The sequence below is a fragment of the Pseudomonas sp. IT-P258 genome (genome assembly GCF_949767825.1).
Lineage (GTDB): Bacteria > Pseudomonadota > Gammaproteobacteria > Pseudomonadales > Pseudomonadaceae > Aquipseudomonas > Aquipseudomonas monachiensis.
Genome location: NZ_CATKPU010000032.1, coordinates 564,683 through 620,499, shown reverse-complemented (window position 1 = coordinate 620,499; position 55,817 = coordinate 564,683). Strand labels below are relative to the sequence as shown.

54 protein-coding genes and 1 pseudogene (2 of these 55 running past the window's edge) are annotated in these 55,817 nt (G+C 60.0%); 26 read left to right on the top strand and 29 right to left on the bottom strand.

The window, feature by feature from the left end:
- From ACM6G4_RS15400 to ACM6G4_RS15390, 3 genes and pseudogenes are all read right to left on the bottom strand, one after another.
- Positions 1-47, bottom strand: partial view of a DUF6124 family protein gene (locus ACM6G4_RS15400; RefSeq protein WP_414914028.1) — the start only. It extends 280 nt beyond the left edge of the window; only the first 47 of its 327 coding nucleotides appear in the window; its start codon is at positions 45-47; its stop codon lies off the left edge, out of view.
- Between the two features lie 417 nt (positions 48-464).
- On the bottom strand, positions 465-833 hold the full coding sequence (locus ACM6G4_RS15395; protein ID WP_414914027.1) for a DUF4440 domain-containing protein: 369 nt from the start codon (positions 831-833) through the stop codon (positions 465-467).
- A 47-nt stretch (positions 834-880) separates the two neighbouring features.
- Positions 881-1,063, bottom strand: a pseudogene (locus ACM6G4_RS15390) (phosphohydrolase); the annotation flags it as partial.
- A 267-nt stretch (positions 1,064-1,330) separates the two neighbouring features.
- Between ACM6G4_RS15390 and ACM6G4_RS15385 the strand changes: the two are divergent.
- Positions 1,331-1,585, top strand: coding sequence for a hypothetical protein (locus ACM6G4_RS15385; protein WP_409078301.1), 255 nt, complete (start codon positions 1,331-1,333; stop codon positions 1,583-1,585).
- A gap of 210 nt (positions 1,586-1,795) precedes the next feature.
- Here the strand turns inward: ACM6G4_RS15385 and ACM6G4_RS15380 are convergent, their stop codons facing one another.
- The 9 genes from ACM6G4_RS15380 to ACM6G4_RS15340 all read right to left on the bottom strand — a co-directional run bounded on the left by ACM6G4_RS15380 (position 1,796) and on the right by ACM6G4_RS15340 (position 13,734).
- Entirely contained in the window at positions 1,796-2,776 is a 981-nt protein-coding gene (locus ACM6G4_RS15380; protein ID WP_056728287.1) for a peptide ABC transporter ATP-binding protein, read from the bottom strand.
- Positions 2,776-3,744, bottom strand: a complete 969-nt coding sequence (locus ACM6G4_RS15375) for an ABC transporter ATP-binding protein (RefSeq protein ID WP_056728291.1) — start codon at positions 3,742-3,744, stop codon at positions 2,776-2,778. Before ACM6G4_RS15375 ends, ACM6G4_RS15380 begins: the two co-directional genes overlap by 1 nt.
- A gap of 10 nt (positions 3,745-3,754) precedes the next feature.
- Complete coding sequence (locus ACM6G4_RS15370; protein ID WP_056728293.1) at positions 3,755-4,666, bottom strand: ABC transporter permease subunit; 912 nt, start codon at positions 4,664-4,666, stop codon at positions 3,755-3,757.
- 10 nt (positions 4,667-4,676) lie between these two features.
- Positions 4,677-5,687: an ABC transporter permease subunit gene (locus ACM6G4_RS15365; RefSeq protein WP_056728294.1), complete on the bottom strand. Its 1,011-nt coding sequence runs from the start codon at positions 5,685-5,687 to the stop codon at positions 4,677-4,679.
- 72 nt (positions 5,688-5,759) lie between these two features.
- Positions 5,760-7,355 (bottom strand): ABC transporter substrate-binding protein, encoded by a 1,596-nt coding sequence (locus ACM6G4_RS15360; RefSeq protein ID WP_056728297.1) that lies wholly within the window; start codon positions 7,353-7,355, stop codon positions 5,760-5,762.
- Positions 7,356-7,433: 78 nt separating this feature from the next.
- Positions 7,434-8,867 (bottom strand): OprD family porin, encoded by a 1,434-nt coding sequence (locus tag ACM6G4_RS15355; protein WP_056728298.1) that lies wholly within the window; start codon positions 8,865-8,867, stop codon positions 7,434-7,436.
- A 174-nt stretch (positions 8,868-9,041) separates the two neighbouring features.
- On the bottom strand, positions 9,042-10,643 hold the full coding sequence (locus ACM6G4_RS15350; RefSeq protein ID WP_414914026.1) for an ABC transporter substrate-binding protein: 1,602 nt from the start codon (positions 10,641-10,643) through the stop codon (positions 9,042-9,044).
- A gap of 302 nt (positions 10,644-10,945) precedes the next feature.
- Positions 10,946-12,571, bottom strand: coding sequence for an ABC transporter substrate-binding protein (locus ACM6G4_RS15345; RefSeq protein ID WP_056728300.1), 1,626 nt, complete (start codon positions 12,569-12,571; stop codon positions 10,946-10,948).
- A gap of 446 nt (positions 12,572-13,017) precedes the next feature.
- On the bottom strand, positions 13,018-13,734 hold the full coding sequence (locus ACM6G4_RS15340; protein ID WP_414914025.1) for an SIMPL domain-containing protein: 717 nt from the start codon (positions 13,732-13,734) through the stop codon (positions 13,018-13,020).
- Positions 13,735-14,112: 378 nt separating this feature from the next.
- Between ACM6G4_RS15340 and ACM6G4_RS15335 the strand changes: the two genes are divergently transcribed.
- The 9 genes from ACM6G4_RS15335 (at position 14,113) to ACM6G4_RS15295 (ending at position 25,648) form a co-directional block, all read left to right on the top strand.
- Complete coding sequence (locus tag ACM6G4_RS15335) at positions 14,113-15,375, top strand: ATP-binding protein (protein WP_056728304.1); 1,263 nt, start codon at positions 14,113-14,115, stop codon at positions 15,373-15,375.
- Positions 15,368-15,928 (top strand): response regulator transcription factor, encoded by a 561-nt coding sequence (locus ACM6G4_RS15330; protein ID WP_007973041.1) that lies wholly within the window; start codon positions 15,368-15,370, stop codon positions 15,926-15,928. The genes ACM6G4_RS15335 and ACM6G4_RS15330 overlap by 8 nt, the downstream gene beginning before the upstream one ends.
- Positions 15,929-16,025: 97 nt before the next feature.
- On the top strand, positions 16,026-17,753 hold the full coding sequence (locus tag ACM6G4_RS15325; protein ID WP_056728306.1) for an ABC transporter ATP-binding protein/permease: 1,728 nt from the start codon (positions 16,026-16,028) through the stop codon (positions 17,751-17,753).
- A 171-nt stretch (positions 17,754-17,924) separates the two neighbouring features.
- On the top strand, positions 17,925-18,674 hold the full coding sequence (locus ACM6G4_RS15320) for a FadR/GntR family transcriptional regulator (protein ID WP_177336501.1): 750 nt from the start codon (positions 17,925-17,927) through the stop codon (positions 18,672-18,674).
- Positions 18,675-19,023: 349 nt separating this feature from the next.
- Positions 19,024-19,935, top strand: a complete 912-nt coding sequence (kdgD, locus tag ACM6G4_RS15315) for a 5-dehydro-4-deoxyglucarate dehydratase (RefSeq protein ID WP_056728312.1) — start codon at positions 19,024-19,026, stop codon at positions 19,933-19,935.
- 61 nt (positions 19,936-19,996) lie between these two features.
- Positions 19,997-21,442, top strand: coding sequence for an aldehyde dehydrogenase family protein (locus tag ACM6G4_RS15310; RefSeq protein ID WP_414914024.1), 1,446 nt, complete (start codon positions 19,997-19,999; stop codon positions 21,440-21,442).
- Between the two features lie 146 nt (positions 21,443-21,588).
- On the top strand, positions 21,589-22,956 hold the full coding sequence (locus ACM6G4_RS15305) for an MFS transporter (protein WP_409078300.1): 1,368 nt from the start codon (positions 21,589-21,591) through the stop codon (positions 22,954-22,956).
- A gap of 11 nt (positions 22,957-22,967) precedes the next feature.
- Positions 22,968-24,521: a galactarate dehydratase gene (gene garD / locus ACM6G4_RS15300; protein WP_056728321.1), complete on the top strand. Its 1,554-nt coding sequence runs from the start codon at positions 22,968-22,970 to the stop codon at positions 24,519-24,521.
- A gap of 185 nt (positions 24,522-24,706) precedes the next feature.
- Positions 24,707-25,648 (top strand): AEC family transporter, encoded by a 942-nt coding sequence (locus ACM6G4_RS15295; protein ID WP_056728322.1) that lies wholly within the window; start codon positions 24,707-24,709, stop codon positions 25,646-25,648.
- Between the two features lie 100 nt (positions 25,649-25,748).
- On the opposite strand, the gene ACM6G4_RS15290 is transcribed toward ACM6G4_RS15295, so the two are convergent.
- The 6 genes from ACM6G4_RS15290 to gatC all read right to left on the bottom strand — a co-directional run bounded on the left by ACM6G4_RS15290 (position 25,749) and on the right by gatC (position 31,014).
- A complete protein-coding gene (locus ACM6G4_RS15290) occupies positions 25,749-26,129 on the bottom strand; it encodes a carboxymuconolactone decarboxylase family protein (protein WP_046040018.1) in 381 nt (126 codons plus the stop codon).
- Entirely contained in the window at positions 26,126-27,187 is a 1,062-nt protein-coding gene (locus ACM6G4_RS15285) for a calcium/sodium antiporter (protein ID WP_414914023.1), read from the bottom strand. Before ACM6G4_RS15285 ends, ACM6G4_RS15290 begins: the two co-directional genes overlap by 4 nt.
- A gap of 50 nt (positions 27,188-27,237) precedes the next feature.
- A complete protein-coding gene (locus tag ACM6G4_RS15280) occupies positions 27,238-27,612 on the bottom strand; it encodes a septal ring lytic transglycosylase RlpA family protein (protein ID WP_223542495.1) in 375 nt (124 codons plus the stop codon).
- A 189-nt stretch (positions 27,613-27,801) separates the two neighbouring features.
- Positions 27,802-29,247, bottom strand: coding sequence for an Asp-tRNA(Asn)/Glu-tRNA(Gln) amidotransferase subunit GatB (gene gatB, locus ACM6G4_RS15275; RefSeq protein ID WP_056728336.1), 1,446 nt, complete (start codon positions 29,245-29,247; stop codon positions 27,802-27,804).
- Between the two features lie 10 nt (positions 29,248-29,257).
- Positions 29,258-30,709 carry an Asp-tRNA(Asn)/Glu-tRNA(Gln) amidotransferase subunit GatA gene (gene gatA / locus ACM6G4_RS15270; RefSeq protein WP_414914022.1) on the bottom strand — a complete coding sequence of 484 codons (1,452 nt, stop codon included), beginning with the start codon at positions 30,707-30,709 and terminating at the stop codon, positions 29,258-29,260.
- A 17-nt stretch (positions 30,710-30,726) separates the two neighbouring features.
- Positions 30,727-31,014 (bottom strand): Asp-tRNA(Asn)/Glu-tRNA(Gln) amidotransferase subunit GatC, encoded by a 288-nt coding sequence (gene gatC, locus ACM6G4_RS15265; RefSeq protein WP_007901429.1) that lies wholly within the window; start codon positions 31,012-31,014, stop codon positions 30,727-30,729.
- Positions 31,015-31,224: 210 nt separating this feature from the next.
- On the opposite strand from gatC, the gene mreB reads away from it, so the two are divergent.
- From mreB to tldD, 8 genes are all read left to right on the top strand, one after another.
- Positions 31,225-32,262: a rod shape-determining protein MreB gene (gene mreB, locus ACM6G4_RS15260; protein WP_002555108.1), complete on the top strand. Its 1,038-nt coding sequence runs from the start codon at positions 31,225-31,227 to the stop codon at positions 32,260-32,262.
- 143 nt (positions 32,263-32,405) lie between these two features.
- Positions 32,406-33,527, top strand: coding sequence for a rod shape-determining protein MreC (mreC, locus tag ACM6G4_RS15255; RefSeq protein ID WP_409078339.1), 1,122 nt, complete (start codon positions 32,406-32,408; stop codon positions 33,525-33,527).
- The gene (mreD, locus tag ACM6G4_RS15250) at positions 33,527-34,018 is read left to right on the top strand and encodes a rod shape-determining protein MreD (protein WP_007970244.1); all 492 of its coding nucleotides are present in this window, start codon (positions 33,527-33,529) and stop codon (positions 34,016-34,018) included. The genes mreC and mreD overlap by 1 nt, the downstream gene beginning before the upstream one ends.
- Positions 34,019-34,050: 32 nt before the next feature.
- Positions 34,051-34,659 (top strand): Maf family protein, encoded by a 609-nt coding sequence (locus ACM6G4_RS15245; RefSeq protein WP_223542494.1) that lies wholly within the window; start codon positions 34,051-34,053, stop codon positions 34,657-34,659.
- Positions 34,660-34,704: 45 nt separating this feature from the next.
- Positions 34,705-36,162, top strand: a complete 1,458-nt coding sequence (rng, locus tag ACM6G4_RS15240) for a ribonuclease G (protein ID WP_056728345.1) — start codon at positions 34,705-34,707, stop codon at positions 36,160-36,162.
- A 75-nt stretch (positions 36,163-36,237) separates the two neighbouring features.
- Positions 36,238-40,041, top strand: coding sequence for a YhdP family protein (locus ACM6G4_RS15235; protein ID WP_414914021.1), 3,804 nt, complete (start codon positions 36,238-36,240; stop codon positions 40,039-40,041).
- 69 nt (positions 40,042-40,110) lie between these two features.
- Entirely contained in the window at positions 40,111-40,965 is an 855-nt protein-coding gene (locus tag ACM6G4_RS15230) for a carbon-nitrogen hydrolase family protein (RefSeq protein ID WP_056728349.1), read from the top strand.
- A gap of 12 nt (positions 40,966-40,977) precedes the next feature.
- On the top strand, positions 40,978-42,420 hold the full coding sequence (gene tldD / locus ACM6G4_RS15225; RefSeq protein WP_056728350.1) for a metalloprotease TldD: 1,443 nt from the start codon (positions 40,978-40,980) through the stop codon (positions 42,418-42,420).
- A 124-nt stretch (positions 42,421-42,544) separates the two neighbouring features.
- Here the strand turns inward: tldD and yjgA are convergent, their stop codons facing one another.
- Positions 42,545-43,069 (bottom strand): ribosome biogenesis factor YjgA, encoded by a 525-nt coding sequence (gene yjgA / locus ACM6G4_RS15220; protein ID WP_056728351.1) that lies wholly within the window; start codon positions 43,067-43,069, stop codon positions 42,545-42,547.
- A 108-nt stretch (positions 43,070-43,177) separates the two neighbouring features.
- On the opposite strand from yjgA, the gene pmbA reads away from it, so the two are divergent.
- Positions 43,178-44,524, top strand: a complete 1,347-nt coding sequence (gene pmbA, locus ACM6G4_RS15215; RefSeq protein WP_056728352.1) for a metalloprotease PmbA — start codon at positions 43,178-43,180, stop codon at positions 44,522-44,524.
- 212 nt (positions 44,525-44,736) lie between these two features.
- Here the strand turns inward: pmbA and ACM6G4_RS15210 are convergent, their stop codons facing one another.
- From ACM6G4_RS15210 to ACM6G4_RS15165, 10 genes are all read right to left on the bottom strand, one after another.
- A complete protein-coding gene (locus ACM6G4_RS15210) occupies positions 44,737-45,009 on the bottom strand; it encodes an HPr family phosphocarrier protein (protein WP_007970256.1) in 273 nt (90 codons plus the stop codon).
- A 15-nt stretch (positions 45,010-45,024) separates the two neighbouring features.
- Positions 45,025-45,882, bottom strand: a complete 858-nt coding sequence (rapZ, locus tag ACM6G4_RS15205; protein ID WP_056728354.1) for an RNase adapter RapZ — start codon at positions 45,880-45,882, stop codon at positions 45,025-45,027.
- Between the two features lie 2 nt (positions 45,883-45,884).
- A complete protein-coding gene (ptsN, locus tag ACM6G4_RS15200; RefSeq protein ID WP_056728355.1) occupies positions 45,885-46,349 on the bottom strand; it encodes a PTS IIA-like nitrogen regulatory protein PtsN in 465 nt (154 codons plus the stop codon).
- 12 nt (positions 46,350-46,361) lie between these two features.
- Positions 46,362-46,670 carry a ribosome hibernation-promoting factor, HPF/YfiA family gene (hpf, locus tag ACM6G4_RS15195; protein WP_007941242.1) on the bottom strand — a complete coding sequence of 103 codons (309 nt, stop codon included), beginning with the start codon at positions 46,668-46,670 and terminating at the stop codon, positions 46,362-46,364.
- Between the two features lie 74 nt (positions 46,671-46,744).
- Complete coding sequence (locus ACM6G4_RS15190) at positions 46,745-48,238, bottom strand: RNA polymerase factor sigma-54 (protein WP_056728357.1); 1,494 nt, start codon at positions 48,236-48,238, stop codon at positions 46,745-46,747.
- A gap of 225 nt (positions 48,239-48,463) precedes the next feature.
- A complete protein-coding gene (gene lptB / locus ACM6G4_RS15185; protein ID WP_008054366.1) occupies positions 48,464-49,189 on the bottom strand; it encodes an LPS export ABC transporter ATP-binding protein in 726 nt (241 codons plus the stop codon).
- Positions 49,189-49,737: a lipopolysaccharide transport periplasmic protein LptA gene (gene lptA / locus ACM6G4_RS15180; RefSeq protein ID WP_056728359.1), complete on the bottom strand. Its 549-nt coding sequence runs from the start codon at positions 49,735-49,737 to the stop codon at positions 49,189-49,191. The genes lptB and lptA overlap by 1 nt, the downstream gene beginning before the upstream one ends.
- Complete coding sequence (lptC, locus tag ACM6G4_RS15175) at positions 49,724-50,296, bottom strand: LPS export ABC transporter periplasmic protein LptC (protein WP_056728360.1); 573 nt, start codon at positions 50,294-50,296, stop codon at positions 49,724-49,726. The genes lptA and lptC overlap by 14 nt, the downstream gene beginning before the upstream one ends.
- A gap of 7 nt (positions 50,297-50,303) precedes the next feature.
- Positions 50,304-50,828, bottom strand: a complete 525-nt coding sequence (locus ACM6G4_RS15170) for a KdsC family phosphatase (RefSeq protein WP_008046159.1) — start codon at positions 50,826-50,828, stop codon at positions 50,304-50,306.
- Positions 50,828-51,802 (bottom strand): KpsF/GutQ family sugar-phosphate isomerase, encoded by a 975-nt coding sequence (locus ACM6G4_RS15165; RefSeq protein WP_056728361.1) that lies wholly within the window; start codon positions 51,800-51,802, stop codon positions 50,828-50,830. Before ACM6G4_RS15165 ends, ACM6G4_RS15170 begins: the two co-directional genes overlap by 1 nt.
- Positions 51,803-52,077: 275 nt before the next feature.
- Between ACM6G4_RS15165 and ACM6G4_RS15160 the strand changes: the two genes are divergently transcribed.
- The 7 genes from ACM6G4_RS15160 to murA form a co-directional block, all read left to right on the top strand.
- On the top strand, positions 52,078-52,887 hold the full coding sequence (locus tag ACM6G4_RS15160) for an ATP-binding cassette domain-containing protein (protein WP_414914020.1): 810 nt from the start codon (positions 52,078-52,080) through the stop codon (positions 52,885-52,887).
- Positions 52,887-53,684 carry a lipid asymmetry maintenance ABC transporter permease subunit MlaE gene (mlaE, locus tag ACM6G4_RS15155; protein WP_056728366.1) on the top strand — a complete coding sequence of 266 codons (798 nt, stop codon included), beginning with the start codon at positions 52,887-52,889 and terminating at the stop codon, positions 53,682-53,684. Before ACM6G4_RS15160 ends, mlaE begins: the two co-directional genes overlap by 1 nt.
- A complete protein-coding gene (mlaD, locus tag ACM6G4_RS15150) occupies positions 53,684-54,151 on the top strand; it encodes an outer membrane lipid asymmetry maintenance protein MlaD (protein WP_056728368.1) in 468 nt (155 codons plus the stop codon). The genes mlaE and mlaD overlap by 1 nt, the downstream gene beginning before the upstream one ends.
- Positions 54,152-54,162: 11 nt before the next feature.
- Positions 54,163-54,816: a phospholipid-binding protein MlaC gene (locus ACM6G4_RS15145; protein WP_056728370.1), complete on the top strand. Its 654-nt coding sequence runs from the start codon at positions 54,163-54,165 to the stop codon at positions 54,814-54,816.
- Positions 54,813-55,118, top strand: a complete 306-nt coding sequence (locus tag ACM6G4_RS15140; RefSeq protein WP_056728372.1) for a lipid asymmetry maintenance protein MlaB — start codon at positions 54,813-54,815, stop codon at positions 55,116-55,118. The genes ACM6G4_RS15145 and ACM6G4_RS15140 overlap by 4 nt, the downstream gene beginning before the upstream one ends.
- Before the next feature lie 114 nt (positions 55,119-55,232).
- Positions 55,233-55,472, top strand: a complete 240-nt coding sequence (locus tag ACM6G4_RS15135) for a BolA family protein (RefSeq protein ID WP_008046181.1) — start codon at positions 55,233-55,235, stop codon at positions 55,470-55,472.
- Positions 55,473-55,494: 22 nt separating this feature from the next.
- On the top strand, positions 55,495-55,817 hold the start of the coding sequence (murA, locus tag ACM6G4_RS15130; RefSeq protein ID WP_056728381.1) for a UDP-N-acetylglucosamine 1-carboxyvinyltransferase. Its footprint extends 943 nt past the window's final position; the window shows 323 of its 1,266 coding nt (coding positions 1-323); its start codon is at positions 55,495-55,497; its stop codon lies beyond the right edge, outside the window.

Sequence of the window (55,817 nt, the reverse complement as noted above, 5' to 3'; positions counted from 1 at the left end):
GCGCTTTCGGCTTCTGATTCAGGGGGATTGGGCGTGTGTTTAACCATGGCGCGTCTCCTATGAAAACTCGAACCACCATGACCTATCGCTAAACAAGTAAGGGTGGCAGCTGTACGCAGGTTAGCGATCCGGGACACAGGAACCCCGGGTAGACCCGCAGGTCTCCCACGCACAGCCGCCATGACACAAATTGCAGACATGAAAGACTGCACTTAAGTCTGGGGCGCTGTGACGCCTATGAATGGTTTGGATCGCTAAACCCGGCCGCTGGATTGGCAGCGGCGCGCAAACGATAGAGACCAGGGTCCTGGCGCACAAGCCGGCGGATTCTGGCGTAGTTGTAGGCAATGGCGCAAGGCGGTGTAGTTGCACTTCGAGTCCTACAACCGCTCTGGATTTGTCCGCCGCAAACCCCTGTAGCGAGCTTGCTCGCGAGGGATCCGGATTCGCCATGAATGCCTGCGTCATTGTTCACTGGGAATCAATGTCCCCTGGTGGAAAACCATCTGCCACTGCTCGCCCCGATTACGCCAGATGGAGCTACGCAAACTGTGGACTGCGCCGGGATGGCCGTGGCTGTCGACGTAACAATGATAAGTCACCAAGGCGGTCTCTTCTGACAATGCCTTGATGGCAAAATGGCTGATGCTCCGTTGGATAAACGACTCATGGGGCAACTGCTCGACCACCTCGGCCTTGCTCCAGATGCCGCCAATGGCGCTGAACTCGATAAAGTCATCCGCGAGCAAGCGTGAGATTTCTTCAGCATTTCGTCGAGTCGTGTGTGACAGGAGGCGTTGTTCAAGTTGCAGCAGTGTTTGCGACAGATCCATGGCGCTTGTCCTTTCCTGAGTTGTGCAGGTTCAGTGCTCCTGGCGCATCAGCCAATCCCGATCTCTTCCTTGAACTGCTCCACAAACCCCTTCAAACGCTCATGACGAACCTGCGCCAGACGTTGCCCCGTCGCAGTCTGGAAACCGTCTGCCAGGTGCAGCAGCTTGGTCTGGAAATGGTCGATACAGAAGCGAGTGTCGTCATAGTCGCGGTCATTGGCCTGTTGATCATGCTGTGTCCTTTGAGTAAACGTGCCGATCGCGGAAGTCCTGTCCTGCGTACATCCCGCGAATCCTGCGAGGAATTCTGTGGGAGCACAAGCGTTCTGGAAGGCGGAACACGCTTTGATCTTTTCGGCATAACTTTTATTCCAAACCAGTCTCCAAACCCATGGCATTTTCCCCCGATCGACAACGTCCAACTGGAGAACCCGGCTGATCGGAACTAGATTTGACTCAGCGCCAGACAGGCACTCAACGAAAGGACGGAATCGGCTATGAACAGATTGTTTCGCGTTTTACTGCTGTTGAAGGTGATGGTGATGCTCTCGCTCGGCACTTCGATGGCGTGGGCCGAGTGTATCGATCATGGGGAACAGGCTTCGAGCGGGCAGGCGGGTTATGCGGGGTTGATGATCGCCAAGTCCGAATCGGAACCGGGAGATCAGGGGCAGGGTGGTGCGGACAACGACGATGACTCGACCACCGACGAGCCGGACACCGATGAAGAAGAGGGCGACAGCCAGACGTAGTCGCTCGATAGCGGGCAAAAGAAAACCCCTTCTACCTGAGTGATGCTCAATCGAGGTGGAAGGGGTCGGGTTAACGCGTATTTACTTGAACTACTCAATCCCTGTGGGAGCGGGCTTGCTCCGGGCGGCGTTCCGACGAAAGCGATCTGTCAGTCGACATTGATGTTGACTGGAATGACGCCTTCGCGAGCAAGCCCGCTCCCACATTTTTTATGCCGCGCCGTCGAGGAATTGCTCGGCGTAGTGGCAAGCCACCTGGCGGTTGTCGAGCAGGCGCAGGGCCGGCTCTTCAGTGCTGCAACGCTCGGTGGCGTACGGGCAGCGCTTGTGGAAGGCGCAGCCGGACGGCGGGTTCAGCGGGTTGGGCAGTTCACCGACGATCTTGATTTTTGGCTTGTCCGGATCCGGGTGGATGGCCGGCGTCGCCGACAGCAGCGCCTGGGTGTAGGGGTGCAGAGGGCGTGAGTAAATGTCCTCTTTCGTGCCCATTTCCACCGGACGACCGAGGTACATCACCATCACGTGGTCGGCAACGTGGCGTACCACTGCCAGGTTGTGGGAGATGAACACGTAGGCGGTGTTGAACTCTTGCTGCAAATCCATGAACAGGTTGAGCACCTGCGCCTGAATCGACACGTCCAGCGCCGAGGTCGGTTCGTCCGCCACCAGCACTTTCGGTTGCAGCATCATCGCCCGGGCCAGGGCGATCCGCTGGCGCTGGCCGCCGGAGAACATGTGCGGATAACGCTGATAGTGCTCGGGACGCAAGCCCACCTGCTTCATCATCGCCTGAACTTTCTCGCGACGTTCGGAGGCGCTCAGGCTGGTGTTGATCAGAAGCGGTTCTGCAAGCTGATCACCGACTTTCTGCCGTGGGTTCAACGAGGCGTACGGGCTCTGGAACACCATCTGCACGTCTTTGCGCAGTTGCTTGCGCTGGGCCTTGTCGGCCCCGGCAACTTCCTGCCCGGCGATTTTCAAGGAGCCGGAGGACGGCTCTTCGATCAGGGTCAGGGCACGTGCCAGGGTGGACTTGCCGCAACCCGACTCGCCGACGACAGCGAGGGTCTTGCCGGCTTCCAGTTCGAACGACACGCCGTTGAGGGCGCGCACGGTGGCGTGCCCCTTGAACAGGCCTCGGGACACCTCGTAGTGACGGGTCAGGTCGCGGGCGGTAAGAACGACGGCCATTACGCCACCTCCTGGTTCAGCGGGTAGAAGCAGCGAGCGAGGCTGTTGCTTTTCTGGTCAAGGGCCGGACGTTGTTGACGGCAGTTGTCTTTCACGTACGGGCAGCGCGGCGACAGCAGGCAACCCTGCGGACGGTCGTAGCGACCGGGCACGATGCCCGGCAGGGTCGACAAACGCGCGGCGCCGAGGCTGTGTTCCGGAATCGCCTTGAGCAGCGCTTCGCTATACGGGTGCGCCGGGATGTCGAACAGTTGCGGCACCTGACCGACTTCGACCGCCTGGCCGGCGTACATCACGCACACGCGCTGGGCGGTTTCGGCCACGACGGCGAGGTCGTGGGTGATCAGCACCAAGCCCATGTTCTGCTCTTTCTGCAATGCCAGCAGCAGGTCCATGATCTGTGCCTGGATGGTCACGTCCAGCGCCGTTGTCGGTTCGTCGGCGATCAGCAGTTTCGGTTCGCCGGCAATCGCCATGGCAATCGCGACACGCTGGCTCATGCCACCGGACAGTTGATGCGGGTAAGCGTCCATACGGCTGGCGGCACCCGGGATCTCGACTTTTTCCAGCAGTTCGATGGCGCGTTTGCGGGCCGCCTTGCCGGACATTTTCAGGTGCAGGCGCAGCACTTCTTCAATCTGGAAGCCGACGGTGTAGCTCGGGTTCAGCGCGGTCATCGGATCCTGGAAGACCATGGACAGGTCTTTACCGACGATCTGTCGACGCTGACGATTGTTGAGCTTGAGCATATTCTTGCCGTCGAAGTTCAGGGCGTCAGCGGTGACGATCCCCGGATGCTCGATCAGGCCCATCAGCGCCATCATGGTCACGGATTTGCCGGAGCCGGACTCGCCAACGATGGCCAGCACTTCGCCCTTGTCCACTTTCAGGTCGAGGCCATCGACCACTGGCGTGGCGTTTTTGTCGCCGAAGCGAACGTTGAGATTCTTGATTTCTAGCAGTGACATGGGAATCTCCTCAGGCGGCGTTCTTGAGTTTCGGGTCCAGCGCATCGCGCAGGCCGTCGCCCATCAGGTTGATTGCCAGCACGCTGAGCAAAATGGTCAAACCAGGCAGGCTCACCACCCACCAGGCGCGTTCGATGTAGTCGCGGGCCGAAGCCAGCATGGTGCCCCACTCAGGGGTTGGCGGTTGTACGCCAAGGCCGAGGAAGCCCAGTGCGGCGGCATCGAGGATCGCCGAGGAGAAGCTCAGGGTGGCCTGAACGATCAGCGGCGCCATGCAGTTGGGTAGCACGGTGACGAACATCAGGCGCGGCAAGCCGGCACCGGCCAGGCGCGCGGCGGTCACGTAGTCGCGGTTCAGTTCGCCCATCACCGCAGCGCGGGTCAGGCGAACGTACGACGGCAGGGACACCACGGCGATGGCGATCACGGTGTTGATCAGGCCAGGGCCGAGGATGGCGACGATCGCCACGGCCAGCAGCAGGGACGGCAGGGCCAGCATTATGTCCATCAGACGCATGATGGTCGGACCGAGCACGCGCGGGAAGAACCCGGCGAACAGGCCCAGCAGGATGCCCGGAATCAGTGACATCACCACCGACGACAAGCCGATCAGCAGCGACAGGCGCGAACCCTGGATCAGTCGCGACAGCAGGTCGCGGCCCAGTTCATCGGTACCGAGCAGGAACTGCAGTTGCCCACCTTCGAGCCAGGCTGGCGGGGTCAGCAGGAAATCGCGGTACTGCTCGCTAGGATCGTGAGGGGCAACCCACGGGGCGAAGATGGCGCAGAAAATCACCAGCAGCATGAACATCAGGCCGGCGACGGCGCCTTTGTTCTTGGAGAACGCTTGCCAGAATTCTTTGTATGGAGACGGGTACAGCAGGCTTTGATCGACTGCTACCGATGGAATTGGAGTGGTCATGGTCATGATCTCAGCGCTGATGACGGATGCGTGGGTTGGCAAAGCCGTAGAGGATGTCCACTACGAAGTTGACCAGAATCACCAGGCAGGCGATTAACAGGATGCCGTTTTGTACGACCGGGTAGTCCCGGGCACCAATGGCTTCGATCAGCCATTTGCCGATGCCGGGCCACGAGAAGATGGTTTCGGTCAGGACCGCACCGGCCAGCAGCGTTCCGACTTGCAGGCCGACCACCGTCAGTACCGGGATCAGCGCGTTACGCAGGCCGTGTACGAACACGACGCGCGCCGGCGACAGGCCTTTGGCCTTGGCGGTGCGAATGTAGTCTTCACGCAGCACTTCGAGCATCGACGAGCGGGTCATCCGCGCGATCACTGCCAGCGGAATGGTGCCGAGCACAATGGCCGGCAGGATCAGGTGGTGCAGGGCGTCGAAGAAGGCGTCCGGCTCGTCGGCCAGCAGCGTGTCGATCAGCATGAAGCCGGTGCGCGGCTCGATGTCGTAGAGCAGGTCGATCCGCCCGGACACCGGGGTCCAGCCCAGGCTCACCGAGAAGAACATGATCAGGATCAGGCCCCACCAGAAGATCGGCATCGAGTATCCCGCCAGGGAGACACCCATCACCCCATGGTCGAACAGGGATCCTCGCTTGAGTGCCGCGATCACCCCGGCCAGAAGGCCCAGGATGCCGGCGAACAACAGGGCGGCCATGGACAGTTCCAGGGTCGCGGGGAACAGGGAGGTGAATTCGCTCCACACACTTTCACGGGTACGCAGGGATTCCCCGAGATCGCCGTGGGCCAGCTTGCCGATGTAATCCAGGTACTGGGCATACAGGGGTTTGTTCAGACCTAGGCGTTCCATTGCCTGAGCGTGCATTTCGGGATCGACCCTGCGTTCTCCCATCATGACTTCCACGGGGTCGCCCGGGATCATGCGAATCAACGCGAAAGTCAGCAGGGTGATGCCGAAGAACGTGGGGATCAATAACCCCAGTCGGCGGGCAATAAAACTAAACATCGTGTGTTGTACCTCATCAGCCGGTTAGGCGTGCCCGGCATGCCTGGGTCAGGCATGCCGGGAGTTTTCTTATTACTTCACCTGGGTGGTGGCGAAGTTATTCGTGGTCAGGGGGCTAATGTGATAGCCCTCTACGTTGTTGCGCATTGCGGTAAACATTCTAGTGTGGGCCAAGCTGATCCACGGTTGGTCCTGGTTGAAAATAAGCTGGGCCTGCTCGTACAGGGCTGCACGCTCGGCCGGGTCGGTTTTTTCCCGGGCCTGATCGATCAGGGCCTGGAACTTGTCATTGCACCAGCGCGCGTAGTTTTCGCCGTTCTTGGCCGCTTCACAACTGAGCATAGGCGTCAGGAAGTTATCCGGGTCGCCGTTATCGCCCGCCCATCCGGCGGAAACCATGTCGTGCTCGCCGTTTTTCGCGCGTTTGAGCATTTCGCCCCATTCCATCACGCGAATGTCGATCTTGATCCCGACCTTGGCCAGGTCGGCCTGCATCATCTGCGCACCGAGCATCGGGTTCGGGTTGGTTGCACCGCCTCCGTTGCGGGTGAACAGGGTGAAGGTGGTGCCTTCCGGTACGCCGGCTTCCTTGAGCAGGGCACGGGCCTTGTCCAGATCGCGGACCGGGTTCTTCAGGGTGTGGTTGTAGCCCAGCAGGGTGTCCGGGAACGGGTTGACGGCGGCTGTTGCATTGCCCTTGCCGAACAGCGCGTTGACAGCCGCTTCCTTGTCGAAGGCGATGTCGATGGCTTTACGCACCCGTACATCGCTAAGGTACTTGTGCGTGGTGTTGATGGCGATGTACGCGACGGTCATCGCATTCAGCTCATCGACTTTCAGCTTGTCGTCTTTCCTGATGCTCGGAATGTCATCCGGTTTTGGATACAGCGCGACCTGGCACTCGTTGGCCTTGAGCTTCTGCAGGCGCACGTTGTTGTCGGTGGCGATGGCCAGGATCAGCGCATCAGCCGGAGGCTTGCCTCGGAAGTAGTCCGGGTTGGCCTTGAAGCGAACCTGGGCGTCCTTGTTGTAGCGCTGGAAGACGAACGGGCCGGTGCCGACCGGCTTGTTGTTCAGGTCGCCGGTCTTGTTGGCCTTGAGCAACTGGTCGGCGTACTCGGCGGAGTAGATCGACGAGAAGGCCATGGCGATGTCGGCCAGGAACGGCGCTTCGCGACGGGTCAGGGTGAACTTGACCGTGTTGTCGTCGACTTTCTCGACGCTTTTCAGCAGTTCCTTGAAGCCCATGCTTTCAAAGTACGGGAAGCCCACGCTCGACAGTTTGTGCCATGGATGATTCGGGTCCAGCTGGCGCTGGAAACTCCAGACCACGTCGTCGGCATTCATGTCGCGGGTCGGCTTGAAGTATTCGGTGGTGTGGAACTTGACGCCTTTACGCAGATGAAACGTGTAGCTCAGACCGTCTTCGCTGATGTCCCAGGAATCGGCCAGTGCCGGAATCACTTCGGTGGTACCGGGCTTGAAGTCTGCCAGGCGATTGAAGATGGTTTCGGCCACCGCATCGGCTGTGACTGCAGTCGTGTACTGGACCATGTCGAAGCCTTCGGGGCTGTTTTCGGTACAAACCACCAGGGGTTTGGCCGAGACACCAACAGCGACACTGAGCAACGCAGCCGCGATGGCCGCACGTAGGGGAAGCATTTTCATCAAGAACCCTCTGCAATCAGTTAAAGGACAAAAGCCGAACGGCCGATCCGTCATTGAATCAGCCGTTCGGCACGGGCATTACAGGATGTTGAACGGAACCGTGGTCACGAGACGGAACTCGTTGATGCTGCCATCAGCCTGGTTTTCGCTGGCACGGTGAGCGGTGTAGGTGCCGCGAATCGTGGTGGCCTTGAGCGGGCCGCTCTGCACGGCGTAGGTCGCGCCGATGCCGTATTCATAGTGGTGTTCGCCATCCTGGGACTGGATGCCATCGTAACCCTTGCCTGCCACGCCGCCGTTGCCGGTGTAGTGAGTACCGTCGATACCCCAGCCGCGAGCCTGGTAGATGTTGAACTTCAGGCCTGGCACGCCGTATTCGGCCATGTTCAGACCGTAGGCAACCTGGAACGATTTTTCGTTCGGGCCGTTGAAGTCCGACAGCAGGGAGTTGGCCAGGTAGATACCGTTGGTTTCGTGCAGGTAGTCGAAGTACTCGTTACCGTTCACTTCCTGATACGAGAGGGTCAGGGTATGGGCCTGGTGGGTCAGGCCGAACGACAGCGAGTAGGTGTCGTTGTCGATATCGCCGATCAGGGCTTTACCGGTTTCCTTGGTTTTGTAGTAGTTCAGGCCGGTGGTCAGGCTCAATACCTGGCTGTCGCCCAGTACGTGGGAGGCGCCGAAGTAGTACTGGTTCCAGATGTCTTCAGCCTGGGTCGCCCAGAGGCTGGTGGTCAGGCTGGCAAATGGGGTGTAGGTGATACCGCCGGTGTGAACGTGGTCGGTTTCGACGATGCCGTTGGCGTATTCGGTGCGGAATTTGCGCTGGCTTTCTTCGGTACGCGGTGAGTTGCGGTCGAAGGTGGCCAGGTCGAAGGCCAGGTTGTTCAGCTCTTCGCTGTGCAGGGCCACGCCCTGGAAGCTCGAAGGCAGTGCACGGTTACCGATTACGTCGACCATCGGGCTGCTGAAGTTCATGCGGCCGGCGGTCAGGGTGCTGTTGGAAACACGGGCCTTGACGTTGGCCAGGCCCAGTTTGCTCCACTGGCCTTGAGCGTCGCCGCCCTCTTTGGTCAGGGTACGGTTGTTGCCCGCGCCTGGACGACTGCCTGGTGCGCCGCCGTTGTTCGACGCCAGGTCTTTGCGGTCCTGGTCCAGGGCGATGGCGTTGTACGCCGCCACTTCAGTGCTGAAGCCCACGGTGCCTTCGGTGAAGCCCGAGTTGTACTTGAGGATGGTGCCCTGGACCCAGTTGATCCGGCGATCGGTCGGGGTCGAAACGCCGTCTTTTTTGTAGGCGAATTTGGCGCCGCGGTGCAGTTGCTCATTGGCGTACCAGTTACGCGTGGTGCCGGTGATCGACTGGCCTTCGACAAAGCCAGTGGCTTCGCTCTGGGCGTTTTTCTCGTTCACGGTAACCGGGGTGAAAGCCTGGCTTTGGGTTTCTGCGTAAGCCGTGGCGGTTACGCTGCTGATGGCCAAGGCCAATAACGCGGTGCTGCTCAGTTTCATGGGTAAAGCTCCTTACTTTCTTTTTTTTATGCCGGTCTTTTTTTGTGATCCGGCTATTGGTTTAGAACTCATTCACGGCATCGCAAACGTTTGCTGTCGGCCAAATTGACAAAAGACGGCAAAGCGTCTGCGTGAGGGCGGAAAATCCGCCCCCCGGCATTTCTGGCTAATCGGTTATTTTTCGATGCTGACACCCGAGAAAACATTGCGACCGAACGGGCTCACCTTGAACCCTTCGATTTTGGCGCTCAGCGGCTGGTTGACCGTTGAGTGGGCGACCGGCGTGATCGGTACCTGCTGCTTGAGGTACTGCTGCGCCTGTTTGTAGAGCTGGGTGCGCTGTTCACGGTCGGTGACGACCTTGGCCTGCTTGATCAGCTTGTCGTAGGCCGGATCACACCACATCGAGTAGTTGTTGCCGCCAATGGCGTCGCAGCTGTAGAGCGTGCCCAGCCAGTTGTCCGGATCACCGTTGTCACCGGTCCAGCCGATCAGGCTGATGTCGTGCTCGCCATTCTTGGTGCGCTTGATGTACTCGCCCCACTCATAGCTGACGATCTTGACCTTGAGGCCGATCTTCGCCCAGTCAGCCTGGAGCATCTCGGCCATCAACTTGGCGTTGGGGTTGTACGGACGCTGGACCGGCATGGCCCAGAGGGTGATCTCGGTGCCTTCCTTGACGCCGGCAGCCTTGAGCAGCTCCTTGGCTTTTTCCGGGTTGTAGGCGGCGTCCTTGATCGTGTCGTCGTAGGACCATTGGGTTGGCGGCATGGCGTTGACCGCCAGTTGCCCCGCGCCCTGGTAGACGGCATTGAGAATGCCTTGCTTGTTCACCGCCATGTCCAGCGCCTGGCGCACTTCGAGCTGGTCGAAGGGTTTGTGGCGCACGTTGTAGGCGATGTAGCCGAGGTTGAAGCCAGGCTTCTCGATCAGTTGCAGGGCCGGGTCGCTCTTCAGCGCGGTTACATCGGCAGGGCGTGGATGCAAGGTGATCTGGCACTCGCCGGCCTTGAGTTTCTGCACGCGCACCGAGGCGTCGGTGTTGATGGCGAAAATCAGGTTGTCGAGCTTGACCCGGCTCGGGTCCCAGTAATGCTGGTTGCCGGTGTAACGGATGTTCGAGTCTTTCTGGTAGCTCTTGAACACGAACGGCCCGGTGCCGATCGGCTTCTGGTTGATGTCGCTCGGCTTGCCCTCGGCCAGCAGCTTGTCGGCGTATTCGGCCGAAAGGATGGCGGCGAAGCTCATGGCGATGTTCTGGATGAACGCGGCGTCCACGCTATTGAGCGTAAAGACCACGGTCAGCGGCCCGGTCTTTTCGACCTTGGCGATGTTCTTGTTCAGGCTCATGCCGTTGAAGTACGGAAACTCTGTCGGATAAGCCTTACGGAAAGGTTGTTGCGGGTCGAGCATGCGATTGAACGTGAACAACACGTCATCGGCGTTGAAGTCCCGGGTCGGCGTGAAGTATTTGGTGGTATGAAACTTCACCCCTTCGCGCAGGTGGAAGGTGTATTTGAGGCCGTCCTCGGAAATATCCCAGCTCGTGGCCAGGCCCGGTACGACGTTGGTCGCGCCTTTTTCAAACTCTGCCAATCGGTTGTATAGCGGCTCGGCGGCGTCGTTGTCAGTCGCAGTGGTGTACTGCGCCGTGTCGAAACCGGCGGGGCTGCCTTCGGAGCAGAACACCAGGCTGTTGTTGGCGGCCTGGCTGATGGAAGTGGCGCCCAACAGACCGGTGCCCAGCAAAGCGGATAAAACCAGGGTATGGCGCATAACGCTTCCTTTTCTCTCAAATGTTGTCAATGAGCCGCCGTCCCGTGCGCGGACGTAGAGGCATCACTGATTTCAAACCATGCACACAGCAGTAACCGATGACCCACGCGTGCACTGGTCAGATCCCGACGGTATGAGCCATGGGTCCGGCAGTAAATGCGTAGAGTCCTAAAGACTCGTAGGAAATGGCAACGCGTCCTCGCCCGATGCTGTAGTCAGCTGCGGATTAGGATGTAGGCGAATTCCTGCTTTCTCGGAAGATAAAGCAACGGCGACGTCAGGAACGTCGCCGTTGCAAAACCTTATTTGCTGACGCTGACGCCGTAGAAGGAGTTCAAGCCAAATGGGCTGATCTTGAAGTCCTGCACGTTGGCGCGCATGGGTTGGAACACCGTCGAGTGAGCGATAGGTGTCATAGGCACGGCATCCTTGAGGACGTGTTGCGCCTGTTTGTACAGTTCGGTGCGTTTGCCTTGGTCCGAAGTGCGCTTGGCTTGCTTGACGATGTCGTCAAACTTCTTGTCACACCATTTGGAGAAGTTGTTGCCTTCCAGCGAGTCGCAGCCGAACAGAACGTTCAGCCAGTTGTCCGGATCACCATTGTCACCGCTCCAGCCAATCAGCATCGCCTGGTTCTCGCCACCTTTGGAGCGCTTGATGTACTCGCCCCACTCGTAGCTCTGGATCTTGACCTTGAGGCCGATCTTGGACCAGTCGGACTGCAGCATTTCTGCCATCAGCTTGGCGTTCGGGTTGTAAGGACGCTGTACCGGCATCGCCCAGAGAACGATTTCGGTGCCCTCTTTGACGCCGGCTTCCTTGAGCAGCTCTTTGGCTTTCTCAGGGTTGTACGGCGCATCCTTGATGGTGGTGTCGTAGGACCACTGGGTTGGAGGCATGGCGTTGACGGCCAGTTGGCCGGCGCCCTGGTACACGGAGTCGATGATCTGTTGCTTGTTGACCGCCATGTCCATTGCCTGGCGTACCTTCAGGTCAGCCAGCGGGTTCGCATCGGTTTGTCCCTTGACCTTGGGCATCACGTTGTAGGCGATGTAGCCGAGGTTGAAACCAGCCTGGTCAGGCAGCTTCAGGGTCTTGTCTTCGCGCAGTGCCTTCAGGTCGGCCGGACGAGGGAACAGGGTGACCTGGCACTCGTTCTTCTTCAGCTTCTGGATACGTACCGATGGGTCGGTGGTGATGGCGAAGATCAGGTTGTCGATCTTCACGTCGTCAGGCTTCCAGTAGTCCTTGTTCCCGGTGTAGCGGATGTTGGAGTCTTTCTGGTAGCTCTTGAACACGAACGGGCCAGTACCAACCGGCTTCTGGTTGATGTCGGCGGCCTTGCCTTCCTTGAGCAGCTGGGCAGCGTACTCGGCGGACTGGATCGAGGCGAAGCTCATGGCCATGTTCTGGATGAACGCGGCATCAACGTCCTTGAGGGTGAACTTGACAGTCTTGTCGTCGACTTTATCGATCTTGGTGATGTTGGTATCCATCCCCATGTCGGTGAAGTACGGGAATTCGGTCGGGTACGCTTTGCGGAACGGGTCATCCTTGTTAATCATGCGATTAAAGGTGAACAGCACGTCGTCGGCGTTGAACTCACGAGTTGGCTTGAAGTACGGCGTGGTATGGAACTTGACGCCTTCACGCAGGTGGAAGGTGTAGGTCAGGCCGTCATCGGAGACGTCCCAGCTGGTCGCCAGTCCAGGAATTACCGCGGTGCCGCCGCGCTCGAACTGCGTCAGGCGGTTGAACATGGTTTCTGCAGAGGCGTCGAAGTCGGTTCCGGTGGTGTATTGACCTGGATCGAAACCGGCCGGGCTCCCTTCGGAGCAGAACACCAGGTTAGTCGCTGCTTGGGCGAACGGTGCGCTGGCTAACAAGCTTGCGCCAACTAAGAACGGAATGACCGCGTGTTTAAGCATGGTGGCCTCATGATTTGTTGTCATTTTTGGAATTAGAGGACGACCTCGTGAGTCGTGCCTGCGGATACTTATGCAGGGGCCATACCCAATGCAAGATCCAGAGCGACTACAAGCCTTAAACGGTGGCACGAACGTACCTTAATGTCGCATTTGTATAATTGCTGACGCATTTGACCGTTTGCGCAGCATTTTTACGGTGCAAATGACGCACTTTTAGAGTGCGTTCCTGACTCGGGTTGCTCCTGCGTGGGGCGGGGTGTTACTTATTCATACCCCGGATTGTGGGGTGGGCATGGCGTGAATAAGAGTGGTTATTGTTGCACCGATAGTGGCCAATCGACGGCTTTTCTCGGGTGGACCTATCCAGTTATAGCTCATGCCTGAAAACTGCCAAAAAAAACGGCGATCATTTTTATGATCGCCGTTTTTGTTTACGGGCTATCGATTCAAGGCATCAGCACTTCAATCGAGCCATCGGCGGTCATGCTGACCTGGCTGGTACCGGCCTCGACATCCGGCGTCACCGGTGCGCTGTCCATGGCGGCGGCTTTCATCATCATTGGCGCGCGCATGTAAGGCTGTGGATAACCGTTGCTGTTGAGGTTCAGGTTGACGATTTTGTAGTTCTTGCCGCCCAGAGCATCAGTCGCAAGCTGGGCGCGGGCCTTGAACGCGGTCACGGCATCCTTGAGCAGGGCGTCTTCGCTGGCCTTGCGGGTCGGGGTGGCGATGGCGAAGTCCATGCCGCCCATTTTCAGGTCGGTGAGCAGTTCGCCGGTCAGCTTCGACAGCGCAGCGAAGTCCGAGCTTTCCAGGCGCAATTCGGCACGCTCGCGCCAGCCGGTGATTTTCTGGCCCTTGGTGTCGTAGATCGGGTAGCTGTTGCGACTGCCCTGGCGCAGGGTGATGTTCTTGACTTGCTTGGCCTGGGCCAGCGCCTTATTCATGGTGGTGCTGACATCGGCGGCGAGTTTGGCCGGGTCGGTGTTCTGTTCTTCGGTGTAGAGGGTCACGATCATCAGGTCGCGGGCCACTTCCTGACTGACTTCGGCGCGCAGGGAAATCTGGTTGTAATGAAGCTCGTCGGCGGCCAGGGCCGGGAGGCTGGCGACGGTGCCAACGCTCAGGGCGAGGAGGGCGGCGCTGCGGCGGAATGTGTGCATGAAGGCTCCTTGAAAGGTGCGCAGGGGTATGATCCAGGCCTGCGTGAAACCATCAGACTCTAGCTTTTATGCTCCGGTTCGCACAGTTACAACTTCTATACAGAACTGATGGTGCGCGCAGGGCTTTTTGTGGCGAGGGAGCTTGCTCCCGCTCGGCTGGGAAGCAGTCGTAAAATCGGTATGCAAATTTTCTTTGTGTTACACAGTTGAATGCTTAGGGCCTGCTGCGCAGTCCAGCGGGAGCAAGCTCCCTCGCCACAAAAGCGTTCCCTTAAAACATTGAGCTTGGCTGTGGCCGTTTGCCGCACTTTTGCCTGTCAGCCCCCGCGCTTGGTTATACTCCCTGCGATCCGCCTGGAGCGCTCATCAGGAGAGCTCATGCTCGCCCCCGTTCAAATCACTTCCGCCACTCGCCAGAACCTCTGGCGGCTGACGTTCATCCGCACGTTGGTGCTGGCCGCCCAGGCCGGTTCCGTTGGCCTGGCCTACTGGCTCGAATTGCTGCCACTGCCCTGGTTTCAACTGGCTGCGACGCTCGCATGTTCAATGCTGCTGTGCGTGTTCACGGCCATTCGCCTGCGCACTTCGTGGCCGGTGACCGAGCTCGAATACGCCGTGCAACTGGCCTGCGACCTGTTTATCCACAGTGCGCTGCTGTATTTCTCCGGTGGCTCGACCAACCCCTTCGTCTCCTATTACCTGGTGCCGCTGACCATTGCCGCGGTAACGTTGCCATGGCGTTATTCGGTGATCCTGTCGGGTATTGCGCTGACGATGTACACGCTGTTGCTGGCGCAGTTCTACCCGCTGCAAACCTTCCCGATCGCTCGGGAAAACCTGCAGGTCTATGGGATGTGGTTGAGCTTTGCCCTCGCGGCTGCGGTGATCACCTTCTTCGCCGCGCGCATGGCCGAAGAACTGCGTCGCCAGGAAGAGTTGCGCGCCATTCGTCGCGAAGAAGGCCTGCGCGATCAGCAACTGCTGGCCGTCGCCACCCAGGCCGCCGGCGCGGCCCATGAACTGGGCACGCCGCTGGCGACCATGAGTGTGCTACTCAAGGAAATGCGTCAGGATCATCATGATCCGATGTTGCAGGACGACCTGAGCGTGCTGCAGGATCAGGTCAAGTTGTGCAAGCAAACCTTGCAGCAACTGGTACGCGCCGCCGAGGCCAATCGCCGGTTGGCGGTGGAGATGCAGGACGTCACCGATTGGCTCGATGAAGCCCTCAATCGCTGGCACCTGATGCGCCCGGAAGCCAGTTATCGCTTCCAGCGCCTCGGCCAGGGCCCGGTCCCGCGCATGGCGCCGCCGCCGGACCTGACCCAGGCTTTGTTGAATCTGTTGAACAACGCTGCCGATGCCTGCCCCGAAGGGCTGCAAGTGACGCTGGACTGGGATTGGGAAAACCTGACCATCAGCATTCGTGACCATGGCGCTGGCGTGCCTCTGGCCATCGCCGAGCAAATCGGCAAACCGTTTTTTACCACCAAGGGCAAAGGCTTCGGCCTGGGCCTGTTTTTGAGCAAGGCCAGCGTGACACGCGCCGGCGGCTCAGTGAAACTCTACAGTCATGAGGAAGGTGGCACGCTCACCGAGCTGCGCCTGCCCCGTGTCGCCCGAGGAAACGAACATGAGTGAAGAGATCCAAGTCGAAGGCGAAGAACTGCCACATTTGTTGCTGGTCGATGACGACGCCACATTCACCCGCGTCATGGCCCGCGCCATGGCCCGCCGCGGTTTTCGCGTCAGCACTGCCGGTTCCGCCGAGGAAGGCCTGGAGCTGGCCAAGGCCGATCTGCCGGATTATGCCGCACTGGACCTGAAGATGGACGGCGATTCCGGCCTGGTACTGCTGCCCAAGTTGCTGGAAATGGACCCGGAAATGCGCGTGGTGATCCTCACCGGTTACTCGAGCATTGCCACCGCCGTCGAGGCGATCAAGCGTGGTGCCTGCAACTACCTGTGCAAGCCGGCCGACGCCGACGACGTGCTGGCGGCGCTGCTGTCCGAGCACGCCGACCTCGACAGCCTGGTGCCGGAAAACCCGATGTCGGTGGACCGCCTGCAGTGGGAGCACATCCAGCGCGTGCTGACCGAACACGAAGGCAACATCTCCGCCACGGCCCGTGCCCTGGGCATGCACCGCCGCACCCTGCAGCGCAAACTGCAGAAGCGTCCCGTTCGCCGCTGAACCTGCGCTGAATGAATGCGGGCCGTATCTCGCGACAAACCGGACCGATCATCTATGATCGGTTCGTGTGCGTACTTTTCTCTATCGAGCCTTATCCATGAATCAGAACGCTGAGTATTCCGCGGTCAACGACGCCGTGCGCGGGCAGTTTTTTCGCAAAGTGTGGGCGATGATCACGCCTTACTGGCGCAGTGAAGAGAAGGCCAAGGCCTGGACGCTGCTGATCGCGGTGATAGCGCTGTCGCTCATCAGCGTGGGGATCTCGGTGTGGTTCAACACCTGGTACAAGGACTTCTACAACGCCCTGCAAAAGAAGGACGAGGCCGCGTTCTGGCAACTGATCCTGTACTTCTGCGCGATTGCCGCGGTGGCGATCGTCGGCGCGGTGTACCGGCTGTACCTGACGCAAATGCTGACAATCCGCTGGCGGGCATGGCTCACCGAAAAGCACTTTGCACGCTGGCTCGCCGACAAGAATTACTACCAGCTGGAGCAGGGCGGTTACACCGATAACCCGGACCAGCGGATTTCCGAAGACCTCAACAACTTCACCTCCAACACCCTTGAGCTGGGTATCGGGCTGCTGCGCAATATCGTCAGCCTGGTGTCGTTCTCGATCATTCTGTGGGGCGTGTCGGGTAGCATTGAAGTATTCGGCATCACCATTCCCGGCTACATGTTCTGGTGCGTGCTGGTTTATGCGGTGGTCGGCAGTTGGCTGACGCATTTGATCGGTCGTCGCCTGATCGGCCTGAACAACCAGCAACAACGCTTCGAAGCCGACCTGCGTTTCTCAATGGTGCGAATTCGCGAGAATGCCGAAAGTATCGCGTTGTACAACGGCGAGCCGAACGAGAATCGTCGGTTGAGTGATCGCTTCGGGATGGTCTGGCATAACTTCTGGGACATCATGAAAGTGTCCAAGCGCCTGACGTTCTTCACCGCCGGTTACAGCCAGGCCGCCATTATCTTCCCCTTCATGGTTGCCGCCCCGCGTTACCTTTCCGGCAAGATCGAACTGGGCGAGCTGATGCAAATCAGCTCGGCGTTCGGCAACGTGCAGGAAAGCTTCAGCTGGTTTATCAGTGCCTACCAGAGCCTCGCTTCCTGGCGCGCCACCTGCGATCGTCTGTTGAGCTTCCACCAGGCTATGCGTGATAACGAAGAGCGTGCGCCGGCCATCGACGTACAGAATTCGGGCTCGGTGCTGAAGGTGCACAACCTCGGCCTCGACCTGACTGACGGTCGCCACCTGCTGTCCAACGCCGACATGACCGTGGAGGAGGGCGAGCGTGTGATGCTCAGCGGTCGTTCCGGCAGCGGCAAGTCGACGCTGCTGCGGGCGATGGGACATCTGTGGCCGACCGGCCACGGCAGTATTCGTCTGCCATCGGCGCGCTACCTGTTCCTGCCGCAAAAACCGTATTTGCCGATTGGTACCCTGCGTGATGTCCTCAGTTATCCACAGCCCGGCGATACCTATCCGAACGAACGCTACGCGCAGGTGCTGGAAACCTGCCGCCTGCCGCACCTGATTGCCCGTCTCGACGAAGCCAATCACTGGCAGCGCATGTTGTCACCGGGGGAGCAGCAGCGCCTGGCTTTCGCCCGTGCGCTGCTTTATGCACCACAATGGCTGTACATGGACGAAGCCACCTCGGCGATGGACGAAGAAGACGAGGCCACGCTGTATCAGGCGCTGATCGACGAGTTGCCGGGGCTGAGCATTGTCAGCGTGGGCCATCGCAGCAGCCTGAAACGCTTCCACCCGCGGCACATTCGTATCGAGAATGGCCATCTGGTGGACCAGGCCGTGACCGCATAAACACCACAAATCCTGTAGGAGCTGCCGCAGGCTGCGATCTTTTGATCTTGAAAAATCAAAGTCAAAAGATCGCAGCCTGCGGCAGCTCCTACAGGGGTGGTGGTGATCGTACAACCGCGTTGCGCTATGATGCGCTTTCAGCCGCCGATTTTTTCGAGACAGATGTTCACCATGGAAAACCCGAACGACGCTCCACGTCTCCCACGCAAGCGCCGCAGCCTCGCTCAGGAACTGGTGACGGTGCTGTCCGAGCAGATCCGCGACGGTCATCTCAAGCGTGGCGACAAGTTGCCCACCGAGTCAGCCATCATGGATGCCCATGGTGTCAGCCGTACGGTGGTGCGCGAGGCGATTTCCCGTTTGCAGGCGGCAGGGCAGGTGGAAACCCGCCACGGTATCGGCACCTTCGTGCTCGACACACCGAGCCCGAGCGGTTTCCGTATCGACCCGGCGACCGTGGTGACCTTGCGAGATGTGCTGGCGATCCTGGAACTGCGCATCAGCCTGGAAGTGGAGTCCGCCGGATTGGCGGCGCAACGTCGTAGTCCGGAACAGTTAGCCAATATGCGCGCCGCCCTCGACGCGTTGAATGAAAGCGCCGCTCACGCCAGTGATGCCGTAGCCTCGGACTTCGCCTTCCACCTCGAAATCGCGCTGTCCACCGGCAACCGTTATTTCACCGACATCATGACCCACCTGGGTACCAGCATCATTCCGCGCACACGGCTGAACTCCGCGCGCCTGGCCCATGACGACCAGCAGCACTACATGGGTCGCCTGAGCCGTGAGCACGAAGAGATCTACGACGCCATTGCCCGCCAGGATTCCGATGCGGCGCGTGCCGCCATGCGTTTGCACCTGACCAACAGCCGTGAGCGGTTGCGTCATGCCCATGAAGAGGCCGAGGCGCAGCGGGTTTAGGTTTTTTGCTTTTGGTGATGGGGCGCCCGATAAGCCGTCTTCGACTTGCTCGCGAAGGGGCCGCAAGCCATCCCGCAAGACCTTCGATCAGCCTCTTTTTTACTTATCTCCTGCTTCAATCTTCCGACAACGTATCTCCTGAACACCTGTTTTTCGAGGTGTGATCTTCCCTGCGTTCCCCTGAAGAAGCCCTCTAAAACAGGACTTCAACGAATTCTTGTCGAACAGTTTTCACCCCCGGCGATGAAATGCAGTTGACGGTTGTATTTTAAGTTGTACGATGACCTACAACTTCAGCGCGGGCTGAACGGTTTTCTCACACAACGTCGTTATCCAGGGTGTTCGAATAATGAATCCACAAGAACTGAAGTCCATCCTCTCTTCCGGTCTGCTGTCTTTCCCGGTTACCGATTTCAATGCTCAGGGCGACTTCAATCGCGCGGGTTACATCAAGCGTCTCGAATGGCTGGCCCCATACGGCGCCTCGGCTCTGTTCGCCGCGGGCGGTACCGGTGAGTTCTTCTCTCTGGCGGCCAGCGAATATTCGGAAATCATCAAGACGGCCGTCGACACTTGCGCCTCCAGCGTGCCAATCCTGGCCGGCGTGGGCGGTTCGACCCGCCAGGCCATCGAATACGCACAGGAAGCCGAGCGCCTGGGCGCCAAAGGCCTGTTGCTGCTGCCGCACTACCTGACCGAAGCCAGCCAGGACGGCGTTGCCGCGCACGTTGAAGCCGTGTGCAAATCGGTCAACATCGGCGTGGTGGTCTACAACCGTAACGTCTGCCGCCTGAACGCACCGCTGCTGGAACGTCTGGCCGAGCGCTGCCCGAACCTGATCGGCTACAAGGATGGCCTGGGTGATATCGAGTTGATGGTGTCGATCCGTCGCCGCCTCGGTGATCGCTTCAGCTACCTGGGTGGCTTGCCGACCGCCGAAGTCTACGCCGCGGCCTACAAGGCGCTGGGCGTGCCGGTCTACTCCTCGGCGGTGTTCAACTTCATCCCGAAAACCGCGATGGACTTCTACCACGCGATCGCTCGTGAAGATCACGCCACCGTCGGCAAGATCATCGACGACTTCTTCCTGCCGTACCTGGACATCCGTAACCGCAAGGCCGGTTATGCCGTGAGCATAGTCAAGGCCGGGGCAAAGATTGCCGGCTACGACGCAGGTCCTGTGCGTGCACCGCTGACCGACCTGACCGGCGAAGAGTACGAAATGCTCGCCGCGCTGATCGACAAGCAGGGCGCGCAGTAATACATCCGATTAAGTAAGGCCGCTGAGCAATCAGCGGCCTTTTGCGTGAGGAGATCTTCAAGTGGCTGATTCAAAGCGTTTCGATAACTACATCAACGGCGAATGGGTTGCCGGTGGCGATTATTCGACCAACATCAACCCGTCCGAACTGAGCGACGCCATCGGTGACTACGCCAAGGCTGACCTGGCTCAAGTCCACGCCGCCATCGACGCCGCCCGTGCCGCGTTCCCGGCCTGGTCCACTTCCGGCATTCAGGCGCGTCACGACTCCCTGGACAAAGTCGGTACTGAAATCCTCGCCCGTCGCGAAGAACTCGGCACCCTGCTGGCCCGGGAAGAGGGCAAGACCCTGCCTGAAGCCATCGGCGAAGTGACCCGCGCCGGTAACATCTTCAAGTTCTTCGCCGGCGAGTGCCTGCGCCTGTCCGGCGACTACCTGCCGTCGGTGCGTCCGGGCGTCAACGTTGAAGTCACTCGCGAAGCCTTGGGCGTGGTCGGTCTGATCACCCCGTGGAACTTCCCGATCGCCATCCCGGCATGGAAAATCGCCCCGGCCCTGGCCTACGGCAACTGCGTCGTGCTGAAACCCGCGGACCTGGTTCCGGGTTGCGCCTGGGCCCTGGCTGAAATCATCTCCCGCGCAGGCTTCCCGGCCGGTGTGTTCAACCTGGTGATGGGCAGCGGTCGTGTGGTTGGCGATGCACTGGTCCACAGCCCGAAAGTCGATGGCATCAGCTTCACAGGTTCCGTGGGTGTCGGTCGTCAGATCGCCGTCAGCTGCGTATCGCGCCAGGCCAAGGTCCAGCTGGAAATGGGCGGCAAGAACCCGCAGATCATTCTCGACGACGCTGACCTCAAGCAAGCGGTCGAGCTGTCGGTACAGAGCGCGTTCTACTCCACCGGCCAGCGTTGCACCGCTTCCAGCCGCTTTATCGTCACCGCTGGCATCCACGACCAGTTTGTCGAAGCCATGGCCGAGCGCATGAAGTTGATCAAGGTCGGCCACGCGCTGAAAGCCGGCACCGACATTGGTCCGGTGGTTTCCCAGGCTCAGCTTGAACAGGACATGAAGTACATCGACATCGGCCAGTCCGAAGGTGCGCGTCTGGTCAGCGGCGGTGCTCTGGTGACCTGCGACACCGAGGGTTACTTCCTCGCGCCAACCCTGTTTGCCGACAGTGAAGCCTCGATGCGCATCAGCCAGGAAGAAATCTTCGGCCCGGTAGCCAACATCGTCCGCGTCGCCGACTACGAAGCCGCGCTGGCCATGGCCAACGACACCGAGTTCGGGTTGTCGGCGGGCATCGCTACCACGTCCTTGAAGTACGCCAACCACTTCAAGCGCCACTCCCAGGCCGGGATGGTGATGGTCAACCTGCCGACCGCCGGTGTGGATTACCACGTTCCGTTCGGTGGGCGTAAAGGTTCATCCTATGGATCACGTGAGCAAGGTCGCTATGCGCAAGAGTTCTACACGGTCGTGAAGACCAGTTACATCGGTTCGTAAACGCAATACCTCTGTAGGAGCTGCTGAAGGCTGCGATCTTTGCTTTTGAAGATCAAAAGATCGCAACCTCGTTTCACTCGGCAGCTCCTACAGGGAAATACCAAAGATTCACCCCGCATAAAAATAATCAGTGGGAGTACATCTACATGCAATCGACCAAGCCGACTCACGTCCGCTATTTGATCCTGCTCATGCTGTTTCTGGTGACCACGATCAATTACGCCGACCGGGCTACCATCGCAATCGCCGGCTCCAGCCTGCAAAAAGACCTCGGCATCGACGCCGTTACCCTCGGCTACATCTTCTCCGCATTCGGTTGGGCCTACGTGGCCGGGCAAATTCCCGGTGGCTGGCTGCTGGACCGTTTCGGTTCGAAAAAAATCTACGCACTGAGCATCTTCACCTGGTCGCTGTTCACCGTGCTGCAGGGGTATGTCGGCGAGTTCGGCATGTCCACCGCCGTGGTCGCGCTGTTCATGCTGCGCTTTTTGGTGGGCCTGGCCGAAGCGCCATCCTTCCCCGGCAACGCACGCATTGTGGCCGCCTGGTTCCCGACCGCTGAACGCGGCACCGCCTCGGCGATCTTCAACTCGGCGCAGTATTTTGCCACCGTGTTGTTCGCACCGCTGATGGGCTGGATCGTCTACAGCTTCGGCTGGCAGCACGTGTTCATCGTCATGGGCGTGATCGGCATCATCTTCTCCGGGATCTGGCTGAAAGTGATCTACAGCCCACGCCAGCACCCGATGATCAATGACGCCGAGTTCAAGCACATCGCCGACAACGGCGGCATGGTCGACATGGACCAGGACAAGGGCAAAGGCAAAAAGGCCGACGGTCCGAAGTGGGACTACATCCGTCAATTGCTGACCAACCGCATGATGCTCGGCGTGTACCTGGGCCAGTACTGCATCAACGGCATTACCTATTTCTTCCTGACCTGGTTCCCGGTGTACCTGGTGCAGGAGCGCGGCATGACCATCCTCAAGGCCGGTTTCATCGCGTCCTTGCCGGCGATCTGCGGCTTCATCGGTGGTGTGCTCGGCGGGGTGATTTCCGATTACCTGCTACGTAAAGGGCATTCCCTGACCTTCGCCCGCAAGGCACCGATCATTGCTGGCCTGCTGGTTTCCAGCAGCATCGTGGCGTGCAACTACGTGGACGTAGAATGGATGGTCGTCGGCTTCATGGCCCTGGCGTTCTTCGGCAAAGGCGTGGGCGCACTGGGCTGGGCGGTGGTGTCCGACACCTCGCCGAAGCAGATCGCCGGCCTGAGCGGTGGCCTGTTCAACACCTTCGGTAACATTGCGTCGATCACCACTCCGATCGTGATCGGCTACATCATCAGCTCCACCGGTTCGTTCAAATGGGCGCTGGTGTTCGTCGGTTGCAACGCATTGGTCGCGGTGTTCAGCTACCTGGTGATCGTGGGCCCGATCAAGCGCGTGGTGCTCAAAGAGCCACCAGCGAACGGTACTGAAGCCCCTGGCAAATTGTCTCAAGCGCATTCCTGAGGAGCGGCGTCATGCAGTTGATTGAACATTCCGACTCGCCGCGCTACATCCGCCTGCACGAGCGGGACAACGTAGTGATCGTGGTCAATGATCAGGGTGTACCGGCCGGCACCGAGTTTGCCGATGGTTTGGTCACCGTGGACTTCGTGCCACAAAGCCACAAGGTCACCCTGGAAGACATTCCAGAGGGTGGCCAGGTGATTCGTTATGGCCAGGTCATTGGCTATGCCTTGCAGCCGATCCCCCGCGGCAGTTGGGTCAAGGAAGATCAACTGCGCATGCCGACCGCGCCACCGCTGGACAGCCTGCCGCTGTCCACCGATGTGCCGGCCGCGCAAGCACCGCTGGAAGGTTTCACCTTCGAGGGTTATCGCAACGCCGACGGCACCGTCGGCACGCGCAACATTCTGGGTATCACTACCACCGTGCAGTGTGTGACCGGGGTGCTCGATCATGCGGTCAAGCGCATCAAGGATGAGTTGCTGCCCAAGTACCCGCACGTCGATGACGTGGTGGCGCTGACCCACAGCTATGGCTGTGGCGTGGCGATCACCGCGACTGACGCGTACATCCCGATCCGCACTGTGCGCAACCTGGCGCGCAACCCTAACCTGGGTGGCGAAGCCTTGGTGATCAGCCTGGGCTGCGAGAAATTGCAGGCCGGGCAAGTGATGCACGACAACGACAGCTCGGTGGATCTCAGCGAGCCTTGGTTATACCGCTTGCAGGATTCCAGTCACGGTTTCACCGAAATGATCGAACAGATCATGGAACTGGCCGAGACACGCTTGAAGAAGCTCGATCAACGTCGCCGGGAAACCGTGCCGGCGTCCGAACTGATTCTGGGCATGCAATGCGGTGGCAGTGATGCGTTCTCTGGCATCACCGCCAACCCGGCGCTCGGTTATGCCTCGGACCTGCTTCTGCGGGCCGGTGCGACGGTGATGTTTTCTGAAGTCACCGAAGTACGTGATGCCATTTATTTACTGACCTCACGGGCGGAAAACCAGGACGTCGCCCAGGAACTGGTGCGGGAAATGGACTGGTACGACCGCTACCTGGCGAAGGGCGAGGCGGATCGCAGTGCCAACACCACCCCAGGCAACAAGAAGGGCGGGTTGTCGAACATTGTCGAGAAATCCCTGGGATCGATCGTCAAGTCCGGCAGCAGCGCGATCAACGGCGTGCTTGGCCCTGGCGAGCGTTTCAAGCGCAAAGGCCTGATCTTCTGCGCGACTCCGGCCAGCGACTTTGTTTGCGGGACTTTGCAGTTGGCGGCGGGGATGAACCTGCACGTGTTTACCACCGGTCGTGGCACGCCTTACGGGCTGGCCATGGCACCAGTGGTGAAGGTCTCGACCCGGACCGAACTGGCACAACGCTGGCCGGACCTGATCGACATCGACGCGGGCCGAATCGCTACCGGACGCGCCTCCATCGAGGAGCTTGGCTGGGAGTTGTTCCACTACTACCTGGACGTGGCCAGCGGCAAGCAGCAGACGTGGGCTGAAAAGCACAAGCTGCATAACGACATCACCCTGTTCAACCCGGCGCCGATCACTTAAGACCGAGTCGCCTGCTTCGCGAGCAAGCCCGCTCCCACACTGGATTGTCGTCGCGCACAAATTTTGTGTTCGACACTGATCAAATGTGGGAGCGGGCTTGCTCACGAAGGCGATCTAGCAGGCGCCGAAGTCCTCAGTGGCTTATCATTAGCCCCCTAACGACGCCCACCAAGGTTACCCCCGGCATGCTGGCAATTTTCCTCGAAACCCTGAACATCACCGCGCCGGTGTTTGCCATGCTGTTTCTCGGGGTGCTGCTCAAGCGCATCGACTGGATCAACGACAACTTCATCCACACCGCATCGTCACTGGTGTTCAACGTCACCATGCCGGCGTTGTTGTTTCTGGGCATCCTGCATGCCGACCTGCACGCGGCGCTGCAACCGGCGCTGCTGATCTATTTCTCCCTCGCGACCCTGGCGTGTTTTGCCATCGCCTGGGGTTGGGCGATCTGGAAGTGCCCGCGGGAAGACCGGGGGATCTACACCCAGGGCGCGTTTCGCGGTAACAACGGGGTCATCGGCCTGGCACTGGCGGCAAGCATGTACGGCGACTACGGGATTTCCCTCGGGGCGATCCTCGCGGCGCTGGTGATCCTGTTCTACAACACCCTCTCGACCATCGTGCTGGCGGTGTACAGTCCGGTGATCAAGTCCGATCCGTGGAGCATCTGCAAAAGCGTGTTCAGCAATCCGCTGATCATCAGCGTGATCGTGGCTGCCCCCTTTGCCTATTTCAAGATTGGCTTGCCTGGCTGGCTGGAAACCTCCGGCCAGTATCTGGCGCAAACGACCTTGCCGCTGGCGCTGATCTGCATCGGCGGCACGCTGTCCCTGGCCGCGCTGCGCAAAAGCGGCAACATGGCGCTGAGTTCAAGCCTGGTGAAGATGATCGGTTTGCCGGTCCTGGCAACACTGGGCGCGTGGTTGTGGGGCTTTCGCGGGGCGGAACTGGGGATTCTGTTCCTGTACTTCGGCAGCCCGACCGCCGCTGCCAGTTTCGTCATGGCCCGGGCGGCGGATGGCAATCACGAGTTGGCGGCGGCGATTATCGTGATCACCACGCTGATGGCGGCGGTCACCACCAATGTCGGGATCTTCTTTTTGCAGTGGGGTGGGTGGATTTAAAGGCAAGGGTCAAAAGATCGCAGCCTGCGGCAGCTCCTACAGGAAAACGCATTCCAATGTAGGAGCTGCCGCAGGCTGCGATCTTTTCAAAGCAATAAAATTATTCCGGCTTCTGGTAACTGTCGATCACTTCCTGCGCCGCCCGAAACGCATCAATCGCCGCCGGCACACCGGCATACACCGCGCAATGCAGCAGCGCCTCGCGAATCTCATCCACAGTGCAGCCATTGTTCAGCGCACCGCGCACGTGACCTTTCAATTCCTGCGGGCACTTGAGTGCAGTCAGGGCGGCAAGGGTGATCAGGCTGCGGGTTTTCAGTGGCAGGCCTTCGCGATTCCACACACCGCCCCAGGCGTGTTCATTGACGAAGTCCTGCAGCGGCTGGGTGAATTCGGTGGCATTGCCCAGTGCGCGGTCGACGAAGGCGTCGCCCATCACTTGGCGGCGGACTTCAACGCCGGGTTTTTTATTCTCGGTCATGGGGCTTCCTTCTTATGGTGTTGGCGACGCCAGGCGCGTAGTGACGTGAACAACAAAAACGCCACCAGCGCCGGCAGGACGAAAAACAGCATCAAGTGTTCCAGCTTGCCGGCCAGTGGCATACCGGTGGTGAACGACACCACGTGTAGCCCATACGCCAGGTACAAACCCAGAAACAGCAGGCCTTCGGCGCGGGTCACCCGGTAGCCGGAGTAGAACACCGGCAGGCACAGCGCCGCGACGCCGAGCATCACCGGCAGGTCGAAATCCAGGGCGTTGGGCGACACCGACAGCGGCGACGGTGCCACCAGCGCGGTAAAACCGAGCACACCCAGGAGGTTGAACAGGTTGCTGCCAATCACGTTGCCCACGGCAATATCGCGCTCGCCGCGCATGGCCGCGATCAACGAAGTGGCCAGTTCAGGCAGTGAGGTGCTCACGGCGACGATGGTCAGGCCGATGATCCGCTCCGACAACCCAAGATCGGTGGCCACCGCAACCGCCGCGCCCAGCAGCAAGTGCCCGGCGTACACCAGCATCGCCAGCCCGGCGACGATCATCAGCAGGCTGCTCAGCCATGGCGCTTGCCCATGATGGTCATGGCTCGATACCGGCCGTCCCGAATGCCGTGACTGGCGCAGCAACAAGCCCAGGTAAATCGCCAGTGCCGTCAGCAGCATCACGCCGTCGGCCCGGGACAGTTCTTCATTCCAGGCGAGTACGAACACCAGCAGGCTGGCGCCGATCATCAACGGAATATCCAGGCGTACCAATTGCCGGGAAACCCGCAAAGGAATGATCAGCGCGGACAACCCGAGGGTGACGAGGATGTTGAAAATGCTGCTGCCGATCACACTGCCGACGGCGATGTCGGCATTGTGCGCCAGGGTCGCTTGCAGGCTGACCGCCATTTGCGGCGCGCTGCTGCCGAGGGCGACGATGGTCAGGCCGATGATCAGCGGTCGTACGTGCAGCCGCGCGGCGATGCGTACGGCGGCGCGCACCATCAATTCGGCGCCGACAATCAGCAGGAACAATCCGCTGAGCAATTCGATCACACTGATCAGGGGTAAATCGGCTAGTCCGAAAATGGTCGGGGCTCCATCGGTCAGTCGTCCAGGGCTTGCACGCGAACCTTCGCAGTGCCGCTGCGCAGCATGCCCAGGCGCTCGGCGGCTTCCCGGGACAGGTCGATCAGGCGGCCACGGGTGTGCGGCCCGCGATCATTGATGCGTACCACGCAGGATTTGTCGTTATTCAGATTGGTGACCTTCACCCGCGTACCAAAGGGTAGCTGGCGATGGGCGGCGGTCATGGAATTCATGTTGAAACGCTCGCCGTTGGCGGTGCGTTTTCCTTGGTGTTTGGCGCCGTAGTACGAAGCCACGCCGGTTTTGTCGTAGCCATGCGGATCGACGGTGTCGGTGCTGGCGCAACCCGCCAACAGAGAGAGCAGGGCACAGGCGCCGAATAGACGTTTCATTTCAAAGGCTCTCAAAATAGTTGTGGCGAGGGAGCTTGCTCCCGCTCGGCCGCGAAGCGGTCGCAAAATCAGACAATGCATTTTCTGAAAAAATGCGGTGACTGATTTGGGTCTGCTTCGCAGTCCAGCGGGAGCAAGCTCCCTCGCCACAGGGAATGGAGCCAGATTTTAAAGCTGGCTCCATCCTCATCAGCCTTCGAGCTTGCTTTTAAGCAGTTCGTTGACCTGTTGCGGGTTGGCCTTGCCTTTGGAGGCTTTCATCGCCTGACCGACGAAGAAGCCGAACATCTTGCCGCGCTTGGCTTCGTCTGCCGCGCGGTATTGCTCGACCTGCTCGGCGTTGGCCGCGAGCATTTCGTCCAGCACCGCCGAAATGGCGCCAGTATCGGTCACTTGCTTGAGACCGCGCTTGTCGATGATCTCGTCCGCGCTGCCTTCGCCATTGGCCATCGCTTCAAACACCACCTTGGCGATCTTGCCGGAGATGGTGTTGTCCTTGATGCGCAGCAGCATGCCGCCCAGAAGCTCGGCGGAAACCGGCGACTCTTCGATGTCCAGGCCTTGCTTGTTGAGCAGACTGCCCAACTCGACCATCACCCAGTTGGCCGCCAGTTTGGCGTCGCCGCCGATGCTCGCGACTTTCTCGAAGTAATCGGCTTGCTCGCGGCTGGTGGCCAGGACGCTGGCGTCATAGACCGACAGGCCGAACTGCTCCTGGAAACGCTCGCGTTTCTGCGGTGGCAATTCCGGCAAGGTGCCGCGCACGTCGTCGAGGAACGAATTCTCGATAACCACCGGCAGCAGGTCCGGATCGGGGAAGTAACGGTAGTCGTTGGCTTCCTCTTTGCTGCGCATCGGACGGGTTTCGTCCTTGTTCGGATCGTACAGGCGGGTCTGCTGGATGACCTTGCCGCCGTCTTCGATCAGCTCGATCTGACGCTGGATTTCGCTGTTGATCGCCTTCTCGATGAAACGGAACGAGTTGACGTTCTTGATCTCGCAGCGGGTGCCGAACTCGACCTGGCCTTTCGGACGGATCGATACGTTGCAGTCGCAGCGCAGCGAACCTTCGGCCATGTTGCCGTCGCAGATGCCCAGGTAGCGCACCAGCGCGTGGATCGCCTTGACGTAGGCCACGGCTTCCTTGGCGCTGCGCATGTCCGGTTCGGAGACGATTTCCAGCAGCGGTGTGCCGGCACGGTTCAGGTCGATGCCGGTGGCGCCGCTGAATTCTTCGTGCAGGCTCTTGCCGGCGTCTTCTTCCAGGTGCGCGCGGGTGATGCCGACACGTTTGACCGTGCCGTCCTCGAGGGCGATGTCCAGGTGGCCCTTGCCGACGATCGGCAGCTCCATCTGGCTGATCTGGTAGCCCTTGGGCAGGTCCGGGTAGAAGTAGTTTTTACGGGCGAACACGTTGTGCTGGCCGATCTCGGCGTCAATCGCCAGACCGAACATCACCGCCATGCGCACCGCTTCCTGGTTCAGCACCGGCAGCACGCCGGGCATGCCCAGGTCTACGAGGCTGGCCTGGGTGTTCGGCTCTGAACCGAACGTGGTGGAACTACCGGAAAAGATTTTCGACCGGGTGGTGAGCTGGGTGTGAATCTCCAGCCCGATCACGACTTCCCATTGCATGTGTGTCTCCTCAGAAGCCGGTTGGGGTGCGGGTGTGCCAGTCAGTGTTCAACTGGTACTGGTGCGCAACGTTGAGCAAGCGGCCTTCCTGGAAATACGGGGCGAGCAGTTGCACGCCGACCGGCAGACCGTCGACAAAACCTGCCGGCATGGACAAGCCCGGCAGACCCGCGAGGTTGGCGGTGATGGTGTAGACGTCTTCCAGGTACGCAGCGACCGGGTCGCTGTTCTTGGCGCCAAGCTTCCAGGCCGGGTTCGGCGTGGTTGGGCCGAGGATGATGTCGACCTCATTGAAGGCCGCCATGAAGTCGTTTTTGATCAAGCGACGAATCTTCTGCGCCTTCAGGTAATAGGCGTCGTAGTAACCGGCGGACAGCGCGTAGGCACCGACCATGATCCGGCGCTGTACTTCCGGGCCGAAGCCTTCGCCACGGGAGCGTTTGTACAGGTCGATCAGGTTGACCGGGTTTTCACAGCGGTAGCCGAAGCGCACGCCGTCGAAACGCGACAGGTTGGACGAGGCTTCCGCCGGGGCGATCACGTAGTACGCAGGGATCGCGTGCTGCATGTTCGGCAGGCTGATTTCCTTGATCACGGCGCCGAGCTTTTCCAGCTCCTTGACGCTGTTGTGGATCAGCTCTGCGATGCGCGGGTCGAGACCGGCGCTGAAGTATTCCTTCGGCACGCCGATGCGCAGGCCTTGCAGCGAGCCGTTGAGGCTGGCGCTGTAGTCCGGTACGGGCTCATCGATGCTGGTGGAGTCGTTCGGATCGAAGCCTGCCATACCTTGCAACATAATCGCGCAGTCTTCGGCGGTGCGTGCCATCGGGCCGCCCTGGTCGAGGCTGGACGCGTAGGCAATCATGCCCCAGCGCGAAACACGACCGTAGGTCGGTTTCAGGCCGGTGAGGTTGGTCAGGGCCGCAGGCTGACGGATCGAGCCGCCCGTGTCGGTGCCGGTGGCCGCAGGCAACAGACGAGCGGCAACCGCCGCAGCGGAGCCGCCGGACGAACCGCCCGGAACGTGTTCCAGGTTCCACGGGTTTTTCACCGCGCCGTAGTAGCTCGACTCGTTGGCCGACCCCATGGCGAATTCGTCCATATTGGTCTTGCCCAGGGTCACGGCCCCGGCCGCAGCCAGTTTGGCGACCACGGTGGCGTCGTACGGTGCTTTAAAGTTGTCGAGCATCTTCGAGCCGCAGCTGGTGCGAATGCCCTGGGTGCAGAACAGGTCTTTGTGGGCGATCGGCGCGCCGAGCAGGGCGCCGCTCTCACCGTTGGCCCGGCGGGCATCAGCGGCTTTCGCCTGCGTCAGCGCCAGGTCCGCGGTGAGGCTGATGAAACTGTTGAGCTGCGGATCGAGCTGGGCGATGCGCGCCAGCAGGACCTTGGTCAGCTCTTCGGAGGAAAACTTTTTATCGGCGAGTCCGCGGGCGATCTCGGCCAGAGTCAATTGATGCATTGCAGGCTCTTTCCCTATTAGTCGATGACTTTCGGAACCAGGTACAGGCCGTTTTCGACCGCTGGTGCGATGGACTGGTAGGCCTCGCGGTGATTGGTCTCGGTCACGACGTCTGCGCGCAGGCGCTGGCTGGCTTCCAGTGGGTGGGCCAGCGGTTCGATACCGTCGGTATTGACCGCCTGCATTTCGTCGACCAGCCCGAGAATGCTGTTGAGGGCCGAAGTGATGTGTGGAAGATCGGCATCATTGAGGCCAAGGCAGGCCAGATGAGCGATTTTTTCCACGTCGGAGCGTTCAAGCGCCATGGGATTCTCCAGTGGAAAACAAAACGGACCGCGTCCGTGTGTTAGATTGTCGGAACACTACCGCACTTCTACGGTCATAAGGCCGCGATTGTGGGGCTTGGTGCACAGAAAAGCGGCCAATTTAACATATTGGCGCCTTGCCCAAAATCCCTGTCGTTGTTAGAGTTTGCCGCACTTTTTTACCCACGCGTTGCCTAGGGTCCCTTTCCCATGTTCAAGAAACTGCGTGGCATGTTTTCCAGCGATCTTTCCATTGACCTGGGCACTGCCAACACCCTTATTTACGTGCGCGAGCGCGGTATCGTCCTGAATGAGCCATCGGTTGTGGCCATTCGGACACACGGTAACCAGAAAAGTGTCGTTGCTGTCGGCACCGAAGCCAAGCGCATGCTGGGCCGTACGCCGGGCAACATTGCTGCCATTCGTCCGATGAAGGACGGCGTGATCGCCGACTTCAGCGTGTGCGAAAAAATGCTGCAGTACTTCATCAACAAGGTTCACGAAAACAGCTTCCTGCAGCCTAGCCCTCGCGTGTTGATCTGCGTTCCGTGCAAATCCACCCAGGTTGAGCGTCGTGCAATCCGTGAATCGGCCCTCGGTGCCGGTGCCCGTGAAGTGTTCCTGATCGAAGAGCCAATGGCTGCTGCGATCGGTGCCGGCCTGCCGGTAGAAGAAGCTCGCGGTTCGATGGTCGTGGATATCGGTGGCGGTACCACTGAAATCGCACTGATCTCCCTGAACGGTGTGGTTTACGCCGAATCCGTGCGCGTTGGCGGCGACCGCTTCGACGAAGCGATCATCACCTACGTGCGTCGCAACTACGGCAGCCTGATCGGTGAGTCCACCGCCGAACGTATCAAACAGGAAATCGGTACCGCCTACCCGGGCGGCGAAGTTCGCGAAGTCGACGTTCGCGGCCGTAACCTGGCCGAAGGCGTTCCACGGGCATTTACCCTGAACTCCAACGAAGTGCTGGAAGCTCTGCAAGAGTCCCTGGCGACCATCGTTCAGGCGGTGAAAAGCGCCCTGGAGCAATCGCCGCCGGAACTGGCTTCCGACATCGCCGAGCGTGGCCTGGTACTGACCGGTGGTGGCGCCTTGCTGCGTGACCTGGACAAATTGCTGGCCCAGGAGACTGGTCTGCCGGTGATCGTTGCCGAAGACCCGCTGACCTGCGTTGCTCGCGGCGGTGGCCGTGCATTGGAAATGATGGATAAACACACCATGGACCTGCTTTCCAGCGAATAAGTCGCCGGATTGCCTCTATGCTGTTGAGCGCGCAGGCGGCACTTTGCAGTGCTGCCTGTTCGCGTTTATCTTCTGTCAGTCTGCATCCAGGCCGGATTGCTGCCGTATGAATAAACAGAACATTTGCCTGGGAGGAGCGGCTTATTAAACCGCTTTTCACCAAGGGCCCTTCACTGGGCGTGCGCCTGTTGGTGCTGGTCGTGCTATCGGTCGCGCTGATGGTGGTCGATGCCCGTTTCAGTCTGCTCAAGCCTGCACGCAGCCAGATGTCGCTGGTGCTGATGGACGCCTACTGGATCACCGACCTGCCCGGACGACTGTGGGAAGGCGTTGCCAGTCAGTTTGGCAGCCGGACCGAACTCGTCGCCGAAAACGAAAAACTCAAGACTGAAAACCTGCTGTTGCAGGGGCGCATGCAGAAGCTGGCCGCCCTGACCGAGCAGAACGTTCGGCTGCGCGAGTTGCTCAACTCTTCGGCACTGGTCAATGAGAAGGTCGAAGTGGCCGAGTTGATCGGCATGGACCCCAACCCCTTTACCCATCGCATCATCATCAATAAAGGTGAGCGCGACGGCGTGGTCCTCGGTCAGCCGGTACTCGATGCCCGTGGCCTGATGGGGCAGGTGGTCGAGTTGATGCCCTACACCTCCCGCGTCTTGCTGCTGACCGATACCACCCACAGCATTCCGGTGCAGGTGAACCGTAACGGTTTGCGGGCGATCGCCAGCGGCACCGGCAACCCGGAGCGTCTCGAGTTGCGGCATGTGGCCGATACCGCCGACATCAAGGAAGGCGACTTGCTGGTCAGCTCCGGCCTCGGTCAGCGTTTCCCGGCGGGTTATCCGGTGGCGACGGTCAAGGAAGTGATTCACGATTCCGGCCAGCCGTTTGCCATTGTCCGCGCCGTTCCAACCGCCGCCTTGAACCGTAGCCGTTACCTGCTGCTGGTGTTCAGCGACAACCGGACCGCCGAAGAGCGCGTCAACGCTGCCGCCCAGGCTCAGGAAAGCCTGGATGCACAGGGCGGTGGGCCGACCATTCCGGCGACGGTTCCGAAACTGGCCAGCCCTGCGGCCCCCGCTGCACCGGCTGCCGCACCGGCGATTCCTGCCACGGCGGCGCCTGCGGCCACCGCGCCAGCCAAGCCAGCGACCACGCCAGCCAAGCCTGCGGCAGCTAAACCGCCGGCGGCGCAACCCGCTGCCGCGAAGCCTGCGGCCAAACCGCCAGTGTCCGCGCCGGCCACTCCAGTGGGGAGAGAATAATGGGCGGTGTAAAAGCATCCCGAAACGGCTGGATAGTCTGGCTGACGTTTGCCGTCGGCCTGCTGCTGAGTGTTTCACCTCTGCCGCAATTCATGGAAATCCTGCGTCCGTTGTGGCTGGCCTTGTTGCTGGCATTCTGGGCGTTGAACCTGCCGCAGACCGTCGGGATGGTGACGGCGTTTTGCCTGGGGCTGGCTGAAGACGTGCTCTACGGTACCTTGCTGGGGCAGAATGCCTTGATCCTGACGCTCATCACCTACTTGGTGCTGGCGCTGCAGCAACGCCTGCGGATGTTCCCGATGTGGCAGCAGAGCCTGGTGATCCTGGTGATCTTCGGCCTCGCCCAGCTTGTACAACTGTGGCTCAGTGCCTTGACCGGCAATCGTCAGCCGACGCTGGCGCTGGTGCTGCCGGCACTGGTCAGTGCGCTGCTCTGGCCCTGGATCAGTTTCGGTTTGCGCGGACTGCGTCGACGCTACAAAATCAATTAATTCGCTCAGGCATTGGACAGGGAGAGGTCTTGATGAAACGGTTGTACCTCGCCTCTGGTTCGCCGCGTCGACGTGAACTGCTCACGCAGATCGGCGTTCCGTTCTGCGCCGTCAGTGCGGATATCGATGAAACTCCTTTAGCTCAAGAATCCCCGTCGGCCTATGTCGAGCGTCTGGCGCGCGGCAAGGCCGAGGCCGGGCGCGGCAGCGTCGTGTCTGACGAACCGTTCTGTGTGCTCGGTGCCGATACCGCCGTGGTGCTCGATGGAAAAATTCTCGGCAAACCGGTTGATCAGGCGGATGCGTGCGCCATGCTGATGATGCTGTCAGGGTGTGAGCATGAAGTGCTGACCGCGATTGCCGTGCTCGATGGCGAACGTTGCGAATCCCGGGTTGTCACCAGCCGCGTGCGTTTTCGGGATATCAGTCGTGAAGAAGCCGTGGCCTACTGGGCCAGCGGCGAACCACAGGACAAGGCGGGCGGTTATGGCATTCAAGGACTGGGTGCGGTGTTTGTCGCCGGGCTCGATGGAAGTTATTCAGCGGTGGTCGGACTGCCGCTTTGCGAAACCGCGGAACTGCTCGGCCATTTCGGCATACCCTGTTGGCAACCCCGGAACGCACACCAAGCAACGTTTTGAACAGATGCGGCCATTATCGTGAACATGCCTGAACGAGACCCTGCCATGAGTGAAGAGATTCTGATCAACATCACGCCGATGGAATCGCGCGTGGCGGTGGTCGAAAACGGTGTCCTGCAAGAGGTCCACGTCGAGCGTACGCAAAAGCGCGGGATCGTCGGCAACATCTATAAAGGCAAAGTCGTGCGGGTATTGCCGGGAATGCAGGCGGCATTCGTCGATATCGGCCTGGACCGTGCCGCGTTCATTCATGCGTCGGAAATTTCCCTGCGCGAAGGCCCGGCGGTCGAAAGCATCAGTGCTCTGGTGCACGAAGGCCAGAGCCTGGTGGTGCAAGTGACCAAGGATCCGATCGGTTCCAAGGGCGCACGCCTGACCACCCAGCTCTCGATTCCTTCGCGTTACCTGGTGTACATGCCGCGCACCGCTCACGTCGGCATTTCCCTGAAGATCGAAGACGAAGCCGAGCGCGACCGCCTCAAGCAGGTGGTCACCGACTGCGTGGCCAAGGAAGGGATCAAGGAGGCCGGCGGTTTCATCCTGCGCACGGCAGCCGAAGGTGCCGGCGCCGATGAAATCCTCATGGACATCCGTTATCTGCGCCGTCTCTGGGATCAGATCAACGCCCAGATCAAAACCATCAGTGCGCCTAGCGTGATCTACGAAGACCTCGGTCTGGCGCTGCGCACCCTGCGTGACCTGGTGAGCCCTAAAATCGAGAAGATCCGCATCGACTCCCGGGAAACCTTCCAGAAAACCACGCAATTCGTCGCCGAACTGATGCCCGAGATTGCTGACCGCCTGGAGCATTACCCGGGTGAGCGGCCGATTTTCGACCTGTATGGCGTCGAAGACGAAATCCAGAAGGCGCTCGAGCGCAAGGTCCCGCTCAAGTCCGGCGGTTATCTGGTGGTCGATCCGGCGGAAGCCATGAGTACCATCGACGTCAACACAGGGGCATTTGTCGGCCATCGCAATCTCGAAGAGACCATCTTCAAGACCAACCTCGAAGCCGCGACGGCCATCGCCCGTCAATTGCGTCTGCGTAACCTGGGCGGAATCATCATCATCGACTTCATCGACATGGAAGATGAAGAGCACCAGCGCCAGGTGTTGCGCACGCTCGAAAAGCAACTGGAGCGCGATCACGCCAAGACCAACATCATCGGTATCACCGAACTGGGCCTGGTGCAGATGACCCGCAAGCGCACCCGCGAAAGCCTTGAGCAAGTGCTGTGCGAACCGTGCAATGCCTGTCAGGGGCGGGGCAAGCTCAAGACCCCGGAAACCGTTTGCTACGAAATCTTCCGCGAAATCCTGCGTGAGGCTCGCGCCTATCAGGCGGAAGGCTATCGTGTATTGGCAAACCAGAAAGTGGTGGACCGCCTGCTCGACGAAGAGTCGGGTAACGTCGCCGAGCTCGAAGGATTTATCGGGCGCACCATCCGCTTTCAGGTCGAAACCATGTATTCCCAGGAACAATACGACGTGGTGCTGCTCTGAAGCGTTTCGTCTTGATTGTTCGAGAAGGGCTGGCCTCAGCTTTTTGCAAAACTTTTGCCATGGGAGCCACCTGACATGGATCGTCTGACACGCATTTTGGCTGTTCTGACCCGCTGGGGGCTGGGCCTGTGCGCGTTGGTTTTGGTGTTGATGGCGCTCTACGTCAGCCTTGGCCGGGAGCTGACGCCGTTAGTCGCCGAGTACCGTGCCGACATCGAGACCAAAGCCAGCGATGCCTTGGGCATGCCGTTGCAAATCGGCGAACTCGAAGGCAGCTGGAGTGGATTCGCCCCCATATTGATGGCCCGCGACGTGACAGTCGGCGAGGGCACCAATGCCTTGCGCCTGGATCAGGTGCGCGCGGTACCGGACCTTTGGGCCAGCCTGTTGGCCCGTCAGGTACGCATCGCTCATCTGGAATTCAGCGGTCTGAAGATCAACCTCAAGCAAGCCGAAGACGGTCAATGGGCGCTGGAAGGTCTGCCGGTGAAGCAGGACCAGCCCGCCGATCCGGAGCAACTGCTCAATCGCATGCAGATGATCCAGCAACTGTCGGTGCTCGACAGCCAGGTAACCTTGCAGCCGTTTGGCGAATCGCCGCTGACCCTGACTTACGTCGGCCTGAATCTGAAGGTCGGGGCGTCACGGCAGCGGCTCGACGCACGGCTGACCCTGCCTGACGGGCAACCGGTGGCCATGAGCCTGCGTACCCGTATTCGAGCCAGTCAATGGAAGGACGGTGAAGCCGAGGTCTACCTGAGCCTGCCGCAAAGCGACTGGTCGAAGTGGTTGCCTGAACGTCTGACCCAGCAGTGGAATTTTTCCGAGATCAAGGCCGGCGGCGAGCTGTGGGTGACCTGGGGCAAAGGCACCTTGCAAAGCGCTGCGGTGCGCTTGAACGCGCCACAACTCAAGGGCGCCTATGCCGAGCGCAAGCCGATCCAGATCAATAACCTGGCGCTCAATGGTTACTTCCAGCGCAGTGCCAAAGGCGCGTCGGTGACTCTGGACTCCCTGGCGATGAACTTCGGCGAGACCCGCTGGGAAACGCATCTGCAGCTCACGCAAAACGCCGCCACTAATAAAACCGAAGAACTCTGGCACCTGCAAGCCGACCGGGTTGATCTCACTCCGCTGACCCCGCTGCTTAACGCCCTGGCGCCGTTCCCGAAAGATTTCGCCACGCTCGTCGAGCGGTTAAAAGTCACGGGTGGCCTGCGTAACGTGCTGGTCGACTTCCGCCCCAATGCCACCGACGACAGCAAGTTCGGGTTTGCCGCCAACCTCGACCAGGTAGGCTTCGACGCCTATCACGGTGCGCCGGCGGCACGAAATGTCAGCGGCAGCATCAGCGGTGACCTGGGGCAAGGTGAACTGCGCATGGATAGCAAGGATTTCATGCTGCACCTGGACCCGATATTCGCCAAGCCATGGCAGTACATTCAGGCCAATGCGCGGTTGACCTGGAAGCTCGATAAAGAAAGTTTCACCCTGATCGCGCCGTATCTGAAAGTGCTGGGCGAGGAAGGCAAGATCGCCGGCGACTTCCTGATTCGCCTGCATTTCGATCACGCCCGGGAAGACTACATGGACCTGCGGGTCGGCATGGTGGACGGCGACGGTCGCTACACCGCCAAGTACTTGCCGACCGTCCTCAGCCCGGCGCTGGACGAATGGCTGCGCACTGCGATTCTCAAGGGCGCGGTGGATCAGGGCTTCTTCCAGTATCAAGGCTCGCTCAGCCACGGTGCCGCGGACGTTGATCGCAGCATCAGCCTGTTCTTCAAGGTTCACGATGCCGAACTGGCCTTCCAGCCGGGCTGGCCCCATGTCAGCAAGGTCAGCGGCGATGTGTTTGTCGAAGACAGCGGCGTGCGGATTCTGGCCAGCACGGGCCAGTTGCTCGATACGCAGGTCAACGATATCTACGTCAACATTCCCCATGTGCCGACCGGGCAGAACGTTCATTTGTTCCTCGATGGCGGATTTGCCGGCGGTTTGGGCGATGGCCTGAAAATCCTCCAGGAAGCGCCGATCGGCACCGGGCCGACCTTTGCCGGCTGGGAAGGCGAGGGTGACCTGCAAGGCAAGTTGAAGCTGGATATTCCCTTGGCAAAAGGCGAGGAACCGAAGATCCTCGTCGACTTCAAGACCGCCAGGGCACGCTTGAAACTGGCCGAACCTGCGCTGGAACTGAGCCAGCTCAAAGGTGATTTCCGTTTCGACAGCGACGAAGGCCTGAGCGGGCACAACATCAATGCCCGGGCGTTCGACAAGCCCGTCACCGCACGGATTTATGCCGATGGCAGCCCGGGCAGGCTCAAAACCCGGGTGTCCGCGACAGGGCAGGTCGAGGTCAGGAGACTGACCGACTGGCTGAAGGTGACCCAGCCTCTGCCGGTGAGCGGCGTGATCCCGTATCAACTGCAACTGACCCTGGACGGCGCCGACAGCCAGTTGATGGTCAATTCCAGCCTCAAGGGCGTGGCCGTCGATTTGCCTGCACCGTTCGGCATGACTTCCGAGACCGGGCGCGACACGACGTTCCGCATGACGTTGCAGGGCGACGAGCGACGCTATTGGGTCAACTACGGGGATCTGGCGAGTTTCACGTTCGCGGCCCCAGCCAGCAATTTCGCCGATGGTCGCGGGGAATTGTCCCTCGGTGGCGGCGAAGCCGTGTTGCCTGGCACCAAAGGCCTGCGGATACGGGGCGTGCTGTCGGAGCTGGACGTTGGCCCGTGGAAGGATCTGGTGGACAGGTACGCCGGACAAGACCCCGGAGGCAGCGCCAGGCAATTGCTCAGTGGCGCGGATTTCAAGGTCGACAAGCTCAGCGGTATCGGCACCACCCTCGATCAGGCCTCGATCCAGCTGGTGCGCAAGCCTTCTGCCTGGGCGCTGCAACTGGACAGCCAGCAGATCAAGGGCAGTGCCAACCTTCCCGATTCGAAGGCCACGCCAATCGCGATCAATCTTCAAACCGTGCGCCTGCCCGCGCCGGACCCGACCGTGCTGGCCGATGAAAACTCACCGGATCCGCTGGCGTCGGTGGACCCGACGAAAATCCCCGCGATGGACATCACCATCAATCAGCTATTCCAGGGCCAGGATCTGGTGGGGGGCTGGTCGCTGAAGATTCGTCCAACGCCCAAGGGCATCGTGTTCAACTCCCTGGACCTGGGCCTCAAGGGCATTCTGTTGGTGGGCAGCGGCGGCTGGGAAGGCGTGCCGGGTGCCAGCAACAGTTGGTACAAGGGCCGCATCAGCGGCAAGAACCTTGCAGACGTGCTCAAGGGCTGGGGGTTTGCGCCGAGCGTCACCAGCCAGGACTTCTATATGGACGTTGATGGCCGCTGGCCCGGCTCACCGGCCTGGGTGGCGACCAAGCGTTTTTCCGGCACGCTCGATGCGACGCTCAATGAGGGGCAGTTCGTCGAGGTTGAAGGCAGTGCCCAGGCGCTGCGGGTATTTGGCTTGCTCAACTTCAACTCCATCGGCCGGCGCCTGCGCCTGGACTTCTCCGACCTGTTCGGCAAAGGCCTGAGTTATGACCGGGTCAAGGGGCTGCTGGTCGGGACCGATGGTGTGTATGTCACCCGTAAGCCGATCCAGCTGACGGGCCCGTCGAGCACCATTGAACTCGACGGCACACTGAACATGGTGGCCGATCAGATCGATGCGAAACTGATGGTGACCTTGCCGGTGACCAATAACCTGCCGATTGCCGCATTGATCGTCGGCGCACCCGCGGTCGGCGGGGCGCTGTTCCTGATCGACAAGCTGATCGGTGACCGGGTCTCCCGTTTCGCCAGTGTGAAGTACACCGTCAAAGGGCCGTGGAAAGAACCGAAGATTACCTTCGACAAGGCTTTTTGAGATCCTTTTGAAAAGGCGCTCGGCAAGCCTATGGAGTAGCATGGCCGCATACGATTCCAGGAGTGCGCCATGTCCGTAGCGGTGATTCAAATGGTCAGCCAGAGCGATGTGCTGGCCAATCTGGCCCAGGCCCGTCGGCTGCTCGAGCAAGCGGCCGACGGTGGCGCGAAACTGGCGGTATTGCCGGAAAACTTCGCCGCCATGGGCCGGCGTGACATAGCCGACATCGGGCGCGCCGAAGCACTGGGTGAAGGCCCGATCCTGCCTTGGTTGAAACAGACCGCACGTGACCTCAAGTTATGGATTGTAGCCGGCACGTTGCCGTTGCCGCCGGTCGATCAGCCGACGGCCAAGGTGCATGCCTGTTCGTTGCTGGTCGATGACCAGGGTGAAACGGTGGCGCGCTACGACAAGCTGCACCTGTTCGACGTCGACGTGGCCGACAATCGCGGCCGTTATCGGGAATCCGATGACTATGCTTATGGCAGTGGGGTCGTCGTGGCGGACACACCGGTTGGACGGGTTGGCCTGACGGTCTGTTACGACTTGCGCTTCCCTGAGTTGTACAGCGAATTGCGCGCGGCCGGCGCGGAACTGATTACCGCCCCTTCGGCCTTCACGGCGGTGACCGGCGCGGCGCATTGGGATGTGCTGATTCGCGCACGGGCCATCGAGACACAATGTTATGTGCTCGCGGCCGCCCAGGGTGGGACGCATCCGGGGCCGCGGGAAACCTTTGGCCATGCCGCCATCATCGACCCGTGGGGGCGTGTGCTGGCACAACAGGATCAAGGCGAGGCCGTGCTGCTGGCCGAACGCGACAGCAGCGAACAGGCGTCCATCCGGGCGCGGATGCCGGTGTCCAGTCACCGGCGCTTTTTCTCGCAGGGCGCCCAGCGACCTGCATCAGAACGACGAATTTAAGGCGTAAAGCATATGAGCGAGTTGTTGTCCTCAGTCAGTGAACACCTGCTGGCGCCCGGTGGCGTCACGATCGAGAGCCTGCAAGGCGTGCTCGGCGACCTGGCCGGGCCGGGCATCGATGCGGCCGACCTGTATTTCCAGGGGCAGATCTCCGAGTCCTGGGCGCTGGAAGACGGTATCGTCAAGGAAGGCAGCTTCAACCTCGACCAAGGTGTGGGCGTGCGCGCGCAATCGGGTGAAAAAACCGGTTTTGCCTACAGCAATGCCATCACCCTGGAAGCCCTTGGCGCGGCGGCGCGGGCCGCCCGTTCGATTTCCCGGGCCGGGCAGCACGGCACCGTACAGGCATTCACCAGCCAGGATGTCGCGCAGTTGTATGCGCCGGACAATCCCCTGGAAGTGCTGACCCGTGCCGAGAAAGTCGATTTGCTCAAGCGAATCGATGCCGCGACCCGCGCCCTCGACCCTCGCATCCAGCAAGTCACCGTGAGCATGGCCGGTGTCTGGGAGCGGATTCTGGTGGCTTCCACTGACGGCGGTCTGGCGGCGGATGTGCGCCCGCTGGTGCGTTTCAATGTCAGCGTGATCGTCGAGCAGAACGGCCGTCGCGAGCGCGGCGGTCATGGCGGTGGCGGTCGCACCGATTACCGTTATTTCCTCGGCGAAGACCGCGCCATGGGCTATGCCCGTGAAGCGTTGCGCCAGGCGCTGGTCAACCTGGAAGCCATTCCGGCCCCGGCCGGTACCTTGCCGGTGGTGCTCGGTTCAGGCTGGTCGGGCGTACTGCTGCACGAAGCCGTCGGTCATGGCCTGGAAGGCGATTTCAACCGCAAGGGCAGTTCGGCTTATAGCGGGCGCATGGGCGAGATGGTTGCGTCGAAGCTGTGCACCATTGTCGATGATGGCACCCTGGCCGGTCGCCGTGGCTCGTTGAGCGTCGACGACGAAGGCACGCCGACCGAGTGCACCACGCTGATCGAAAACGGCGTCCTCAAGGGCTACATGCAGGACAAGCTCAACGCCCGCCTGATGGGCGTGGCACGCACCGGTAACGGTCGTCGCGAATCCTACGCGCACTTGCCGATGCCGCGCATGACCAACACCTACATGCTCGCTGGCGAAAGCGACCCGGCGGAAATCATCGCCTCGGTGAAGCGTGGCATCTACTGCGCCAACCTGGGTGGCGGTCAGGTGGACATCACCAGCGGCAAGTTCGTGTTCTCCACCAGCGAGGCGTACCTGATCGAGGACGGCAAGATCACCGCTCCGGTCAAGGGCGCGACCCTGATCGGCAACGGGCCGGAAGCCATGAGCAAGGTATCGATGGTCGGTAATGACCTGTCGCTGGACAGTGGCGTGGGCACGTGTGGCAAGGATGGGCAGTCGGTGCCGGTGGGTGTCGGCCAGCCAACGCTGAAGATTGATGCGATCACCGTGGGTGGCACGGGCGCATAACGACGGGGATATCCCCTGTAGGAGCTGCCGTAGGCTGCGATCTTTACCCAGACAATTGAGTTCTGAGCGAAAGATCAAAAGATCGCAGCCTTCGGCAGCTCCTACAGGACGGGAAGGGCGTTACTCAGCGCAGACCGCGTTGAGTCTCGTCCAGCTCACGGATGTACTTGAAGATTTTACGGCTGGAAGCAGGAGGCTTGTTTTGCGCAACCTCATGCTGGGCCTGACGGATCAGGGAACGCAATTGCTGGCGGTCCGCGTCCGGGTAATCGACGACGAACTTTTCCAGAACGGCATCGTCACCGGCAATCAGACGATCACGCCAGCGTTCCAGGTTATGGAAGCGTTCGTTGTATTGACGGGTGGAGGCATCGAGTTGATCGAGCAGAACCAGAATGGCGGCAGTGTCCTGATCGCGCATCAGTTTACCGATGAACTGAAGGTGCCGTTTACGCGCGATATTCGCGGTGTGCTTGGGCGCATCGGCCAGAGCCCGACGCATTCCGTCGGTCAAGGGCAGTTTTGCCAGCAAGTCAGGCTTGAGTGTTGTAAGGCGCTCGCCAAGGTCAACCAGAGCATGCAGCTCGCGTTTTACCTGGGATTTGCTTTTTTCTCCCGTATCGAGGGAGTCGTCGTAAGAATCAACCATGGTGGCCGTCCGCAAAGAAACGCCGCCATGATAACCAGTCGGGGGCCGCTTGTCCGGCCCGGTCGCTCGATGACCGTTACCGAAAGCAGAATTTGAGTGGAGAACAGCATGAGTGCAGTTGAAAGCGTCGGCCCACAAGCGTTGCCGGCACTGCAGGAACAAGTCGAGCAGATCATCGCTGAAGCCAAACGCCAGGGCGCCAGTGCCTGTGAAGTGGCGGTGTCACTGGAGCAGGGTTTGTCGACCACGGTGCGCCAGCGTGAAGTCGAAACCGTTGAATTCAACCGCGACCAGGGTTTTGGCATCACCTTGTACGTCGGTCAGCGCAAAGGCTCGGCCAGCACTTCGGCCAGCGGCCCTGATGCGATTCGCGAAACCGTCGCCGCTGCACTGGCCATCGCCAAGCACACCTCGGAAGACGAAGCCTCGGGTCTTGCGGATGCCGCGCTGATGGCGCGGGATATTCAGGATTTCGACCTGTTCCACCAATGGGACATCACGCCGGAACAAGCCATCGAACAGGCCCTGGCCTGCGAAGCCGCGGCGTTTGCCGCCGACAGCCGGATCAAGAACGCCGACGGCACCACCCTCAGTACCCATCAGGGCTGCCGCGTTTATGGCAATAGCCACGGGTTTATCGGCGGTTACGCATCGACTCGCCACAGCCTGAGCTGCGTGATGATCGCCGAGGCCGATGGCCAGATGCAGCGTGATTACTGGTACGACGTGAACCGCCAGGGCAATCTGCTCGCCGACCCGGTGAGCATCGGTCAGCGCGCAGCGCAAAGGGCGGCGAGCCGTCTGGGCGCGCGTCCGGTGCCGACTTGCGAGGTGCCGGTGCTGTTTTCCGCAGAGTTGGCCGGAGGGCTATTCGGCAGTTTCCTGTCGGCGATTTCCGGTGGCAGCCTGTATCGCAAGTCTTCGTTCCTTGAGGGCACTCTCGGGCAGAAGCTGTTTCCGGAGTGGCTGACCATCGACGAGCGTCCGCATCTGATGCGTGCCATGGGCAGCGCAGCGTTCGACGGTGATGGTTTGGCAACCTACGCCAAACCGTTCGTCGAAAAAGGCGAGTTGGTGTCGTATATCCTCGGCACCTATTCCGGCCGCAAGCTCGGCATGCCGAGCACGGCTAACGCCGGCGGCGTGCACAACCTGTTCGTCACCCATGGCGACGAAGACCAGGCCGCCTTGCTGCGGCGCATGGGACGTGGCTTGCTGGTGACTGAATTGATGGGGCAGGGCCTCAACATGGTGACCGGCGATTACTCCCGTGGTGCAGCGGGTTACTGGGTCGAGAACGGTGAAATCCAGTTCGCGGTGCAGGAAGTGACCATCGCCGGCAACATGCGCGACATGTTCAAGCAAATCGTGGCCGTGGGTAACGATCTTGAATTGCGCAGCAACATTCGCACAGGTTCGGTGCTGATCGAGCGGATGACGGTGGCGGGTAGCTAAGCCTCGGCCGCTGTACAAAAAAAGGCGCGTCACCCATTGGGTGGCGCGCCTTTTTTATTGACTACACGGCAACCCCCTTGCAGGAGTGAGCTTGCTCGCGAAGCGGAGTGTCAGGCGACATTGAAGTTGAAAGTGGTGATGCCATCGTCGGAACGCCGCCCGGAGCAGGCTCGCTCCTACAATGGCACGGCCTATCTTCTTTTCTGTAGCTTTTATTCGCCTTCGTCGAAGAAGTTGTTGATCAACGCCACCAGCGCATCCAGCGCTTCCTGTTCCTGCTCGCCTTCGGTGCTCAAGTGGATCGTGGTGCCTTTGCCGGCGGCCAGCATCATCATCGCCATGATGCTTTTGCCATCGACCATGGACTCTGGTGTCCGACCGGCCCGGATCTGGCACGGGAACTGACCCGCTACCCCAACGAATTTTGCAGAAGCGCGAGCGTGCAGGCCCAATTTATTGATGATTTCGATTTCCAGAGCAGGCATCGCGATGTGAATCCTTTAGCTGAGGTCGCGGTGGCGGACCTGGACGTTCTTCAGGGATTGTTGCAGCGTCTGCCCCAGACGCTCGGTCAGGTAGACAGAACGGTGATGTCCGCCAGTGCAGCCAATGGCAATGGTGACGTAGGCGCGGTTGCTGGCGGCAAAACGAGGCAGCCACTTTAGCAGGTATGTGGAAATGTCCTGAAACATCTCTTCGACATCCGGCTGTGCCGCCAGGTATTCGGCAACCGGTTGATCGAGCCCGGACTGCTCGCGCAATTCCGGTTTCCAGTAAGGGTTTGGCAGGCAGCGCACATCGAAAACCAGGTCGGCGTCCACCGGCATGCCGCGCTTGAAGCCGAAGGACTCGACCAGGAAGGCAGTTCCCGGCTCGGGCTGATTCAACAGGCGCAGTTTGATGGCGTCGCGCAGCTGGTACAGGTTCAGGCTGGTGGTGTTGATCTTGAGATCGGCAAGGTCGGCAATCGGCCCGAGCAGGGCGCTCTCAACGTTGATGGCTTCGGCCAGCGAACGGTTGGCGTTGCTCAGGGGGTGACGTCGGCGGGTTTCCGAGAAGCGCTTGAGCAGGGTTTCTTCGTCGGCGTCCAGATACAGCACATCGCACTGGATGTGGCGGGCACGGACTTCCTCGAGCAGGTCGGGGAAGCGTGACAGGTGGCTTGGCAGGTTGCGCGCGTCAATGGAAACGGCGACCAGCGGCTGCAACATCTCGGTATGAACCAGGGCGCGCTCGGCCAGCTCCGGCAGCAGGCCGGCGGGCAGGTTGTCGATGCAGTAGTAGCCGTTATCCTCAAGTACGTTGAGGGCGGTACTTTTACCTGAGCCGGAACGGCCACTGACGATGATCAAGCGCATGATTACTGACCGTTTTGCTCGTTCAGGACAACCTGATACAGGGCTTCGTTACTTGCAGCACTACGCAGCTTTTCACGCACGTCCTTGCGGTCGAGCATGCTGGCGATCTGTCGCAGCAGCTCAAGGTGCGCATCGGTGGCGGCTTCCGGGACCAGCAGCACGAACAGCAGGTCAACCGGCGCACCATCGATGGCGTCGAAATCGATAGGGGCGTCCAGGTGCATCAATGCACTGATGGGTGAAACACAGCCCTTGAGACGGCAATGTGGAATGGCGATGCCGTTACCAAACCCGGTGGAACCGAGTTTTTCACGAGCAATCAGTGCCTCGAAGACATCTTGCATCTCCAGGGCCGGCACTTCGCGGGCGATCAGATTGGCAATTTGTTCGAGGGCTTTCTTTTTACTGCCTCCCGGCACGTTCACCAGGGAACGGCCGGGGGTCAGGATACTTTCAAGTCGGATCATGGGTAGGGAGTGTTAACGACCGGTTGCGCCCTGTAGGAGGCTCTGGGTCTTTTCCTTATGCTTTTTGAGTTGTTTATCCAGCTTGTCGGTGAGTGCGTCGATCGCGGCGTACATATCGGTATGCTCCGCGTTGGCGACCACTTCATTCCCGGGAATATGCAGCGTGGCTTCGATTTTCTGCTTCAGTTTTTCGACGGTCATCGTGACCTGCACATTAGTGATCTTGTCGAAATGTCGCTCCAATCGTTCGAGTTTTTCGCCGATGTAGGTGCGAAGAGGTTCGGTCACTTCCAGTTGGTGTCCACTGATGTTGACTTGCATACAGCTTCTCCTTCGTTGCCAGTGCATAAAGCGGTAGACCAGATGATCTACCACTGGAACGCTGTGGCGTGGCCCTACATCAACCGCTTGCGTTCGCTCGAAGGCGCGATCCCGAGGGATTCGCGGTACTTGGCGACGGTGCGGCGAGCCACCTGAATGCCTTGTGCCTCCAGTAAACCAGCGATCTTGCTGTCACTCAACGGCTTTTTCTGATTTTCCGCTGCAACCAGTTTTTTGATGATCGCCCGGATCGCCGTGGACGAGCATTCGCCGCCTTCGGAGGTGCTTACGTGACTGGAAAAAAAGTACTTCAGTTCATAAATGCCCCGGGGGGTGTGCATGAATTTCTGGGTAGTCACCCGTGAAATCGTCGATTCATGCATGCCGACCGCTTCGGCGATGTCATGCAGGACCAGCGGCTTCATGGCTTCGTCGCCGTACTCCAGGAAGCCGCGCTGATGCTCGACGATCTGGGTGGCAACCTTCATCAGGGTTTCATTGCGGCTCTGCAGGCTCTTGATGAACCAGCGGGCTTCCTGCAGCTGATTGCGCATGAAGGTATTGTCGGCGCTGGTGTCGGCGCGGCGCACGAAACCGGCGTACTGGGCATTGACCCGCAGCCGTGGCACCGACTCCTGATTGAGTTCCACCAGCCAGCGCTCGTTGTCCTTGCGCACGATGACGTCAGGAACGACGTACTCGGCTTCGGTGGACTCGATCTGCGAGCCCGGGCGCGGGTTCAGGCTCTGGACCAGCTCGATGACCTGGCGCAGTTCGTCTTCCTTGAGCTTCATGCGGCGCATTAACTGGCTGTAGTCACGGCTGCCAAGCAGGTCGATGTAATCGCTGACCAGGCGCTTGGCTTCGGCCAGCCAAGGGGTCTTGGCAGGCAGCTGGCGCAACTGCAGCAGCAGGCATTCACCGAGGTTGCGGGCGCCGATGCCGGCTGGCTCGAATTGCTGGATGCGGTGCAGGACGGCTTCGATCTCGTCCAGTTCGATGTCCAGTTCCGGGTCGAAGGCTTCGAGGATTTCCTCGAGGGTTTCGTCCAGGTAGCCCTGATTGTTGATGCAGTCGATCAGGGTCACGGCGATCAGGCGATCGGTGTCGGACATCGGGGCCAGGTTCAGTTGCCACAGCAAGTGGCTCTGCAGGCTTTCGCCGGCCGAGGTGCGGGTGGTGAAGTCCCACTCGTCATCATCATTGCTGGGCAGGCTGCTGGCGCTGGTCTGGTAAACGTCCTCCCACGCGGTGTCGACGGGGAGTTCGTTGGGGATACGCTCGTTCCAGTCACCCTCATCGAGATTATCAACCGTCGGGGCGCTTTCCTGATAGGAAGGTTCCTGGATGTCAGTGTTGGGCTTTTGTTCGGCGTTGTCGGCCAAGGGATCGGAATTGTCGAAGTCGTCGCCTTCTTCCTGGCGTTCGAGCATCGGATTTGACTCCAGGGCCTCCTGGATTTCCTGTTGCAGGTCCAGGGTCGACAATTGGAGCAGGCGGATGGCCTGTTGCAGCTGCGGTGTCATCGTCAGCTGCTGGCCCATTCTCAAGACTAGCGATGGTTTCATGGCAGGGGCTTAACACCTTATTCGCCGGCGCACATGCGCCATCTACTACAGGGCGCCGGGGCGCCAAACTTAAGCAAATTATATGCCTGAAACTAAAGGGTTTGCCTAGAGCGCTGTAACAATAAAAAACTATAAAGCGGTGTTGCTGCGCTGCCCTTGTTGAGGGCTGACCACGCTTGTCGGCACGGTGAGTGCCCGGGCGATGGCCTGGGCACGACTCAGTGCTTACAGGCGGAACTCATGGCCCAGATACACTTCCTTGACCAGGTCGTTGGCCAGGATGGTCTCTGCGTCGCCCTCGGCGATCAGTTGGCCGTCATTGACGATGTAGGCGGTTTCACAGATATCCAGGGTTTCACGAACGTTGTGGTCCGTGATCAGCACGCCAATGCCCTTGGCCTTGAGGTGGTGAATGATCTGCTTGATGTCGCCGACCGAAATCGGGTCCACGCCGGCGAAGGGTTCGTCGAGGAGGATGAATTTCGGGTTGGTGGCCAGGGCGCGGGCGATTTCCACGCGACGACGCTCGCCGCCGGACAGGCTCATGCCCAGGTTGTCGCGGATGTGGCTAATGTGGAATTCCTGCAGCAGGCTTTCCAGTTCCTTGCGACGGCCGGCCTTGTCGAGTTCCTTGCGGGTCTCGAGGATGGCCATGATGTTGTCGGCCACCGACAGCTTGCGAAAGATCGATGCTTCCTGCGGCAAGTAACCGATACCGGCCTTTGCGCGGCCGTGCATCGGCTGGTGGCTGACGTCCAGGTCATCGATCAGGACGCGGCCCTGGTCGGCTTGCACCAGGCCGACGATCATGTAGAAGCAGGTGGTCTTGCCGGCGCCGTTCGGGCCAAGCAGGCCGACGATCTGGCCGCTGTCGATGGACAGGCTGACATCTCGCACGACCTGGCGGCTCTTGTAACTCTTGGCCAGATGCTGAGCTTTCAGAGTTGCCATTACTGGGCCTTTTTCTCGTCGGTTTTCTTCTTCGGCTGGATCACCATGTCGATACGCGGACGCGCCTCGGTGACCTTGCTGCCTGTGGCGCGACCGGCGCTGGCGAGCTTCTTGTCGGTGTCGTAGACAATTTTCTCGCCTTGGGTGACGTTGTTGTCCTTGTCGACAACTTTGGCCTTGTCGATCAGTACGACGCGATTTTGCGCGGCGTGGTACTGGATCGTCACGCCCCAGCCCTGCACGGGCTTGGTGTCGCCAGCCGTTTGCAATTGCTCGAAGTACGCCAGGTTGCCCACCGAGGTCACTACGTCAATGTCGCCAGTCGGGGTGCGGGTGATGGTAACGGTGTTGCCTGTCACCTTCATCGAGCCTTGGGTGATGATCACGTCACCCTTATAGGTAGCAATACCTTGCTTGTCGTCCAGTTGGGCATCGTCGGCCTGGATGCGGATAGGCTGCTGTTGATCTTCCGGCAGAGCCCAGGCGCTCACGCTTCCCAGTGCTGCGCCCAGACTGAGCAAAATCGGGAGGGTTTTAACGAGCCTCATACTGTCCTCTTACGTTCGATAGCAGGTGTATCCTGCTTTCTTTCAAATACGCTTTCATTCCCTTGCCAGTCGATACACCGCCAGCGCCGTCGATTCTAACGTCTTGCTCGGTCTGCGCATATTGCTGCTGCGGGAACACGGTCATGCGGGTGCTGGTGATCAGGGTTCTACGGTTTTTCTCGTCGAACCGCGTGATGCGCACGTCATCGATCAGTTCGACCTGCGTGCCATCAGGATTGACCTCGCCGCGCAGGCTCTGGACGTGCCACGGGAATTCAGTGCCGCGGAACACATTCAGGTCGGGGTTGGTCAGCAATGTCACCTCGGTCGCCTTCAGGTGCTCGACCTTGTCGGACACCAGATCATATTGCAGCTTGCCGTCGGGCAGGTACTGCACGCTGTGGGCGTTGATGGCGTAATAGTCGATCGCGCTCTCATCGACCGGCGTTACCGGCTTGTCGAGGAAGCGTTCCGGGCTGATGTTCCAGTAGCCAACCGCGGCGAATATTGCCGCGATGCAAGTGAACATCAGGGTGTTGCGAAACTTTTTGCTCAGCATAGTGGGCTCACAGGTACGCCGCATTGGCCGCATCGAGGCGGTCCTGGGCGCGCAGGATCAATTCGCAGAATTCGCGAGCGGCACCTTCGCCACCGCGGGCGAGGGTGATGCCGTGAGCGTGTTCACGCACGAAACCGGCGGCATTGGCCACCGCCATGCCCAGGCCGACGCGACGAATCACCGGCAGGTCCGGCAGGTCGTCGCCGAGGTAGGCCACCTGTTCATAGCTCAGGTTGAGTTGGGCCAGCAGTTCGTCGAGTACCACCAGTTTATCTTCGCGACCCTGATAGAGGTGCGGGATCCCGAGGTTTTTGGCCCGCCGCTCGACCACCGGGGTCTTGCGGCCACTGATGATGGCGGTCTGCACGCCGGCGGCCATCAGCATCTTGATGCCCTGGCCGTCGAGGGTGTTGAAGGTCTTGAACTCGCTGCCGTCTTCGAGGAAATACAGGCGCCCATCGGTCAGCACGCCATCGACATCGAACACCGCCAGCTTGATCTGTTTGCCGCGTTGCAGCAGGTCCGCACTCATTACATTACTCCTGCACGCAACAAGTCGTGCATGTTCAAGGCGCCGACCGGGCGGTCGTCTCTGTCGACCACGACCAGCGCGTTGATTTTATGATCTTCCATGATTTTCAGCGCTTCGGCGGCGAGCATCTCGGCGCGGGCAGTCTTGCCGTGTGCAGTCATGACCTGGTCGATGGTAGCGCTATGGATGTCGATGCTACGGTCCAGCGTGCGACGCAAGTCACCGTCGGTAAAGATCCCGGCCAGCTTTCCATCGGCTTCCAGGATCACCGTCATGCCCAGGCCTTTGCGGGTCATTTCCATCAGCGCGTCCTTCAGCAGGGTGCCGCGCTGTACTTGCGGCAACTCTTGCCCGGCGTGCATGACATTTTCCACTTTAAGCAGCAGGCGTCGGCCCAGGGCGCCGCCGGGATGGGAAAAGGCGAAGTCTTCGGCGGTAAAGCCACGGGCTTCCAGCAGCGCGACGGCCAGGGCATCGCCCATGACCAGCGCGGCGGTGGTTGATGAGGTGGGTGCCAGGTTCAACGGGCAGGCTTCGTGTTCGACGTGAACATTCAGGTTCACCTCGGCGGCCTTGGCCAGCGGCGAGCCAGGGTTGCCGGTCATGCTGATCAACTGAATGCCCAGGCGCTTGATCAGTGGCAGCAGGGTCACGATTTCATTGGTGGAGCCGGAATTCGAGAGCGCCAGAATGATGTCGTCGCGGGTAATCATGCCCATGTCACCGTGGCTGGCTTCAGCCGGGTGCACAAAAAACGCCGTGGTGCCGGTGCTGGCCAGGGTCGCGGCAATCTTGTTGCCGATGTGCCCCGACTTGCCCATGCCGACCACGACCACGCGGCCTTTGCTGGCCAGAATCATCTCGCAAGCGCGTACGAAATCCGCGTCGATATGGGGCAGCAGGCCTTGCACGGCCTCTACCTCGAGGCGGATGGTGCGTTGTGCTGATTGAATCAGGTCGCTGGATTGGCTCATGTCAGAAATCGTATAGCCTGATGAAAAGTCGGCGATTATAGCGGTTATGATCGAATCCCTCACGCTAGTTCGTCGCGCATTGCCATCCTTGTTGCCGGAAACCTTCTAAACGGGGCTTTCAACCGGTCATGCAGTTGAACATGTCCTGGCTTTGGCCTTGGGCGCGCAGCCTTTGCAATGCTATAGTTCGCCGCCAGTTCGGCCTGCCCGGGAGGTATGTGCTTTCGGCAGAAAGCCAGGCGTCCGAGTGAGAGGCTGCATCGCAAGGAGTTTAGATGAGTGCCGATAACGCCTACGCGGTCGAGCTGAAGGGACTGTCCTTCAAGCGCGGTGCGCGCAGCATTTTCAATAATGTCGATATCCGTATCCCGCGCGGCAAGGTCACCGGCATCATGGGGCCTTCCGGGTGTGGCAAGACCACGCTCCTGCGTCTGATGGGCGCCCAGTTGCGGCCCACCCAGGGTGAAGTCTGGGTCAACGGTCAGAACCTGCCAAAACTGTCGCGCAGCGACCTGTTCGATGCGCGCAAGCATATGGGCGTGCTGTTTCAGAGCGGCGCATTGTTTACCGACCTCGATGTCTTCGAGAATGTCGCTTTTCCACTGCGGGTTCACACGCAACTGCCGGAAGAAATGATCCGCGACATCGTCCTGCTCAAACTGCAGGCCGTGGGCTTGCGGGGCGCCATCGAGCTGATGCCCGACGAGCTTTCCGGCGGCATGAAGCGCCGTGTTGCTCTGGCCCGGGCGATTGCGCTCGACCCGCAGATCCTCATGTACGACGAGCCCTTTGTCGGCCAGGACCCCATCGCCATGGGCGTTTTGGTGCGCCTCATCCGGTTGCTCAACGATGCGTTGGGCATCACCAGCATCGTGGTCTCCCACGACCTGGCCGAGACCGCGAGCATTGCCGACTACATTTATGTGGTGGGCGATGGTCAGGTGTTGGGGCAGGGGACACCGGACGAGTTGATGAACTCGGATGAACCGCGCATTCGCCAGTTCATGACCGGCGAACCCGACGGCCCGGTTCCGTACCACTTTCCAGCGACGGATTACCGCGCAGATTTTCTGGGGAAGCGCTGATGCGCAGAATTTCATTGATAGAGCGCGTTCGCCGCTTCGGCCAGGCCGGCATCGATGTGTTGGCGGTGTTCGGGCGTTCGAGCTTGTTCCTGTTTCATGCCTTGCTTGGTCGGGGCGGCATCGGTGGCGGTTTCGGGCTGCTGGTCAAGCAGTTGCATTCGGTGGGCGTGATGTCCCTGGTGATCATCGTGGTCTCCGGGGTGTTCATCGGCATGGTGCTGGCGCTGCAGGGGTTCAACATTCTTTCCAGCTATGGTTCGGAGCAGGCTGTCGGGCAGATGGTTGCCCTGACGCTGCTGCGTGAACTGGGGCCGGTGGTGACCGCCTTGCTGTTCGCTGGGCGCGCAGGTTCGGCGTTGACCGCCGAAATCGGCAACATGAAATCCACCGAGCAGTTGTCCAGCCTGGAAATGATCGGGGTCGACCCGCTCAAGTACATCATTGCGCCACGTTTGTGGGCCGGCTTCATTTCCCTGCCGGTGCTGGCGATGATCTTCAGCGTGGTGGGTATCTGGGGCGGCTCGTGGGTGGCGGTCGACTGGCTGGGAGTCTATGAGGGCTCCTACTGGTCGAACATGCAGAACAGCGTGACGTTTACCGAGGACGTGCTCAACGGGATCGTCAAAAGCATCGTCTTTGCCTTTGTGGTGACCTGGATCGCCGTATTCCAAGGCTATGACTGCGAACCCACTTCCGAGGGGATCAGTCGTGCCACTACCAAGACCGTTGTGTATGCCTCGTTGGCAGTACTCGGCCTGGACTTTATTCTGACCGCCTTGATGTTTGGAGATTTCTGATGCAAAACCGCACCCTGGAAATCGGTGTCGGCCTTTTCTTGCTGGCTGGCATCCTGGCTTTGCTTTTGTTGGCGTTGCGGGTCAGTGGCCTGTCCCCGAGTCCGAGCACCGACACCTATAAACTTTACGCCTACTTCGACAATATCGCCGGTTTGACGGTCAGAGCAAAGGTGACCATGGCCGGTGTGACCATCGGCAAGGTCACGGCCATCGATCTGGATCGCGACAGTTTTACCGGTCGGGTGACCATGCAACTGGAAAAACGCATCGATAATCTGCCGGCGGACTCCACTGCATCTATCCTGACCGCTGGCCTGTTGGGCGAGAAGTACATCGGTATCAGCGTGGGCGGGGAAGACACCCTGCTCAAGGATGGTGGAACCATCCATGACACGCAGTCATCGCTGGTGCTCGAAGACCTGATCGGTAAATTTCTGCTCAATACCGTTAGCAAAGAAGCTAAATGAGGAACAGTTAAATGATCTCTACCTTGCGACGTGGCCTGTTGGTAATGCTCGCGGTGTTTCCGTTGGTGTCCCATGCCGCAGCGGCGCCTTCGGCGCACGATCTGGTGCAGGACACAACCAACCGTATGCTCGCGGACCTGGCGGCAAACAAAGAGAAGTACAAGCAGGACCCGCAGGACTTCTATACGGCGCTGGACAATATCGTCGGGCCGGTTGTGGATGCCGAGGGTATTTCCAAGAGCATCATGACGGTCAAGTACTCGCGTAAAGCTACGCCTGCGCAGATGAAAACCTTCGAAGAAAACTTCAAGAAGGGCCTGTTCCAGTTCTATGGCAATGCCTTGCTTGAGTACAACAACCAGGGCATCACCGTTGATCCGGCCAAAGACGAGTCGGGCGACCGTACCAGCGTCGGTATGACCGTCAAGGGCAGCAGCGGCGCTATCTATCCAGTGTCCTACACGCTGGAAAAGATCAACGGCGAGTGGAAACTGCGTAACGTCATCATCAACGGCATCAACATCGGCAAACTGTTCCGCGATCAGTTCGCCGATGCGATGCAGCGCAATGGCAACGACCTGGACAAGACCATCAACGGTTGGGCCGGGGAAGTCGCCAAGGCCAAGGAAGCCACCGACAACAAGCCAGGGCAGTCAGCCCAATGAGTGAGTCGGCAGTCCAGATGGACGAAGCGGGCGAGTTGCGACTCAGTGGCGTGCTGGATTACCGCACCGGCCCTGGCCTGCGCGAGCAGGGCAAGGCGCTGATCAAGGCCAGCAAGGCTACGGCGCTGGTGGTCGATTGCTCGGCGGTGACCAAGTCCAGCAGTGTCGGTTTGTCGTTACTGCTGTGCTTTATCCGCGATGCGCAGGCGGCCGGCAAGGCCCTGAGCATCCACGGGATGCCGGAAGACATGCGTGAAATCGCTCAGGTCAGTGAGCTGACCGAGCTGTTGGCGCATCACTAACCCGCATCTATAAGGAAGCCCCCCGTCAGAGTCCTGCTCCGCGGGGTTCGCAGGCGCGGGGCTTTTTTGTATGATGTCCGACCCGCGCGCACAGGGCGCCGATTGAGGTTGAGCATGCAGGCCAACGAAGTTAAGAGCTTTCTTGAAGGAAAGCTGCCCGGAACGAAAGTAGAAGTCGAGGGCGAAGGCTGCAATTTCCAGCTGAACGTGATTAGCGATGAACTGGCGGCGTTGAGCCCGGTCAAGCGTCAGCAGCAGGTCTATGCCCATTTGAACCCGTGGATCGTCGATGGCAGCATCCATGCGGTCACTATGAAATTTTTCAGCAGCGCGGCCTGGGCCGAGCGCACCTGAGCCCAAGGGCGTCGAGATTCTTATGGATAAATTGATTATTACTGGCGGTGCTCGTCTTGATGGCGAAATCCGTATCTCCGGGGCAAAGAACTCTGCCCTGCCGATCCTGGCGGCCACCTTGCTGTGCGATGGCCCGGTGACCGTGGCCAACCTGCCGCACCTGCACGACATCACCACCATGATCGAGCTGTTCGGACGCATGGGCATCGAGCCTGTGATCGACGAGAAACTCGCCGTCGAGATCGACCCGCGCACCATCAAGACCCTGGTCGCACCGTACGAACTGGTTAAAACCATGCGTGCGTCGATCCTGGTGCTGGGCCCGATGGTTGCCCGTTTCGGTGA

What these genes read in the sequence shown, in the direction of transcription:
- ACM6G4_RS15365 (WP_056728294.1), bottom strand. Translation starts at nt 5,687, where the DNA reads ATGTTTAGTTTTATTGCCCGCCGACTGGGGTTATTGATCCCCACGTTC.
- ACM6G4_RS15140 (WP_056728372.1), top strand. Translation starts at nt 54,813, where the DNA reads ATGAGTGAGTCGGCAGTCCAGATGGACGAAGCGGGCGAGTTGCGACTC.
- mreB (WP_002555108.1), top strand. Translation starts at nt 31,225, where the DNA reads ATGTTCAAGAAACTGCGTGGCATGTTTTCCAGCGATCTTTCCATTGAC.
- ACM6G4_RS15135 (WP_008046181.1), top strand. Translation starts at nt 55,233, where the DNA reads ATGCAGGCCAACGAAGTTAAGAGCTTTCTTGAAGGAAAGCTGCCCGGA.
- ACM6G4_RS15210 (WP_007970256.1), bottom strand. Translation starts at nt 45,009, where the DNA reads ATGCCTGCTCTGGAAATCGAAATCATCAATAAATTGGGCCTGCACGCT.
- garD (WP_056728321.1), top strand. Translation starts at nt 22,968, where the DNA reads ATGCAGTTGATTGAACATTCCGACTCGCCGCGCTACATCCGCCTGCAC.
- ACM6G4_RS15145 (WP_056728370.1), top strand. Translation starts at nt 54,163, where the DNA reads ATGATCTCTACCTTGCGACGTGGCCTGTTGGTAATGCTCGCGGTGTTT.
- ACM6G4_RS15170 (WP_008046159.1), bottom strand. Translation starts at nt 50,828, where the DNA reads ATGAGTGCGGACCTGCTGCAACGCGGCAAACAGATCAAGCTGGCGGTG.
- ACM6G4_RS15340 (WP_414914025.1), bottom strand. Translation starts at nt 13,734, where the DNA reads ATGCACACATTCCGCCGCAGCGCCGCCCTCCTCGCCCTGAGCGTTGGC.
- ACM6G4_RS15160 (WP_414914020.1), top strand. Translation starts at nt 52,078, where the DNA reads ATGAGTGCCGATAACGCCTACGCGGTCGAGCTGAAGGGACTGTCCTTC.
- ACM6G4_RS15345 (WP_056728300.1), bottom strand. Translation starts at nt 12,571, where the DNA reads ATGCTTAAACACGCGGTCATTCCGTTCTTAGTTGGCGCAAGCTTGTTA.
- tldD (WP_056728350.1), top strand. Translation starts at nt 40,978, where the DNA reads ATGAGCGAGTTGTTGTCCTCAGTCAGTGAACACCTGCTGGCGCCCGGT.
- ACM6G4_RS15295 (WP_056728322.1), top strand. Translation starts at nt 24,707, where the DNA reads ATGCTGGCAATTTTCCTCGAAACCCTGAACATCACCGCGCCGGTGTTT.
- pmbA (WP_056728352.1), top strand. Translation starts at nt 43,178, where the DNA reads ATGAGTGCAGTTGAAAGCGTCGGCCCACAAGCGTTGCCGGCACTGCAG.
- ACM6G4_RS15395 (WP_414914027.1), bottom strand. Translation starts at nt 833, where the DNA reads ATGGATCTGTCGCAAACACTGCTGCAACTTGAACAACGCCTCCTGTCA.
- ACM6G4_RS15330 (WP_007973041.1), top strand. Translation starts at nt 15,368, where the DNA reads ATGAGTGAAGAGATCCAAGTCGAAGGCGAAGAACTGCCACATTTGTTG.
- gatA (WP_414914022.1), bottom strand. Translation starts at nt 30,709, where the DNA reads ATGCATCAATTGACTCTGGCCGAGATCGCCCGCGGACTCGCCGATAAA.
- yjgA (WP_056728351.1), bottom strand. Translation starts at nt 43,069, where the DNA reads ATGGTTGATTCTTACGACGACTCCCTCGATACGGGAGAAAAAAGCAAA.
- ACM6G4_RS15355 (WP_056728298.1), bottom strand. Translation starts at nt 8,867, where the DNA reads ATGAAACTGAGCAGCACCGCGTTATTGGCCTTGGCCATCAGCAGCGTA.
- ACM6G4_RS15230 (WP_056728349.1), top strand. Translation starts at nt 40,111, where the DNA reads ATGTCCGTAGCGGTGATTCAAATGGTCAGCCAGAGCGATGTGCTGGCC.
- ACM6G4_RS15325 (WP_056728306.1), top strand. Translation starts at nt 16,026, where the DNA reads ATGAATCAGAACGCTGAGTATTCCGCGGTCAACGACGCCGTGCGCGGG.
- ACM6G4_RS15335 (WP_056728304.1), top strand. Translation starts at nt 14,113, where the DNA reads ATGCTCGCCCCCGTTCAAATCACTTCCGCCACTCGCCAGAACCTCTGG.
- lptB (WP_008054366.1), bottom strand. Translation starts at nt 49,189, where the DNA reads ATGGCAACTCTGAAAGCTCAGCATCTGGCCAAGAGTTACAAGAGCCGC.
- ptsN (WP_056728355.1), bottom strand. Translation starts at nt 46,349, where the DNA reads ATGATCCGACTTGAAAGTATCCTGACCCCCGGCCGTTCCCTGGTGAAC.
- lptA (WP_056728359.1), bottom strand. Translation starts at nt 49,737, where the DNA reads ATGAGGCTCGTTAAAACCCTCCCGATTTTGCTCAGTCTGGGCGCAGCA.
- ACM6G4_RS15350 (WP_414914026.1), bottom strand. Translation starts at nt 10,643, where the DNA reads ATGCGCCATACCCTGGTTTTATCCGCTTTGCTGGGCACCGGTCTGTTG.
- ACM6G4_RS15290 (WP_046040018.1), bottom strand. Translation starts at nt 26,129, where the DNA reads ATGACCGAGAATAAAAAACCCGGCGTTGAAGTCCGCCGCCAAGTGATG.
- mlaE (WP_056728366.1), top strand. Translation starts at nt 52,887, where the DNA reads ATGCGCAGAATTTCATTGATAGAGCGCGTTCGCCGCTTCGGCCAGGCC.
- ACM6G4_RS15385 (WP_409078301.1), top strand. Translation starts at nt 1,331, where the DNA reads ATGAACAGATTGTTTCGCGTTTTACTGCTGTTGAAGGTGATGGTGATG.
- gatB (WP_056728336.1), bottom strand. Translation starts at nt 29,247, where the DNA reads ATGCAATGGGAAGTCGTGATCGGGCTGGAGATTCACACCCAGCTCACC.
- rng (WP_056728345.1), top strand. Translation starts at nt 34,705, where the DNA reads ATGAGTGAAGAGATTCTGATCAACATCACGCCGATGGAATCGCGCGTG.
- ACM6G4_RS15360 (WP_056728297.1), bottom strand. Translation starts at nt 7,355, where the DNA reads ATGAAAATGCTTCCCCTACGTGCGGCCATCGCGGCTGCGTTGCTCAGT.
- ACM6G4_RS15190 (WP_056728357.1), bottom strand. Translation starts at nt 48,238, where the DNA reads ATGAAACCATCGCTAGTCTTGAGAATGGGCCAGCAGCTGACGATGACA.
- ACM6G4_RS15235 (WP_414914021.1), top strand. Translation starts at nt 36,238, where the DNA reads ATGGATCGTCTGACACGCATTTTGGCTGTTCTGACCCGCTGGGGGCTG.
- ACM6G4_RS15280 (WP_223542495.1), bottom strand. Translation starts at nt 27,612, where the DNA reads ATGAAACGTCTATTCGGCGCCTGTGCCCTGCTCTCTCTGTTGGCGGGT.
- ACM6G4_RS15380 (WP_056728287.1), bottom strand. Translation starts at nt 2,776, where the DNA reads ATGGCCGTCGTTCTTACCGCCCGCGACCTGACCCGTCACTACGAGGTG.
- mlaD (WP_056728368.1), top strand. Translation starts at nt 53,684, where the DNA reads ATGCAAAACCGCACCCTGGAAATCGGTGTCGGCCTTTTCTTGCTGGCT.
- ACM6G4_RS15320 (WP_177336501.1), top strand. Translation starts at nt 17,925, where the DNA reads ATGGAAAACCCGAACGACGCTCCACGTCTCCCACGCAAGCGCCGCAGC.
- rapZ (WP_056728354.1), bottom strand. Translation starts at nt 45,882, where the DNA reads ATGCGCTTGATCATCGTCAGTGGCCGTTCCGGCTCAGGTAAAAGTACC.
- ACM6G4_RS15165 (WP_056728361.1), bottom strand. Translation starts at nt 51,802, where the DNA reads ATGAGCCAATCCAGCGACCTGATTCAATCAGCACAACGCACCATCCGC.
- gatC (WP_007901429.1), bottom strand. Translation starts at nt 31,014, where the DNA reads ATGGCGCTTGAACGCTCCGACGTGGAAAAAATCGCTCATCTGGCCTGC.
- lptC (WP_056728360.1), bottom strand. Translation starts at nt 50,296, where the DNA reads ATGCTGAGCAAAAAGTTTCGCAACACCCTGATGTTCACTTGCATCGCG.
- hpf (WP_007941242.1), bottom strand. Translation starts at nt 46,670, where the DNA reads ATGCAAGTCAACATCAGTGGACACCAACTGGAAGTGACCGAACCTCTT.
- ACM6G4_RS15245 (WP_223542494.1), top strand. Translation starts at nt 34,051, where the DNA reads ATGAAACGGTTGTACCTCGCCTCTGGTTCGCCGCGTCGACGTGAACTG.
- ACM6G4_RS15370 (WP_056728293.1), bottom strand. Translation starts at nt 4,666, where the DNA reads ATGACCACTCCAATTCCATCGGTAGCAGTCGATCAAAGCCTGCTGTAC.
- ACM6G4_RS15305 (WP_409078300.1), top strand. Translation starts at nt 21,589, where the DNA reads ATGCAATCGACCAAGCCGACTCACGTCCGCTATTTGATCCTGCTCATG.
- mreD (WP_007970244.1), top strand. Translation starts at nt 33,527, where the DNA reads ATGGGCGGTGTAAAAGCATCCCGAAACGGCTGGATAGTCTGGCTGACG.
- kdgD (WP_056728312.1), top strand. Translation starts at nt 19,024, where the DNA reads ATGAATCCACAAGAACTGAAGTCCATCCTCTCTTCCGGTCTGCTGTCT.
- ACM6G4_RS15375 (WP_056728291.1), bottom strand. Translation starts at nt 3,744, where the DNA reads ATGTCACTGCTAGAAATCAAGAATCTCAACGTTCGCTTCGGCGACAAA.